Origin of the sequence: Bacteroides sp. 11BF, assembly GCF_019633765.1 — a bacterium.
Classification (GTDB): Bacteria; Bacteroidota; Bacteroidia; order Bacteroidales; family Bacteroidaceae; genus Bacteroides; species Bacteroides hominis.
In genome coordinates this window covers 173015-217541 of the sequence record NZ_JAFKPJ010000009.1, presented here as the reverse complement: position 1 = coordinate 217541, position 44527 = coordinate 173015, and the positions used below count along the sequence as shown (strand labels likewise).

40 protein-coding genes (1 of these 40 only partly in view) are annotated in these 44527 nt (G+C 44.5%); 19 read left to right on the top strand and 21 right to left on the bottom strand.

All coding sequences use genetic code 11. From position 1 onward, the window contains the following. Window positions 1–376: 376 nt before the first annotated feature. From JZY04_RS11790 to JZY04_RS11780, 3 genes are read left to right on the top strand one after another with little or no spacing between them, the layout of a single operon-like run. The gene (locus JZY04_RS11790) at window positions 377–1234 is read left to right on the top strand and encodes an enoyl-ACP reductase (RefSeq protein ID WP_005775707.1); all 858 of its coding nucleotides are present in this window, start codon (window positions 377–379) and stop codon (window positions 1232–1234) included. Between the two features lie 4 nt (window positions 1235–1238). Continuing rightward, the gene (gldB, locus tag JZY04_RS11785; protein ID WP_005810107.1) at window positions 1239–2252 is read left to right on the top strand and encodes a gliding motility lipoprotein GldB; all 1014 of its coding nucleotides are present in this window, start codon (window positions 1239–1241) and stop codon (window positions 2250–2252) included. A gap of 27 nt (window positions 2253–2279) precedes the next feature. Continuing rightward, a complete protein-coding gene (locus JZY04_RS11780) occupies window positions 2280–2984 on the top strand; it encodes an SAM-dependent methyltransferase (protein WP_122142891.1) in 705 nt (234 codons plus the stop codon). On the opposite strand, the gene JZY04_RS11775 is transcribed toward JZY04_RS11780, so the two are convergent. The 3 genes from JZY04_RS11775 to JZY04_RS11765 all read right to left on the bottom strand — a co-directional run bounded on the left by JZY04_RS11775 (window position 2950) and on the right by JZY04_RS11765 (window position 7386). Next, on the bottom strand, window positions 2950–4068 hold the full coding sequence (locus JZY04_RS11775) for a hypothetical protein (RefSeq protein WP_022012373.1): 1119 nt from the start codon (window positions 4066–4068) through the stop codon (window positions 2950–2952). The two genes, JZY04_RS11780 and JZY04_RS11775, sit on opposite strands and share 35 nt — an antisense overlap. Before the next feature lie 65 nt (window positions 4069–4133). Continuing rightward, a complete protein-coding gene (gene lipA / locus JZY04_RS11770) occupies window positions 4134–5000 on the bottom strand; it encodes a lipoyl synthase (protein WP_122142890.1) in 867 nt (288 codons plus the stop codon). A gap of 175 nt (window positions 5001–5175) precedes the next feature. Then, complete coding sequence (locus tag JZY04_RS11765; RefSeq protein WP_122142889.1) at window positions 5176–7386, bottom strand: S9 family peptidase; 2211 nt, start codon at window positions 7384–7386, stop codon at window positions 5176–5178. 528 nt (window positions 7387–7914) lie between these two features. On the opposite strand from JZY04_RS11765, the gene JZY04_RS11760 reads away from it, so the two are divergent. From JZY04_RS11760 to nagB, 5 genes are all read left to right on the top strand, one after another. Then, window positions 7915–8643 carry a LiaI-LiaF-like domain-containing protein gene (locus tag JZY04_RS11760; protein ID WP_005810098.1) on the top strand — a complete coding sequence of 243 codons (729 nt, stop codon included), beginning with the start codon at window positions 7915–7917 and terminating at the stop codon, window positions 8641–8643. A gap of 9 nt (window positions 8644–8652) precedes the next feature. After that, on the top strand, window positions 8653–9495 hold the full coding sequence (locus JZY04_RS11755; RefSeq protein WP_122130485.1) for a LytTR family DNA-binding domain-containing protein: 843 nt from the start codon (window positions 8653–8655) through the stop codon (window positions 9493–9495). A 186-nt stretch (window positions 9496–9681) separates the two neighbouring features. Next, window positions 9682–10617, top strand: a complete 936-nt coding sequence (locus JZY04_RS11750; RefSeq protein WP_122142888.1) for a TIGR01212 family radical SAM protein — start codon at window positions 9682–9684, stop codon at window positions 10615–10617. Between the two features lie 113 nt (window positions 10618–10730). Further along, window positions 10731–11930, top strand: coding sequence for an FprA family A-type flavoprotein (locus JZY04_RS11745; protein ID WP_005775718.1), 1200 nt, complete (start codon window positions 10731–10733; stop codon window positions 11928–11930). A 39-nt stretch (window positions 11931–11969) separates the two neighbouring features. Next, window positions 11970–12782 (top strand): glucosamine-6-phosphate deaminase, encoded by an 813-nt coding sequence (nagB, locus tag JZY04_RS11740; protein ID WP_005775719.1) that lies wholly within the window; start codon window positions 11970–11972, stop codon window positions 12780–12782. Between the two features lie 99 nt (window positions 12783–12881). Here nagB and JZY04_RS11735 read toward each other — a convergent pair whose 3' ends face one another. The 5 genes from JZY04_RS11735 to JZY04_RS11715 form a co-directional block, all read right to left on the bottom strand. After that, on the bottom strand, window positions 12882–13307 hold the full coding sequence (locus tag JZY04_RS11735) for a DUF6565 domain-containing protein (protein ID WP_005810092.1): 426 nt from the start codon (window positions 13305–13307) through the stop codon (window positions 12882–12884). A 64-nt stretch (window positions 13308–13371) separates the two neighbouring features. Next, window positions 13372–13986 (bottom strand): L-threonylcarbamoyladenylate synthase, encoded by a 615-nt coding sequence (locus JZY04_RS11730; protein WP_032539668.1) that lies wholly within the window; start codon window positions 13984–13986, stop codon window positions 13372–13374. A 9-nt stretch (window positions 13987–13995) separates the two neighbouring features. Then, window positions 13996–16509: an AsmA-like C-terminal region-containing protein gene (locus JZY04_RS11725; RefSeq protein ID WP_122142887.1), complete on the bottom strand. Its 2514-nt coding sequence runs from the start codon at window positions 16507–16509 to the stop codon at window positions 13996–13998. Window positions 16510–16807: 298 nt separating this feature from the next. Next, window positions 16808–18808: an AAA family ATPase gene (locus JZY04_RS11720; protein ID WP_122142886.1), complete on the bottom strand. Its 2001-nt coding sequence runs from the start codon at window positions 18806–18808 to the stop codon at window positions 16808–16810. Between the two features lies 1 nt (window position 18809). Further along, a complete protein-coding gene (locus JZY04_RS11715; protein ID WP_122142885.1) occupies window positions 18810–19595 on the bottom strand; it encodes a Cof-type HAD-IIB family hydrolase in 786 nt (261 codons plus the stop codon). A gap of 170 nt (window positions 19596–19765) precedes the next feature. Here JZY04_RS11715 and JZY04_RS11710 point away from each other — a divergent pair, with 170 nt between their 5' ends. From JZY04_RS11710 to JZY04_RS11690, 5 genes are all read left to right on the top strand, one after another. Next, complete coding sequence (locus JZY04_RS11710; RefSeq protein ID WP_122142884.1) at window positions 19766–20950, top strand: MalY/PatB family protein; 1185 nt, start codon at window positions 19766–19768, stop codon at window positions 20948–20950. 31 nt (window positions 20951–20981) lie between these two features. Further along, complete coding sequence (locus JZY04_RS11705) at window positions 20982–22217, top strand: PLP-dependent transferase (protein ID WP_022012381.1); 1236 nt, start codon at window positions 20982–20984, stop codon at window positions 22215–22217. 25 nt (window positions 22218–22242) lie between these two features. Beyond that, window positions 22243–22827 carry an RNA polymerase sigma factor gene (locus JZY04_RS11700; RefSeq protein ID WP_005810078.1) on the top strand — a complete coding sequence of 195 codons (585 nt, stop codon included), beginning with the start codon at window positions 22243–22245 and terminating at the stop codon, window positions 22825–22827. A gap of 109 nt (window positions 22828–22936) precedes the next feature. Next, complete coding sequence (locus JZY04_RS11695) at window positions 22937–24043, top strand: FecR family protein (RefSeq protein ID WP_005810076.1); 1107 nt, start codon at window positions 22937–22939, stop codon at window positions 24041–24043. Window positions 24044–24235: 192 nt separating this feature from the next. Beyond that, window positions 24236–24679: an STN domain-containing protein gene (locus JZY04_RS11690; RefSeq protein WP_122142883.1), complete on the top strand. Its 444-nt coding sequence runs from the start codon at window positions 24236–24238 to the stop codon at window positions 24677–24679. Window positions 24680–24701: 22 nt separating this feature from the next. On the opposite strand, the gene JZY04_RS11685 is transcribed toward JZY04_RS11690, so the two are convergent. After that, on the bottom strand, window positions 24702–25445 hold the full coding sequence (locus JZY04_RS11685; protein WP_005810071.1) for a Crp/Fnr family transcriptional regulator: 744 nt from the start codon (window positions 25443–25445) through the stop codon (window positions 24702–24704). A gap of 115 nt (window positions 25446–25560) precedes the next feature. On the opposite strand from JZY04_RS11685, the gene JZY04_RS11680 reads away from it, so the two are divergent. Beyond that, entirely contained in the window at window positions 25561–26157 is a 597-nt protein-coding gene (locus tag JZY04_RS11680) for a MarC family protein (protein WP_005775732.1), read from the top strand. Window positions 26158–26199: 42 nt separating this feature from the next. On the opposite strand, the gene JZY04_RS11675 is transcribed toward JZY04_RS11680, so the two are convergent. Continuing rightward, a complete protein-coding gene (locus tag JZY04_RS11675) occupies window positions 26200–26892 on the bottom strand; it encodes a rhomboid family intramembrane serine protease (RefSeq protein WP_122142882.1) in 693 nt (230 codons plus the stop codon). 170 nt (window positions 26893–27062) lie between these two features. Between JZY04_RS11675 and JZY04_RS11670 the strand changes: the two genes are divergently transcribed. Genes JZY04_RS11670 through JZY04_RS11660 form a run of 3 tightly spaced genes read left to right on the top strand, consistent with a single transcriptional unit; the run spans window position 27063 to window position 31693 of the window. Next, entirely contained in the window at window positions 27063–29003 is a 1941-nt protein-coding gene (locus JZY04_RS11670) for a glycogen debranching enzyme N-terminal domain-containing protein (RefSeq protein WP_005775734.1), read from the top strand. Window positions 29004–29017: 14 nt separating this feature from the next. Then, the gene (locus JZY04_RS11665) at window positions 29018–30292 is read left to right on the top strand and encodes a glycosyltransferase family 4 protein (RefSeq protein ID WP_005775735.1); all 1275 of its coding nucleotides are present in this window, start codon (window positions 29018–29020) and stop codon (window positions 30290–30292) included. A gap of 12 nt (window positions 30293–30304) precedes the next feature. After that, window positions 30305–31693 carry a glycoside hydrolase family 57 protein gene (locus tag JZY04_RS11660; RefSeq protein WP_022012383.1) on the top strand — a complete coding sequence of 463 codons (1389 nt, stop codon included), beginning with the start codon at window positions 30305–30307 and terminating at the stop codon, window positions 31691–31693. 217 nt (window positions 31694–31910) lie between these two features. Here JZY04_RS11660 and JZY04_RS11655 read toward each other — a convergent pair whose 3' ends face one another. Together JZY04_RS11655 and JZY04_RS11650 are read right to left on the bottom strand one after the other, a co-directional pair. After that, complete coding sequence (locus JZY04_RS11655; RefSeq protein ID WP_122142881.1) at window positions 31911–33404, bottom strand: DUF4270 domain-containing protein; 1494 nt, start codon at window positions 33402–33404, stop codon at window positions 31911–31913. 22 nt (window positions 33405–33426) lie between these two features. Continuing rightward, the gene (locus JZY04_RS11650) at window positions 33427–34251 is read right to left on the bottom strand and encodes a glycogen/starch synthase (RefSeq protein WP_005775739.1); all 825 of its coding nucleotides are present in this window, start codon (window positions 34249–34251) and stop codon (window positions 33427–33429) included. A 246-nt stretch (window positions 34252–34497) separates the two neighbouring features. Between JZY04_RS11650 and panC the strand changes: the two genes are divergently transcribed. Both panC and panD read left to right on the top strand, forming a co-directional pair. Beyond that, complete coding sequence (gene panC / locus JZY04_RS11645) at window positions 34498–35346, top strand: pantoate--beta-alanine ligase (protein WP_122142880.1); 849 nt, start codon at window positions 34498–34500, stop codon at window positions 35344–35346. Between the two features lie 21 nt (window positions 35347–35367). Continuing rightward, on the top strand, window positions 35368–35721 hold the full coding sequence (panD, locus tag JZY04_RS11640; RefSeq protein ID WP_005775741.1) for an aspartate 1-decarboxylase: 354 nt from the start codon (window positions 35368–35370) through the stop codon (window positions 35719–35721). Window positions 35722–35904: 183 nt separating this feature from the next. Here panD and JZY04_RS11635 read toward each other — a convergent pair whose 3' ends face one another. The 9 genes from JZY04_RS11635 to JZY04_RS11595 all read right to left on the bottom strand — a co-directional run. Continuing rightward, a complete protein-coding gene (locus tag JZY04_RS11635; protein ID WP_022012386.1) occupies window positions 35905–38193 on the bottom strand; it encodes a bifunctional dihydroorotate dehydrogenase B NAD binding subunit/NADPH-dependent glutamate synthase in 2289 nt (762 codons plus the stop codon). A gap of 141 nt (window positions 38194–38334) precedes the next feature. Then, window positions 38335–39546 (bottom strand): glucose/galactose MFS transporter, encoded by a 1212-nt coding sequence (gene gluP, locus JZY04_RS11630; protein ID WP_005775743.1) that lies wholly within the window; start codon window positions 39544–39546, stop codon window positions 38335–38337. A 92-nt stretch (window positions 39547–39638) separates the two neighbouring features. Beyond that, window positions 39639–40913: a serine--tRNA ligase gene (gene serS / locus JZY04_RS11625; protein ID WP_005775744.1), complete on the bottom strand. Its 1275-nt coding sequence runs from the start codon at window positions 40911–40913 to the stop codon at window positions 39639–39641. Between the two features lie 156 nt (window positions 40914–41069). Beyond that, a complete protein-coding gene (gene rpmA, locus JZY04_RS11620; RefSeq protein ID WP_005775747.1) occupies window positions 41070–41339 on the bottom strand; it encodes a 50S ribosomal protein L27 in 270 nt (89 codons plus the stop codon). A gap of 23 nt (window positions 41340–41362) precedes the next feature. Next, on the bottom strand, window positions 41363–41680 hold the full coding sequence (gene rplU / locus JZY04_RS11615) for a 50S ribosomal protein L21 (RefSeq protein ID WP_005775748.1): 318 nt from the start codon (window positions 41678–41680) through the stop codon (window positions 41363–41365). A gap of 801 nt (window positions 41681–42481) precedes the next feature. After that, window positions 42482–43150: an HAD family hydrolase gene (locus tag JZY04_RS11610; protein WP_122142878.1), complete on the bottom strand. Its 669-nt coding sequence runs from the start codon at window positions 43148–43150 to the stop codon at window positions 42482–42484. Between the two features lie 47 nt (window positions 43151–43197). Then, the gene (locus tag JZY04_RS11605; protein ID WP_005810046.1) at window positions 43198–43713 is read right to left on the bottom strand and encodes a C40 family peptidase; all 516 of its coding nucleotides are present in this window, start codon (window positions 43711–43713) and stop codon (window positions 43198–43200) included. A 7-nt stretch (window positions 43714–43720) separates the two neighbouring features. Then, entirely contained in the window at window positions 43721–44425 is a 705-nt protein-coding gene (locus tag JZY04_RS11600; protein ID WP_122142877.1) for an ABC transporter ATP-binding protein, read from the bottom strand. A 30-nt stretch (window positions 44426–44455) separates the two neighbouring features. Beyond that, window positions 44456–44527 carry the 3' end of a DUF5687 family protein gene (locus tag JZY04_RS11595; RefSeq protein WP_122142876.1) on the bottom strand. It continues 1410 nt past the right edge of the window, so 72 of the gene's 1482 nt are visible here — the last part of the coding sequence; its start codon lies off the right edge, out of view — the gene reads right to left on this strand; the stop codon is at window positions 44456–44458.

Genomic DNA, 44527 nt, shown 5'->3' with positions numbered 1-44527 from the left:
TAAGTACCTGGAGAACTTTGCTATTTTTTTATTTTTCTTGAATTACTTCTCTTTCTTTATTTCCATGGCCGATCTCTCTTATTTTCAATCCCGATAAACAATTGTGAATAATATATTTGCTCTTATGGACTACTGATATGGACAGGGCAGGAGACTCGGTAAATGCAACCGGCATTAACGACGAATGCTGCCGTCATTTAAGGCGACAGACGGTTGCTTTAATAATTCGGCCTTTGTGGTGACAGGAGTGGCTGTTATATGTAATAAACGCCCTATTTCAGTGTATTTTTTGTGGTTTCGGTCTTTTCTTTGCACACTTTTCATGCTTTTATGCAGAAAATCTATATCTTTGCAACCTAATTTAACATTAAAAGGTATGAGTTACAATTTGTTGAAAGGAAAAAGAGGTATTATTTTCGGTGCATTAAACGAGCAGTCTATTGCCTGGAAAGTAGCCGAAAGAGCCGTTGAAGAAGGTGCTGTTATTACATTATCAAATACTCCTGTTGCTGTCCGCATGGGACAGGTTTCTGCTTTGTCTGAGAAGTTGAATTGCGAAGTGATTGCTGCAGATGCCACTAACGTAGAAGATTTGGAGAACGTATTTAAACGCTCGATGGAAGTTCTCGGTGGTCAGATTGATTTTGTATTGCACTCTATCGGTATGTCACCGAACGTTCGTAAGAAACGTACTTACGATGATCTCGACTATAATATGTTGAATACTACCCTGGATGTTTCAGCTGTTTCATTCCATAAAATGATCCAGGCTGCCAAGAAACAAAACGCAATTGCCGAATACGGTTCTATCGTGGCATTGAGTTATGTAGCTGCACAGCGTACTTTCTATGGATACAACGATATGGCTGACGCTAAGGCATTGCTTGAATCTATTGCCCGTAGCTTTGGTTACATTTATGGTCGTGAGCACAATGTACGTGTAAATACGATTTCTCAGTCACCTACCTTTACCACAGCCGGTTCCGGTGTGAAGGGCATGGACAAACTGTACGATTTTGCCAACCGCATGTCTCCGTTGGGCAATGCTTCTGCCGACGAGTGTGCAGATTATTGCATCGTAATGTTCTCTGATCTTACCCGTAAGGTGACCATGCAGAACCTGTTCCACGATGGTGGTTTCTCGAGTGTTGGTATGAGTCTTCGGGCGATGGCTACTTACGAAAAGGGTCTGGACGAATATAAAGACGAAAACGGTAATATCATTTACGGTTAAGGCAATGAAAATACGGAAGAACTATATTCTCCTTGTTTTGCTAAGTCTGCTTTTCGCATCCTGCCGGGTGGGGAAGGCAGAGCCTGTCGCAGACCCAATGGAGGAAGAGGGGATTTCCGTAGTCAGATATGATAAGCTGTTGGACGAATACGTTCGTTTCAACAGCTTTTCTGCTTTACAAAAAATGAATCTGGAATATTCTCTGCCTACTAAACTGCTGATTGAAGATGTATTGGCCATCGGGCAGGTAAGTGACGACCATATATTCCAGCGACTGAAAACATTCTATTCGGACACCACTCTGATCCGTCTGATAGAGGATGTGGAAACCAGATATCCCGAATTGGGATCTGTCGAGAAAGAGTTGACCAAAGGCTTCGGGAAACTGCAAAAGGAAGTGCCGGATATCATGATCCCCATGATATACACACAAATTTCGGCATTCAATGAATCCATCGTTCTGTCCGACAGCGTACTGGGCATCAGCCTTGACAAGTATATGGGTGAAGATTATCCGCTTTACAAGCGTTTCTATTATGGTTATCAGCGACGCACCATGCGTCCCGACCGGATTGTACCCGATTGTCTGGTGTACTATCTGATGAGCCAGTATCCTTTCCCGATGGATTACTCCCGTACACTGCTCGATGTGATGATGCACTTCGGTAAAATTAATTATGTGGTGCAGCACCTGTTGGATTATTCCTCTTCGGAAGAAGCATTGGGCTATTCGGATGTAGAGAGAGAATGGTGCAAAGAGAACCAGCAGCAGATGTGGAGATATATTCTTGAAAAAGATCATCTGCATGCAACAGATCCGATGGTGGTACGCCAATATACCCGTCCGGCTCCTTTCACTAATACTCTGGGCGAGAATGCGCCTTCGATGGTGGGTACCTGGATTGGTACAAAAATCATCACTTCGTATATGAAACATCATAAAAAAACAACCTTACGGCAATTGCTCGAAATGAACGATTACGAACGTATGTTCACCGAATCTCGTTTTAATCCGTAAAATTCTTATTATAAAAATCCCTTGTTCATGGATACCGCTCTCTATCTTTTGCCCGTTACATTGGGCGACACTCCCATCGAGTCTGTATTACCACCCTACAATAAAGAAATTATTCAGGGAATCAAGCATTTTATTGTCGAAGATGTCCGTTCGGCCCGCCGTTTCCTGAAAAAGGTGGATCGTGAGATTGACATCGATTCGCTCACCTTTTATCCCTTAAACAAGCACACTTCTCCTGAAGATATTTCCGGTTACCTGAAACCGTTGATCGGTGGATTGTCTATGGGAGTGATTTCGGAAGCCGGTTGTCCGGCCGTTGCCGATCCGGGAGCCGATGTCGTGGCTATTGCGCAACGTAAGAACCTGAAGGTAGTGCCGTTGGTGGGCCCTTCGTCTATCATTCTTTCTGTGATGGGATCGGGATTTAACGGACAAAGCTTTGCCTTTCACGGATATCTGCCTATAGAGCCGGCTGAGCGTGCCAAAAAGCTCAAAGCTCTTGAACAACGGGTATATGCCGAACATCAGACACAGCTGTTTATAGAAACGCCCTATCGGAATAATAAGATGGTGGAGGATATTTTGCATAACTGCCGTCCGCAAACACGTCTTTGCATTGCAGCGAATATCACCTGTGAGGGTGAGTACATCCGCACCAAGACCATCAAAGAGTGGCAGGGAAAAGTGCCCGATCTGACTAAGATACCTTGTATTTTTCTCTTATACCAATAACCTGTTTCAGGTGTTCATATTCCAACTCAAAGCATTCGCCGAAGAAGTGAGTGCCTAAGTTGTGTTCTATCTGTTGGAAAGTCCACAGTTTTCCTCCTTTGAACCGTGGATCGCAGAGGATAGAATCATCTTCCATTTCGACAATAAACAGATAAATCAGACGGTTGGTCTGTGCATTTTCGAAATGATAGGAGATGGTAAATGTAGGTTTCAGATCCGAAGCTTTTGGGAAAGCATTACTCAATAAGCGGTTGGCACCTTCGGCCAACGTTTCTCCGTACCGGAGGTAACATTCCATCGGTATATCCACTTTGAACTTGTCGAGAATACAGCTTTGCGGACGATTGCAAAGGAACAGCATGCCATGGGTAGAGACGGCAATGCGTATTACCGGGTTGATATAAGCATTCTTGTAGTTGATGGCTTCTACGGCCAGGCTTTTTCCAATGACGTCGCCACGGGTGTTGACGATGGGCACATATTCTGTATGGGCCATTACATGATTAAAATAACGGATGCCTATCTGGTTGAACAGAATACTGAGGATAAATATGGCAGGCGGCAATATGTGGTAAAGCACCAGCGTGGAAGTCGGAGTGAGAGGGTGTGCTATCAGGATAGTCAGACTGATAACGGCAAAGTGCAGAATACCCAGAATCAAAACAACCCGTGCCGATACGACAGCCGATTCCGCTCCCTGGGCAAACAGTCGGCGGTTGCACTGGGCACTCTGGCGCAGGTAGTGGTTAATGAACCTTCTCCTGTGTAAGAAAAGAATAACCATTGGAATCAGTATACTGACTTCAAGTGTCAGGGGCAAAGCTCCTACCGGGACAAAATCTCCGGGAATGAGACTTGCCAGAGTCAATAGTGTCAAAATTCCCGTAGAGATATAAAGGATAAAATTGGGTATACGCGCCCCGTTACGGGACAGGGACCTGTATGAAAAGATAAGTCCGATACCTGTACCGATATAGATTGATATGTCCTGTGTTATAAATTCGCATAAAAGGATGGAAACAATAACAGGGATAAAGCCCAATGACATATTAAATGCGGAAGAAAGTACTCCTTTGTTACCCATATGTTTTTTATTGTATTATTTTGCCGTTTACTTGTAAAACAAACAAGGAGCCTGTTATGTTCTTACTACTTCTTATTAAATCGGATATGTTTTTCCGCATGATATGATGAACGTACTAATGGTGCGCTTTCTACTTGTTCGAATCCCTTTTTGAGCCCTGTTTCTTTATAGATGGCGAATTGTTCCGGGGTAATGTATGCCACAACCGGATAGTGTTTATGGGTCGGTTGCAGGTATTGTCCGATGGTAAGGATTTTGCAACCGACGGCAATCAAGTCGTCCATTAACTCCTCCACTTCGGCAGGAGTTTCGCCCAAACCGACCATAATACCCGATTTGGCTGTTGTACCGCTCTCGGCTATCTGACGGATCACCTCCAGGCTGGTGTGATAATTGGCCGCACTACGCACTTGTGGGCTGATACGTTTTACGGTTTCCATGTTGTGGGAAATGATTTCCGGACCGGCTTCTATCACTTGGGAAACCAGTTCCTTGCGCCCCTGGAAGTCGGGGATCAGTACTTCGGTGGTCGTTTCCGGATTCAGGCGTTTGATTTCACGAATTGTTTGCGCCCAATGGGCGGCGCCCAGGTCGGGTAGATCATCGCGGTCCACCGATGTGATGACTGCATGTGAGAGCTTCATCAAGGCAACCGATTCCGCAACGTGCAACGGTTCGTCAGGGTCCAGAGGCAAAGGACGCCCGGTCCGGGTATTACAGAATTTGCAACTGCGGGTACAGATGTCACCGGCAATCATGAACGTGGCCGTACCTTTTCCCCAGCACTCGCCCATGTTGGGGCAGCGCCCGCTGCTACAAATGGTGTGCAGGCAGTGCGATTCGACAATACGTTTGGTTTCCGTATAGCGTTCGTTGGCTCCGATACTGATCTTAAGCCATTCGGGTTTGCGTACCCGTTGATCGTTTCCCATATGATAGTACTGTTTTGTTTAATGATAGAGAGGCTGTCTCAAAGCTCACCACAGAGGACACAGAGTAACACGGAGTATACTTTAAATTGTTGATGATTAGTAAAAAAAGACTCTGTGCTACTCTGTGTTACTCCGTGGTGAAAAGACTTTTGATACAGCCTCCTGAAGCGGTTTCTTATAAATTGTTCAGGAAAAAGTTCGTTAACTTCGTATACAGATGGTTCCGGGTATTTCCGCCATAAATGCCGTGATTCCGGTTGGTATATACCTGCATGTCGAACTGTTTTCCAAGCTGTACCAGGTGTTCGGCATATTCGGTACAGTTCTGGAAGTGAACGTTGTCATCTGCCATACCGTGTACCAAAAGCAGGTTTCCATGCAAGTTGTCTGCACGGCTGAATGCTGAGGCAGCTTTGTAGCCTTCAGCATTTTCTTTCGGAGTACGCATGAAGCGTTCGGTATATACAGTATCGTAATATTTCCAGTCTGTAGGTGCGGCAACAGCGACTCCGGCTTTAAATACCGGTGTACCTTCGCTCATACTCATGATGGTCATGTATCCGCCGAAGCTCCATCCCCAGATGCCGATGCGTCCTTTGTCCACATAAGGCAGGCCACCCAGATATTTGGCAGCTTCCACTTGGTCTTTTGCCTCTTTTACGCCCAGGTTCAGATAGGTGCACTTCTGGAATTCGCTTCCACGACCTCCTGTGCCGCGACCGTCCACACAAGCCACTACGTAGCCAAGACTTGCCATGTATGTTTCCCAGCTGATTCCCCATTTGTCCAGAACCTGTTGCGAACCCGGACCGCTATACTGGAACATCAGTACCGGATAGCGTTTTGAGGGATCGAAGTTCACAGGTTTCATCATCCATCCGTTCAGGTCTACTCCTTCTGTGGTCTTGAAAGTGAAGAATTCCTTTTGCGGTATGGCATATCCGGCTAACTTTTCTTTCAGTTTATCATTGGTCACCAAAGTTTTCAATACTTTACCCGTATTGTCATTCAGTGTAATCAGCATCGGAGTATCGAGGCTGGTAAACTTGTTCATAAAATATTTCATCGAACTGCTGAAGATCGGGCTGTTGGTTCCTTGCTGATTGCTCAGTTTCACCTTCTTGCCTTTACGGTCTATCTTGTATACAGCCTGGCGCATCGGACTCTCTTCGTTGCTGGTGTAATAGAACTCGTTGGTATCCGGATTCCATCCGATGAAGCTTTTTACTTCATAATTGCCGCTGGTCACCTGCTTAATCAGGTTGCCGTTCATGCTATACCAGTACAGGTGCGGATATCCGCTCTTGTCGCTTACAAAACTGAAATTGTCCGGATAGAACCGGATGTTGTCGAATACGTTCTCGTTGATGTAATAAGGAGATTCATCACGTAAAGCCAGCTTGCATACTGTACTGCGGGGATCGGCAAAATACATGTCGAAGCGGTTTTGATGACGGTTCAGCGTCATAATGGCCAGTTTGTTCGGATCTTGTGTGAAACGGATGCGTGGGATATAACCATCGGCGTCTATCGGCAGTTTTACCTGACGGGTCACTTTTGATTTGATGTCGAACGTATGTACCGATACCTTAGAGTTGGGATAACCTGCCTTGGGATATTTGTACGTATACTCGCCCGGGTAGTCCTGCAACGCATTGTTGCGTGGAGCTTCGCCGGCAAACAGCGGGAAAGTGTATGATGGCACTTCCGACTCGTCGAAGCGGACATAAGCCAGCATGGTATTGTCGGCATTGAACTCCAGGGCACGGTTGAAACCGAACTCTTCTTCATATACCCAATCGGGAATACCGTTCAGCACGCTGTTCAGTTTGCCGTCTTCCGTCACCTGCGATTCGCTGTTGCCATACAGGAGCTTCACCAGGAAGATGTTATTGTCGCGGACAAATGCCACCAGATTGCCGTCCGGTGAGAATACCGGAGCTTGCTGCGGGCCGCCATCCGAGAGTTTTTCTACGATATTGTTGGTAGTAACCCCTTTATCGTTCCGTTTCACCGGATACAGATAGTGGACTGCCGTATAAGAGTGACGGTAGATAGGGGTTGTTTCCGTTGCAATCAGAATTTTTGATCCGTCCGGTGAAAACTGATAGCTGTCGAATTTCTTGAAAGGACATTCGCGAGCTTTGGCCACATCGAATACCACTTCCACCGGTTCACCCGTGCGGAAGGAATATTTCACGATTTGTGTGCCTTCGGCATTTCTTTGTGTGTAGTGTTCGCCGTCCGGCATGGGAACCACACCATAGATGTTTTCGGGACTGAACTTGCCTGAGTTGATCTCTTTCAGGTCGAGTGCTTTGCCTCCTTGTGCGAAGCCGGCAAGGCAGCACAGACAGAAAAACAGAAAAATGAATTTTCTTTTCATTGGCTTTAGATGATTTTTAGGTTGTTTCTATAGTGCCGGCAAAGGTAAGGATAAACGGTGAGCCTTCAAAACGAGAGGGTTAAAATATCTGTGAAATAGCGTTCGGAAACGAAAAAAACAGAGCCTCTGTTGGCTCCGGGCAGAGGCTCTTCCGGGTACAGACAGAGCCTCCGGAGAGCAGAAACGGAGCCTCCGTCCCGGACGTTGGAGACACGGAAAGTGGGCCAGCCTCCAAGCCACCTCTCAAACAGTGCTGTATCCCTTTATTCATGGGTGTTTGAGCGTGTTCGAAAAACTGACTGAAATCGATTGGTGGGCCATATAATAAATACTAACAAAAAAAAGATATATGAATATATCAGTTCAGATCGTGCGCAATCGGTGAGAAATGATTCTGGATTTGTCGGGAGTTATCCCCCTTTCATCGGTTTTGCTACTGTTATTGACGAAAAAGCCTTTCCGGGTGGTGGCAAATGACCTATCTTTGTGGACGAAGATTAGATGAAATAATTAACAATGAAATGATATATGGAAAAGAAAGAGTTTTCATCTCCCGCTCGGAGATACGGTAAGTTTTTTATTGCCTTTATTTTTATAACGGCAGGAGTGCTTCTACTGGCCCGTAATCTGGGATGGATTACTTATGCCCTGTTTGACCTATTGGTGTCCTGGCAAATGCTTCTGATTCTCTTGGGAGTATACCTGATGTTGCGTCGTCAGATTCTGCGGGGATTGATTCTGGTTGGCATCGGGGCCTATTTAATAAGTCCGCATCTGGGATGGTTTCCGGCGGGAGTCCATATCACTCTTTTCCCGATTATATTGATTGTTATTGGACTCGCTTTTTTATTCAGGCCGAAACGTGCCCGGCACGAACGGATGCGGAGGGGAAACTTTGCCAGCAGCCAATATAACTCTACGGATGGAGTGCTTCACTCGGAGAATACCTTCAGCGGTATCAGGCAAGTGGTGCTCGATGAATTCTTTAAAGGCGGGACGATACAGAATTCGTTTGGCGGGACGATTATTGACCTGCGGCGTACGACCCTTCCCGAAGGTGAAACGTTTCTCGATATTGATTGTACATTTGGTGGAATAGAAATTTATGTGCCTTCCGATTGGAAAGTAGTGTTTCGGTGTAACACCTGCCTGGGCGGATGTCAAGACAAACGTTTTGGTGGAGGTGTGATCGACCAGAACCGGATATTGGTCATCCGGGGCGACTTGACATTCGGAGGTATTGAAATAAAAAGTTGAAAATAAAACATGGATATACATCCTATACAAGAATCTTCCCGACGGTGGATGACGGCATTGATATTGGCCGTTGCCGCAGCAGGGATACAAACAGCATTACTTTGGGGCTATGCCGGGGCCGACACGCTTCCGGCTGCAATAGACGGCTTTTTATCCGTCGGTTTGCTTTGCCTCCTGGCCTATCTGGCATGGTATGTCATCGGCCTCGTCTCCATATTGCAAACAGATCTGCTGATAGCCGCCCTGGCGCTGCTTTTTTGGCTGGCGGGAGGCTTTGCCGTGCAATATGTGATGGAACAGAACCTGGGACAAGTCTATGCGTCTTTCGGAGAGACGCTCCCTTTCCGCATACTGTTCGGAGCATTGGCTTGGGGAGTGATGATGTTGTGGTATCGTTTACAGTCGTTGAGCACTGTTCAGGAGGAGATATTAGAAGAGGCTGTTTCAAGAGAAGAAGCCCTTCGTGAAGAACTGAAGCAGACCGGATGCCGCGAAGAGAAAGCGTCGTCGGAAGAGGCGGAATGCATTGACCGCATCACGGTGAAAGACGGTACGCATATTCACCTGATCTGTACCGACGAATTGCTGTACATACAGGCATGTGGCGATTACGTCACATTAGTGACCCCTTCGGGACAATATGTCAAAGAGCAGACGATGAAGTACTTCGATGCCCATCTGCCGTCGGCCGGATTTGTGCGCGTACATCGCTCTACGATAGTAAACGTGACACAAATATCACGGGTGGAACTCTTCGGGAAAGAGAACTATCAACTCTTACTGAAAAATGGGGTCAAGCTGAAAGTGAGTAACTCCGGATATAAGCTGCTGAAAGAACGGCTGGAGCTATAATAACTCCTATCTGGGAATAAACGGAAGGGTGTAGCCATACGAAGCGGATGGCTACACCCTTTTGTGCCTGGGGCTACACCCTTTCCTCCGGATGGCTACACCCTTTCATAAAAATCTTATGGAGAAAGGACCGGTAGCCGGAATAGATTTATTATATTTGCACTAATTGCAAAAATATAATATTCTATGACTGAATCGGCTCCGATGCCTTTATACAACGAGTTTACTTTCTTTCTGAAAAAATATTTTCCTTACAAGGTGCAGAAGATATCTCTCAATGCGGGTTTTACATGTCCCAACCGGGACGGAACGAAGGGGCTGGGAGGCTGTACATATTGTAATAACCAGACATTCAATCCCGAATACTGCAAAACGGAGAAATCCGTCACCCGGCAACTTGAAGAGGGGAAGCAGTTCTTTGCCCATAAATATCCGGATATGAAATATCTGGCTTATTTTCAGGCTTATACCAATACTTATGACGAACTTGAAGGACTGAAACGGAAATACGAAGAAGCTCTGAGCGTAGATGGTGTAGTGGGATTGGTCATCGGTACACGTCCCGATTGCATGCCGGATCCTCTGCTGCATTATCTGGAAGAGCTGAATAAACACTCTTTCCTTTTGGTGGAGTATGGCATTGAAACTACCCGGGATGCTACACTCAAACGTATTAACCGGGGGCATACCTATGCCGATACGGTAGAAGGTGTCCACCGGACCGCAGCGTGTGGTATTTTAACCGGGGGACACGTCATTCTCGGTCTTCCGGGAGAGAGCCGCGAAGGGATCATTGCCCAGGCGGCAGAGTTGTCACGTTTGCCCCTGACTACTCTCAAGATGCATCAGTTGCAGCTGATACGTGGCACGAAAATGGCACGTGAGTTTGAACTCCATCCCGAAGATTTTCATCTCTTTAGTGTCGACGAGTATATCGATCTGGTAATCGATTATGTGGAACATCTGCGTCCTGACCTGATACTCGAACGTTTTGTTTCACAATCACCTAAAGAACTCTTGATTGCACCCGACTGGGGATTGAAGAATTATGAATTTACAGCCCGCGTGCAAAAAAGAATGAAAGAAAGAGGTGCTTATCAGGGAAAGGCATACTCGGTTTAGAAAAAAAGAACTATTTTTGCGAAGCGAATGAGTTGCGAGTTACGAGTTGCAAGTTTAGAGTGCCGTTGGGTGTTGTTACTCGTGCCCCGTAATTAATTAAACTAAAATATAGAATGGAACAGAAAACAAGAATTAAAGGAAACGTTCATTATGTGGGAGTTAACGACCGTAACAGGCACCTCTTTGAGGGAATGTGGCCTTTACCCTATGGAGTTTCATATAACTCTTATCTGATTGATGATGAAATGGTGGCACTGATCGATACAGTGGATATTTGCTATTTCGAAGTATATCTTCGTAAAATTAGAAGTATCATAGGCGACCGTCCTATCAACTATTTGATTATAAATCACATGGAACCGGACCATTCAGGTTCTATCCGATTGATTAAACAGCACTATCCCGACATTGTAATCGTTGGCAATAAGCAGACTTTCGGAATGATCGAAGGCTTCTATGGTGTGACCGGCGAGCAATATCTGATAAAAGATGGTGATTTCCTTGCTCTCGGACGTCATAAACTGCGTTTTTACCTTACTCCGATGGTGCATTGGCCGGAAACAATGATGACATTTGACGAAACGGATGGTGTACTCTTCTCCGGTGATGGGTTCGGCTGCTTCGGTACGCTGGATGGCGGGTTTGTGGATACACGCATGAACATCGATCACTATTGGGGCGAAATGGTGCGTTATTATTCCAATATCGTCGGAAAATACGGTTCGCCCGTACAGAAAGCTTTGCAAAAACTGGGAGGACTTCCCATTTCGACCATTTGCTCTACACACGGTCCGGTATGGACCGAAAATATCACTAAGGTGGTAGGCATTTACGATAAACTGAGCCGTTACGATGCAGACGAAGGTGTGGTGATTGCTTACGGAAGCATGTATGGCAATACCGAACAGATGGCGGAGGCCATTGCTGCCGAACTGTCGGCCCAGGGCATTAAAAACATCGTGATGCACAACGTCAGCAAGAGCAATCCTTCTTATATCCTTGCCGATATCTTCCGTTACAAAGGATTGATTGTCGGTAGCCCGACTTACAGCAACCAGATTTTCCCGGAAATAGAGTCGCTTTTGTCCAAAATACTGGTACGTGAGTTGAAAGGACGTTATCTGGGCTATTTCGGTTCGTTCACATGGGCCGGTGCCGCCGTGAAACGTATGGCCGAGTTTGCCGAAAAAAGTAAATTCGAACTGGTCGGCGACCCTGTAGAGATGAAACAGGCCATGAATGATATCACCTATCAACAGTGTGAGAATCTGGCACGTGCCATGGCCGACCGTTTAAAAAAAGACAGAGTATAAGTTACCCCTAATTTATTAACCTGATAAAAACAATCGAACATGAGACTAATCATTCAGCCGGACTATCAGTCCGTTTCTCAATGGGCAGCACATTATGTTGCTGCTAAGATCAAAGCTGCCAATCCTACTCCGGAAAAACCTTTCGTATTGGGTTGCCCCACCGGATCATCTCCTCTGGGTATGTATAAGGCACTGATCGACCTGAATAAAAAAGGAATCGTATCGTTCCAGAACGTTGTTACTTTCAACATGGACGAATATGTGGGACTGCCGAAGGAACATCCGGAAAGCTACTATTCTTTTATGTGGAACAACTTCTTCAGCCATATCGACATCAAACCGGAGAACACGAACATTCTGAATGGGAATGCTGCCGATCTGGATGCTGAATGTGCACGTTATGAAGAGAAGATTAAATCGTATGGTGGTATCGACCTATTTATGGGAGGTATTGGTCCCGACGGTCACATCGCTTTCAACGAGCCGGGTTCTTCACTGAGTTCTCGCACTCGTCAGAAGACACTGACTACGGATACGATTATCGCTAACTCCCGCTTCTTCGATAATGATATCAACAAGGTTCCCAAAACTTCGTTGACAGTCGGAGTAGGTACTGTGCTTTCTGCTCGTGAGGTGATGATTATCGTAAACGGCCACAACAAAGCACGTGCATTGTATCATGCCGTAGAAGGTGCTATTACTCAGATGTGGACTATCAGTGCGTTACAGATGCACGAGAAGGGTATCATCGTTTGTGACGATGCTGCTACTGCCGAACTGAAAGTAGGTACTTACCGTTACTTCAAGGACATCGAAGCAGATCATCTCGATCCGCAATCGTTGCTGAAGTAATACATAAGCATAAAAATAAAGAAGAGGATAGGTCAATCGTTTTTTCGGCCTATCCTCTTCTTTTTATCGGTCTGATACATGAAGCCCGGTTGGGCGGGGCTAATCTTTCAGACCGTCTTTGATCCCTTCCATTGCTTTCTCGCCTTTCTTCACAGCTTTTTGGGTACCTTCTTTCACATCTTTTGCTGCATCCTTCGCTGTGTCTTTGGCTTTCTCAAAAGCGTCTTTGGCACCCTCTTTCAAGTCATTGCCTATTTTCTTCAGCTTCAGGGCGGCATAAGTGGATTCCAGTTTTACTATCTCGTCCTTTTCGTTCGAGGTCATTTGCTCACTGAATTTGTTATAACTGTCTTTTAGCTTCGTAAATTGCTCGTCAGCTTTTTCCCAGTCGGCTTTTGTATAGTCCTGGGCGTTTTTCTGTACGTTTTCGACAAAAAGCTTGAAGCCGTCCAGATACGACTCCTTTGTTTGGCTGCATGCGGTGGCAATGGCCAGTACTAATGCAAGGAATAATACTTTCTTCATAATCAAATACTATTGTTTAGGTTTTATATATTAACACCGTGTATTTGAAAATTGTTTGCCCGGGTCAGGATTCTTCCAGTTCCCCTTTGCCTTGCCGGACGATGGTTACCTCTCCGTCAGTACAGTTTACGATGGTCGAAGGTTCGATTCCGCCGATTCCTCCGTCGATCACAAGATCTACCTGGTCACCGAACTTCTCGTCTATCAGCTCCGGGTCAGTGATATACTCTATGTCTTCATGTTCGTCATGGGGCAGGGTAGTGGTCATGATCGGAGCATCCAGCAGACGCGCGATCTCCCGGATGATGTGGCTGTCCGGCATACGGATACCCACTTCCTTCCGGTTACGGAAGATTTTAGGCAACCGGTTCGTTCCGTTCAGAATAAAGGTGAAGGGACCGGGCAGGTTGCGTTTCATCAGTTTGAAGATATTATTGTCTACCTTGGCATATTCGCTGATACTGCTCAGGTCGTAGCAGATGATAGAGAGATTGTTTTTCTTTGGGTCTATTTCCTTAATCCGGCAGATGCGTTCGATGGCACGTTCCTTCAGGCCGTGGCAACCGATGGCATACATGGTATCTGTGGGATAGATAATCAGTCCCCCGTCATTCAGCAGGTCCACAATCCGTTGCAGGTCCTGGGGATTATTGTTTTTCTCGTAAAGTTTGAGTATCATAATTGTTCGTTATTTAATCTTCTTTTTTAAGAAATCAAGTGCTTTTTCTACGGCTTTTTCCTTTACTTTTTCCTTCACGGAATCTTTATTGGCCGTAGTTGCCGAATCTAGTCCCAGTTTTTTCCCTATTTCGCTGATTGCCTTATCTGTGACTGCTTCCACTGCCTGGTTGGTCATGCTTTTCGTATCCAGTGAAACTTTGGGCGAAGAGAAAGTGCCCCCTATTTTCAGGTCGAGTGTAGTCAGTTTGGCAATATCACCCGCTGATGCCGGTAGCTTGATTTTTCCCGAGTAGTCGATGGTCTGGTCAAGTCCCGTACTTCCTGAAAGGTTCATCACATAGTCTCCTAACTTAATGTCGAACGGTTCGGTAGACACCCTTCCCTCCTTGATGGTGAAGTCCAGCGTCATGTCCTTCACTTTCATTTCTTTGAGTTCAGGCTTCTTCACGGCATCGGCTATCTGGTCGATGACCTTTACACCGCTGAGGCTAAGGTCTTTGGTCGAAAGGCTGCCATTGCCTTGCATCGTATCCATGACGGGCTCCATCCGGTTGTCGAGCAAAGTCTGCACATGCATGTTGCCGGAGAAGTTTCCTTTCAGATTCTCGAAAATAGGAGCCATTTGCTGTACCATATTCAATTCTTTGTAGGCTTGTGCAAAGCTGAGTCCCTCCAGGCGGAACCCCGCATTCATCTCCGGTTTTTTTAAGTCGGCGGTAGAATAATATCCGTTCATAATAACCTTGCCTCCCATGGTGTTCATCGACAGGTTTTTCATATCCACTTTTCCGTCTTTTACAACCAGTTTTCCATTCATATTCGTAAAGGCCATCTTGTCGAACAATACCTCTTTCAGGTTGGCATCCATCTGGAAATCGATATTGCGTGGAACCTCTATCAGGCTGGCTGCTTCATCGGGCGAAACTGCCTGTGCCGTTTGGGTGGTAGTATCGGTTGAGGCTGTCATAAAGTCGTTCAGGTTGAGATGGTTCGACCGGACATTCAATGTACCTTTCAATGTAGTGCCTTTCAGAGCATAACCCATGTAATTTTCGAACCGGCTGTCGGCGGTAAGGTCGTTCTTGCCAATAACTACTGTGGTCTCGCTGAGTTGCAGATATTTCGGAGTGAAAGTGAACAGTGATTGTCTGATTTCTACATCAGGTATCTCTTTCATTTTTAGTTTCATGTCGCTAAGGGCGATGGTACCCGATGCGGAGAAACGGTCATATTGCTCTTTTTCGATGTACGAAAGGCGTCCGCCCATCTTCATATCCGCACGAATGGTGCCATTCAGTTCCATGTCGTCCAACGGGTATACTTGCTTGATCATTCCTAAATTAAGCACTCCCTTTGCTTCGGCTGTAAAGTCCGGATCGCTGACCGGTGTCTTTATATCGGCAGTCAGGCTAAACGGGTTGTTTGCCAGACGGAAGCTGAAAGGACGAATGTTGATTTCTGTCAGGTCGATATTACCTCCCGGGTTACGTACTTGTGCGTCAATGTTGATCTGGTCGACTCCTGCCGGCAGGGACGGATAACGGAACATGGCATTCTTTACTGATAACCGCACATCGAACCGGGGGACGGTATCACCTTGCAATACTCCTTTTGCCGTGGCTTCGAGGGTAGCGGTTCCGTCTGTTTTCAGATTCTTGAATTCTTTGGAGTAGATGGCTGGTATCAGGGACAGAATTTCCTTAAAGCCCACTTCGCTGGTATTGAGCTTCAGGTCCATGTCGATGACAGGATCTTTCAGTTCTACCCATCCGTCGATGCCTGCCTTAATGGCATTGAGACGAAATTCATTCTTTTTCAGTGTGAATTTGTGATGTACGAGGTCAGCGTCCACGTCCATTTTTGCATAGATGTTGGCTTGTGAGAGGAAGGGAATACCATTCATCTTATAAGTCAGGGCTTCGGTCTCTGCTTCTAAATTGAGCAAAGTCTGGTCGCTGCCCAGGTCGCCCGAGCAAAGCGCGTTGAAATTGTGTATGTCGGCATATATGGCGGACTGTCGGTCGTCATACACCACATTCATGTTCTTGATAACAAAACGCTGAAGTTTAATCCGGAAGGGAGAAGATTCGCTGCTCTCCGATGTCTCGCTGACGGTGGCTGAATCGGGTTTCATGATATCCCAGTTGGCTTTGCCGTCAGGAAGTACGATGGCATGTAGCCAGGTATCTGTGACAGATACTTTGGAAACATCGTATCCGCTGTCTCCGAAGAGCGAAAACAGGTTAATGGCGGCAGTAACTTCACCGGCTTTCACCAGCGTGTCGTTTTCAAACGCTCCTGTTCCTTTCAGCCAAAAATCGTTTAGGGTAACGGAAGCTTTCGGGAAATTACGGAACAGGCTGATGTCGAGGCTGCTGAAATCGAACCGGGCGTTCAGCATTTTGTTTCCTTCGGTTTTTACGATACCTTCAATTTTGCCGCGGAAGGCAAAAGGAAGGAGTAACATCAGTATCAGGATGACACCGATGACGATTGCTGTAATTTTGAGTCCTTTTTTCATAATTGCACTGGTTGTTAGGTTGATAGTGGTAACAAAGTTAATAATAAAAGACGAGAAGTCCAAGGTGATGATGGATTATGTTTGGATAGGAGCAAGTTAAGCNAAGTTAATAATAAAAGACGAGAAGTCCAAGGTGATGATGGATTATGTTTGGATAGGAGCAAGTTAAGCTCACCACAGAGTAACACGGAGTCTCACAGAAAATTTAAGTACCTATAATAAAAGATTAAAACTCTGTGAAGTTCCGTGTTACTCTGTGGTGAATCGACTTCAAGACCATTGAAGAAATGAACTTATCTTATTTCTTCTTTTTTCGTAATTCCTCTGCGATTCGCCATTGTATGGCCGCTTCTGTCTCTTTCCCCACCTTCAGCAGTGCATCTCCAAAAAGTTCGTGTGCACCCGGATGTTCCGGTTTCAAGGTGGTTGCTTTGTCGAGATCGGCCAAGGCACCTTCCGTATTCTCTGTTTTCAGACGGAGTTTGCCCCGGTTGTAGAGTGCCTTGAAATCTGTCGGACGAAGACTGACTGCCCGGTTCAGGCAACTCTCGGCATCAAAGAACTCTTTCTCGTTGAAAAGTGTGATTCCTTTCCGTATCCATGCATCGGTGTATTCGGGATACAGTTCGATTGCTTTGTCGTAATTGGCCAGTGCAGCCCGGGTATCATGTGCCTGGGTGATGCATTCGTTGCCCATCAGCAGATATTCCCGTGCATACTTTTGCAGACTTTTTTGCTGTGCGGCCATTTGTTCCTGTAACTTCCTTTTCTGTTCACGCAATAGGTTGATGACACCCAGTTTCCGGCGGATCAGTCTCCGGGCGGTAGGCTTCTCTATGTCGTAACGGGAGTGGATGGCCAAGAAAAACTGTTCAAGACACGATTCGAAATCTCCTTTGTCGAAAGCACGGGCAGCTGCGGCATATTGCACATCGGCTTGTGCTTGTTTCAGAGCTTTGTCAATAGCTTGCCGGTTATTGAACCTTCCGGAAAAACTTACGATTTCGGGACGGACAAAGATGTCGGCACGGCTGACAGGCTTTTTTAATTGAATGCCTTCGAGCGAGGTGCAACGGCTGAGAGCTACGTATGCCTGTCCTCCGGCGAACACTCCGCCGGTGAAGTCGATAACTACGCGACTGAAGGTTAATCCCTGGCTTTTGTGTACGGTGATGGCCCATGCCAGCCGAATGGGATATTGAGTGAAGGTGCCTAACTCTTCTTCTTCGATCTCTTTCTTTTCTTCATTGTACTTATAGCGAATGTTTCGCCATGATTCACGGTGGACATCGCACTCTTTACCGTTATCGGTGATGACATAGATGATACCGTCGTTATCGATTCCGCTTACTACACCGATGGTCCCGTTCACCCAGCGGCGTTCAAAATCGTTCTTGATAAAGATGATCTGTGCTCCGGGTTTCAAAGTCAGGTCCTTGGATGTCGGCAGGCTGCTTTCGGGAAAATCTCCGTTGATTTCGCCTTCGAATACTACCGGATCTCCGGGGAGTTCGGCAAGCCGTCGGTCATTGATGGTTTCCACCGTATCGCGACGGGTGGCAAGGGTGATGTACATATCCTCTTCCGAGGCATCGATGGGAGCGCCATAACGGGTATTGAGCAACTGAAGGTCGGCGGCTCCGGCAGCTCCGCTGCGAATGTGATCGAGTACGCTGACAAAAACCGCGTCCGACTGCCGGTATACCTTTTGCAATTCGATGGATACCAACTCTATTTCGTTGAAAACCCGTGCCGAAAAAAAGTAAGGAGTGGGATAGAAACGGTTGATAATTTCTCGTTCGTCTCCTTTGATCACCGGTTCCAGCTGGAATACATCGCCCACCAGTAAAACCTGTTTCCCGCCGAATGGGTCACGCAGGTTGCGGCTGTATACTCGCAGGATGCGGTCTACGGCATCAATCATATCTGCCCGCACCATCGATATCTCGTCGATAATGACCAACTCTACCTGTTCCAACAGTTTCCGGTGGGGCTTGGTATACTTGAAGAATTCGTGGATACGTCCCCGTTGCAGGCTTAGGTTGGGGTCGTCGGGCAGCAATGGATGGAAGGGGAGCTTGAAGAAACTGTGTAAAGTACTGCCACCGGCATTAATGGCGGCAATGCCGGTGGGGGCCAGTACGATATGCTTTTTCTTGGTGTTCTTGCAGATATACTTCAGGAAAGTCGATTTACCCGTCCCCGCTTTTCCGGTGAGGAAAACCGATTGCCGGGTGTACTGAATCAGGTTCAGTGCATCCTGAAATTCTTTATTGCCGGTGTCTATAGTAAATTCCACGTCAGATGATACCGAAATGTTTTAATGCTTTTTGTATGCCGTCTTCGTCCACCGATGCAGTCACATAATCGGCTGCCTCTTTGACTTCGTCGTTTGCATTGCCCATGGCCACTCCGATGGCTGCATGGCGCAGCATGCTGATGTCGTTGCCTCCGTCGCCGAATGCCATTGTCTCTTCTAGGCGGATGCCGAAATGGCGGATGATTTTGTCTATCCCTTTTTGCTTACGGATACCTTTTGCCACAACATCTGTGAATGCCGGAAACCAGCGTCCGGACTCGCAGTGCGGGAGTAAAGGCAATATGTTTTTTTCGTCTTCGGTGGTGATGAACGGGGTCATCTGGAAGATCTCGGTTTGGGTAGCTTCGGCAGTAGTCTGAACGGGCAGGATGTCTACATGCAGGAACTCGTGGAAAATTTGGTTTACCAGTTCGTTGGGGTTGCAGACGGCTACGGTATGTTCGGCGACAAAGATGCAGGGAAAACCTTTCTCGTCCGAAAGGGCAGCAAGTGTCTTGACATCTTCTGTCGGGATGGAATGTTTGTAAATCACTTCATCTCCTACAAAGCAGTATCCTCCGTTCATGGTGATGTAACCGTCTATCAAACTTTGTTTCTGGAGGGCCGACAAGTTGTTAATAATCGCTTTCGGACGTCCGGTAGCAATGAAAATCTTAATTCCTTTAGCTTTGGCTTCGGTTATGGCCGAGAGGGCAGACGAAGGAATTTCGTGCGTGTTGAAACTAACCAACGTCCCGTCTATATCAAAAAACAGGGCTTTTATCATACGTCTTTTCTTTAATGGAGCACAAATGTACTGAAAAAGCCTGATATAGAGTAACTGAATACCACAATGATGGTAAATTTTAACTGCTGTCTGCTAAAATAGCTCATTTGGTTTCATTATGAAACAGATGAATTGTACATTTGCAGGCTGAACTTAAAAAGAGAACCCTTATGAAATATAACTTTGATGAAGTGATAGAACGCCGGGGGACAGACTCGGTGAAGTATGACGCAGTGCCGGAACGTTGGGGACGAAATGACCTGCTTCCGATGTGGGTGGCCGACATGGATTTCCGTACTCCACCTTTTGTGATAGAAGCTATCCGTCGCCGGTTGGATCATGAAGTGTTGGGATACACTTTTGCCTGCGAAGCCTGGTATACATCCATTATCAATTGGCAGAAAGAACGCCATGGGTGGAATATTACCCGGGAGATGCTGACATTTACTCCGGGAATTGTGCGTGGACTGGCTTTTGCTTTGCAATGTTTCACTGTTCCGGGCGATCGGGTGATGGTGATGCCTCCTGTCTACCATCCGTTTTTTCTGGTAACGGAACATAATCATCGGGAAGTGGTCTATAGCCCGTTGGTCTTGGAAGATGGACAGTATCAGATCGATTTCGAACGTTTCCGTACCGATGTGAAAGGATGCAAAATACTGATCCTTAGTAATCCGCATAATCCGGGAGGACGTGTATGGACCCGGGAAGAGTTGGCTGAGATTGCGGAAATCTGTTATGATAATCAGGTTTTGGTCATTTCGGACGAAATCCATGCCGACCTGACATTGCCCGGATATACGCATCCCACTTTTGCGTTGGTATCGGAGAAAGCCCGTCGGAATTCACTCGTGTTTATGTCGCCCAGTAAAGCTTTCAATATGCCGGGACTTGCCAGTTCGTACTGTATCATAGAGGATGAAGACATTCGTCGTCGTTTCCAGACGTATATGGAGGCCAGTGAGTTCAGTGAAGGACATTTGTTTGCTTATCTTGGAGTGGCCGCTGCTTATAGTAATGGAACGGAGTGGTTGGATCAGGTGCTGGAATACATTCAGGGAAATATTGATTTTACGGACGAGTATCTGAATGCGAATATCCCTGCAATACGGATGATTCGTCCCCAGGCTTCTTACTTGATTTTCCTGGACTGTCGCGAACTGGGACTGTCGCAGAAAGAATTAGTAAGCTTCTTTGTTGATGATGCACATCTGGCACTGAACGATGGTGCAATGTTTGGCAAAGAGGGAGAAGGATTTATGCGTCTTAACGTGGCTTGTCCGCGGAGTGTGCTGAAGCAGGCACTGGATCAGATAAAGCAGGCATACGGGAAGAAGCATGACACAATAGCATAATTTGTGGAATTTATATAAAAAGACTTTCAGGATGAAAAAAAATAGTTTCGAGACACAAATACTGCATACTCCTTTTGAGAAAGAGGATGCACATCATTCTCTTTCCATGCCGGTATATCATACTGCTGCTTATGAATTTGAAACTGCTGAAGAGATGGAAGCTGCTTTCTGTGGACGGACAGCCGGACATGCTTATTCACGAATTACAAACCCTACGGTGCAGTACTTCGAGCAACGTGTACAGGCTGTGACCGGTGCGCTGAGCGTGACGGCGTTGAATTCCGGAATGGCTGCCATCAGCAATGCTCTGATCACTTTGGCAAGTGCAGGAGCTAATATCGTGACTTCGGCGCATTTATTCGGCAATACCTATTCATTCCTGAAAAGTACGTTAGGAGCTTTTGGGGTAGAAGTACGTTTCTGTGACCTGACATGCCTTGAAGAAGTGGAGAGGCAGATCGATGAAAATACTTGTGCGCTTTTTCTGGAGGTTATTACCAATCCGCAGCTGGAAGTGGCCGATTTGAAAGCCCTTGCCGGTATTGTCCATAGTGCCGGAGTACCATTGCTGGCAGATACAACGGCGGTTCCTTTCCATGTGTTTCGTGCGGCGGATTTCGGAGTCGATATTGAGATTGTGTCCAGTACGAAATATATTTCGGGAGGTGCTACCTGCATTGGAGGACTGATAATTGACTATGGCACCTTTGATTGGGGGCATTCCGGTAAGTTGGCAGCTTTGAGTACAGATACCGGGAAGGAGGCTTTTACCGCCAAACTCCGTAGGGAGATTCATCGTAATCTCGGAGCATACATGACTCCCCAGGTAGCTTATATGCAGACACTCGGGCTTGAAACAATGGAAGTCCGGTTTGCCCGGCAGGCGGAAACATGTTTGAAACTGGCACGGTGTTTGCAAGAACTGCCGGAGGTTGAGTCGGTGAATTATACCGGCTTGGAGACCAATCCGTTTTATGAATTAAGTACCCGGCAGTTTGGTTCTCTTCCGGGCGCGATGTTGACGTTCGACCTTCCATCGCGTGAAATATGTTTTCGTTTCATAAATCGGTTGAGAATCATACGTAGGGCCACGAACTTATTTGATAATAAAACGTTAGCTATCCATCCGGCAAGCACAATCTACGGTTCGTTTACCGAGGAGCAGCGCCGGGATATGGACATCAGTCAGAAAACCATTCGCCTTTCGGTGGGGCTGGAACGGACTGATGACCTGCTGGAAGATATCATACAGGCTCTGAAAAGCTAAATTTATCATTTACAAACTTTATACAATGCTGCCAAAAAAAGAAAACCTGGAAGAAAAAGAGAGAACGAAACATACGGTTGATAGTCTGTATAAGGACTATGTCGACGACTTGTTTTCGTATGCTTTAGGATTCGGGTTTGATAAACAGGCAGCGATGGATGCCATTCATGACGTGTTTTGCAGGGTATGTATTCGTGAGAAGGATGTTCAGGAGATACAGAATCCTAAATTTTACTTGTTGCGTGCCCTGCGAAACCAATTGATTGACACCTATAAACTTAAACGGAACTATTCGGAGGTTCTTACCGGTGAGATTACCGATGAACTTCCATACAGAATCAAAATCACCGTGGAGGATGAAATGATCGCGGCGGAAGAACAGGCGGAAGTGTCACAGAAAGTCGATGAAATTCTGAGTGTGCTGACCGAACGCCAACGCGAGATTATTTATTTACGCTATATGCAGGAATGTTCCTATGAGGAAATTGCGGAGATCATGCAAATCAGTGTTCCTGCTTGTCGTAAACTGCTCTATCGGACCTTACTTAAACTGAAGCACAATAATACGTTAGTGCTCTTCTATCTCTTGCTTTCTATTAATGTTGGTTAAATAAGGCACCAATTTAAATTTTATTCGGGAAAAGTGGGTATGAAACCTGTGCCCGTTCGTGTTCTATGCAGACAATAGTGTTATTAAACTCTTTAAGCACCTATTCTGAATGGAAAAAACGAAGCGGGATAGCAGACATATTGATCCTTTGAAAGATGAAGAGAAATTCTTCCAGTGGTTAAAATTCAAGAGCGTTCGGATGAACAGGGAGCGCCTCTCGAAAGATGATCATGAGCGTCTTCGTCAGCGGATCCATGCTTCTCTGCGCATGTTGCGACGGAAACGAACCATCAGGAGAGGCGCTTATTATGGTATATCCGTGTGCATCGTTATTGCATTAGGAATCATTTCTTATTTGAATCGTTATGAGAGGGTGGAACCGGTAACGCCTGTTACTGAACAAAAAGCGGAGATTGTCTGGCAACCTTTGAAATCAGAAGATATCCGTCTGGTAAGTGGCGACAGTATAACTTCGTTCCGGCAAAATGTACACCTGCTCTTGAGTAAGGATGGATCAGCCATGGTCTACCACCCCAACAGCGGGCAAGAAAAGATCAGGATGGAACAGAATGAGGTCAATGAGTTGGTGGTTCCTTACGGTAAACGGTCGAAGGTGAAGCTGGAGGACGGAACAGAAATCTGGTTGAATTCCGGTTCTGTTCTTAAGTTTCCTACCCATTTCTCGGGAGAGAAGAGGGAAGTGAGCCTGAAAGGCGAAATGTATGCCGAAGTAGCCGCAGATAGCAAGAAGCCTTTCATAGTGCATACGGCACATTTCGATGTGCAGGTATATGGCACCCGATTTAATGTATCGGCTTATGAAGACGAGGCGGTTCCTTCGTGTGTACTTGTGGACGGCATAGTCGGATTTCGGCCGGAGTCCGGTCCTGAGATACGCATGAAAGCAAATGAAAAAGTGCTCTACGATGGGAAGCAATGTGAAAAAAGAAAAGTTAGTGCCTCCAGATATACCTGTTGGAAGGAAGGCTATCTGGAATTGGATGATGCCAATATGGTGGATGTACTGAATCGGATAGGACGATATTATAATCTGTCGTTTAACTTCGGTGACAAGAAGCAACTGACCGGTAAGAGATGTTCGGGAAAGATCTATTTATCCGATAATATTGATAATGTATTGACGACTATATCATTGCTGTATTCTACTGATTACAGGAAAGAAGAGCGGACTATTTTTATATCTGAGAACCCATAAAATGGTAGAGCCTATGGAATGACACTGAACACTATGACACACGCACACACACAACCCCCACAAAAAGGATAGAGTGATATCCTTCCTCTAACTTACACACACGACTACATATCAGAGCCGGGAAGCATGGTTATGCCCTCCGGGAAGGGATGCAATGGCCTGAAATTAGTATTATAACAACTGGAACAAAGCATGAAAAGAGAACGTATAGTAAGAACTGAAAACATTGATAAACAGAGAATAAAATATAGAGTATTGTTTGGCTTTATTTTCATTATGTGCTGTAATGGGGCAGCTTTATCGTCAGAGGATGTTAAGATGCCGGACTGGAAATTTTCTTTTAATCTGAAACGTGTGCCGATCATCCGGGTTTTTGATGAAATCGAGCAAAAGAGTGATTTTGTCTTTGCGTGGGCTTGCGATATAGACACCGAGATTCATAAGGAAATAAGTATTTGTGTTTCGGAAGAACCTATCCAAAGAGTGATGGAGAAGGTTTTAGAAGGATCGGGACTCGTTTTTCAGAGACTCGACAGGCAAATCGTGGTTTATCGTTTGTCGGAGCACAATGCCTGTAGAGCAACTGTTCGCAAGGATAGTGTGAGGGTAATGACAAAGGTGGGACCAAACGACTGATAGAGGGATTGGCACCGACTCTTTATCGTTTTTCGTTCCACTCTGTCAGGAGTGCTAAGTCGGGTATGCGGATTTCTTTCCGGTGGAGTTCCAGCAGATTTAATTCCTGTAATCCGTTGAGGGCTTTTGATACGTTCAGGCGAGTATCATCCAGTATGCGTGCCAGATCATCCATTTTCACTTTAAACAGTTTTTCACCTGTCATTCTTTCGATATGGGCCAATATGAAACGTATTATTTTATCTTCAATGTCCTTGGGAGCTCTATCCCACAAACGAGTGTAAAGGTTCTGTGCACGATTGCTGACGATATTCATATAGTTGAGGCGGAAAATATCGTATTTGAACAGTTCACCCATAACGAATGATTTGCTGATGCTTACCATTTGTGCTTCTTCATTATGAGGAATGTAGGTAGATATATACCGGGTGTTCATTCCAAACATGGAGTAAGGTTCCAATACGGCAGGAGCTTCGAAATACTCTATGACAGTCAATGTCTCGTCTTCCGATACGGTGACGGAAGAAAGCTTACCTTTTAGCAAAAAAAGTAACTGGTCACATACTTCACCACTTTTTATCAACGGTTCTCCTGCTTTATGACGGGTGAAATGAAGTTTTACTTTTTCTAATATATTTGTGAAATCCTCATGACAAAGTCCCTGAAACAGGGGGAGTTGTAACAAGGTGTCGAACATGGTTTCCATATATCGTAATCTTCTAATTTGAAGGCAAATGTAACGATAATAGGGGTTGACTGAAACCATCTTCCCCTTCTTTTTGTTTTTTTTATTATTTCTTAAAGATGGTAGTGATTACCTAAAACAATCTCTTGCGAGATGCATAAAAATGAAGTATATTTGCGGGAAAAAGGAGGAAGTCATGTTTGCAAACTTTAATTTTCAACAGATGGTCAGTGCGTTTATCGTGCTTTTTGCTGTGATTGATATTATTGGTTCTATTCCTATTATCATCAATCTGAAGGAGAAGGGAAAAGATGTGAATGCCACGAAAGCGACCGTTATTTCGTTTGCATTAATGATTGGCTTTTTTTATGCCGGTGACTTTATGCTGAAACTGTTCCATGTTGATATTGAGTCCTTTGCCGTGGCGGGAGCATTTGTTATCTTCCTGATGTCTTTGGAGATGATTCTGGATGTGGAAATCTTTAAGAACCAGGGACCGATAAAAGAGGCTACGCTTGTACCTTTGGTATTCCCTCTGCTGGCAGGTGCCGGTGCATTTACTACATTGCTTTCTTTGCGGGCCGAATATGCCAGTATCAATATTGTGATCGCTTTGATCCTGAATATGTTGTGGGTGTATTTCGTTGTCAGTATGACAGGACGTGTGGAACGCTTTTTGGGCAAGGGAGGCATCTATATTATTCGTAAATTCTTTGGTATCATTCTGTTGGCTATTTCTGTCAGATTGTTTACCGCCAATATCACATTATTGATTGCTGCATTACAGAAGTAATAGGTATCCCCATTAATCTATTGTAGAAAACGAGGTGAAAAACTATTCTTTTTCACACTCTGTGTCTTTTTGGTCCGTTTCGTCGCTATTGATTTCGTCGTTATCGGTTTCATTTGCTTCATTGGCAACCTCCTCCTCTTCATCTTCATTTGCGAATGGTTCAGGCTTTTGTGGACCATGATTCATAAAAGCAAGGGCACAGATGGTACCGGTGACAGCTCCACTCAGATGACCCTCCCACGAAGTACCCGATGGTGCGAAATAAGGAAGCATATTCCACACCAGTCCACCGTAGAGGAAGGTTACTAAAAGAGAGATCGCGATCAGGGGGATATATTTTCGTAAGAGTCCGCTGAAGAAAAGAAAAAAAGCCAAACCGTAAATAATGCCGCTGGCCCCGATATGCCAACCGGGCTTACCGATAAGGAACGTGATGGTTCCGCATCCTATCCAGATGATAAAAAAAATCAGAGGTGCAATGCTCCTGTAAAAGTAAAAAAGACACCATGAAAGGAAGAATAGAGGTAAAGTGTTGGCCAGTAAATGTTTGAAGCCACTGTGTATAAGAGGATGCGCGAAAATACCAAACATCCCTTTTTTTGACAATGGGTATACTCCTAATCTGGTAAAGTCCCAGTCCATGCCCACCTCTAAAACTTTTATTGTATAAAGGATAAAAATTAGGAACATAGGAAGCACCATCGCTATCAGGATTCGTCGAACATCTGACTTCATATTGGCATATTTCTTTAAATTTTATACAATGCTACGAATATTTGCCTTGAAAATAAAAAATAAAGTTCCTTTTTATTTTGTTTTTTACCTTTAATTCGTATTTTTGGGCATCATACTTATATTATATACTATGATAACCGAAATAATTAACCTTTAAATAATGCACAACTATGAGTTATTTACATTTTGACAAGACTCTGATGATAAATCTTGAGGAATCTTTACCAAGGGAGATTCTCCGGACGAATAAATCAGGAGCTTATCATTGTACAACGATTGTAGATTGTAACACACGCAAATATCATGGATTGCTGGTGATTCCCGTACCCAATCTGGACGATGAAAATCATGTGCTGCTGTCTTCTTTGGATGAAACGGTAATTCAACACGGTGCGGAGTTTAACCTGGGATTGCATAAGTATCAAGGAAATCACTTTAGTCCGAATGGACATAAGTATATCCGTGAGTTTGACTGCGAACATATTCCGGCAACAACTTACCGTGTGGGAGGAGTCATACTTCGTAAAGAAAAAATCTTTGTACATCATGAGAATCGGATCCTGATCCGTTACACCTTGGTCGATGCACACTCTGCTACCACTCTTCGCTTCCGCCCGTTCCTCGCTTTCCGTAGTGTACGCGAATATACACACGAGAATTCGCAGGCGAGCCGTGACTATCAATTGGTAGAGAACGGCATTAAAACTTGTATGTATCCCGGATATCCGGAACTGTTCATGCAATTGAATAAGAAGAATGAATTCCACTTTGATCCGAATTGGTATAGAGGAATTGAATATCCGAAAGAACAAGAGAGAGGATATGACTTCAATGAAGACCTTTATGTTCCCGGATATTTCGAAGTTGATATAAAGAAAGGAGAGAGTATTATTTTCTCTGCCGGTATTTCAGAAATTTCTCCACGTCGGCTAAAGCAAACTTTTGATGCGGAAGTGGCCGACCGTACGCCGCGTGATAGCTTCTATCACTGCCTGAAGAATTCTGCCCATCAATTCCATAATAAGCAGGAAGATGACCATTATATTCTGGCCGGATATCCCTGGTTTAAATGCCGTGCCCGCGATATGTTCGTGGCTTTGCCGGGATTGACGCTTGCTGTGGACGAGACAGATGAATTTGAAGATGTGATGGAGACAGCCCGTAAAGCGATTGGTAACTATATTAAAGGTGAATCGATTGGCTGTAAGATATACGAGATGGATGATCCGGATGTATTGTTGTGGGCTGTATGGGCCTTGCAGCAATATGCAAAGGAGACAAGTCGTGAACAATGTCGTGCCAAATATGGTTCTTTGTTAGAAGAAATCATTGATTTTATTCGTCAGCGTAAACATGATAATCTGTTCCTGCACGAAAACGGGTTGCTTTATGCCAATGGTGCAGATAGGGCGATCACATGGATGAACTCCACGGTTAACGGGCGTCCGGTTATTCCACGCACGGGTTATATTGTAGAGATAAATGCTTTGTGGTATAATGCTTTGCGGTTTATTGCCGATTTAGTTCGCGAGGGTGGTAACGGACTGTTGGCCGACTCGCTGGATGCACAGGCTGAAGTAACTGGAAAATCGTTTGTGGAAGTATTCCGCAATGAATATGGATATCTGTTGGATTATGTAGACGGAAATATGATGGACTGGAGCGTACGTCCCAACATGATATTTACGGTTGCCTTCGATTATTCTCCTCTTGATCGGGTACAGAAAAAACAGGTACTCGATATTGTGACGAAGGAATTACTTACTCCGAAGGGACTCCGAACATTGAGTCCGAAGAGCGGCGGATATAATCCGAATTATGTGGGTCCTCAGATCCAGAGAGACTATGCTTATCATCAAGGTACGGCTTGGCCGTGGTTGATGGGGTTCTACATGGAGGCTTATTTGCGAATCTATAAGATGAGCGGTATCTCGTTTGTAGAACGCCAGTTAATCGGCTTTGAAGACGAGATGACCAGCCATTGCGTTGGTTCACTGCCTGAGTTGTTTGATGGAAACCCGCCTTTCAAAGGTAGAGGAGCGGTATCGTTTGCAATGAATGTGGCAGAGATTTTGCGTATCTTGAAGCTGTTGTCTAAATATAATTTATAGGAGGAGGGACGAAGATGAAAGTTTTAATGTTTGGATGGGAGTTCCCCCCGCATATCTTAGGAGGTTTAGGAACTGCCAGCTATGGTTTGACGAAAGGGATGTCTCAACAAGAGGATATGGAGATTACGTTCTGTATTCCCAAACCTTGGGGGGATGAAGACCAAAGTTTCCTGAGAATAATCGGTATGAATAGTACACCGATTGTGTGGAGGAATGTAGATTGGGATTATGTGAAAGGACGTGTCGGTTCGTACATGGATCCCCAGTTATATTTTGACCTGCGCGATCATATTTATGCTGATTTCAATTATCTGAATGCAAACGATCTGGGATGTATTGAGTTCTCTGGGCGTTATCCGGATAACCTGCACGAAGAAATCAATAACTACTCGATTGTGGCAGGAGTAATAGCACGCCAGCAGGAGTTTGAAATCATCCACTCACATGACTGGTTAACTTATCCGGCAGGAATACATGCAAAACAGGTATCGGGTAAACCATTGGTGATTCATGTACATGCTACCGATTTCGACCGTAGTCGTGGCAATGTGAATCCAACTGTATATGCCATCGAAAAAAATGGTATGGATCACGCCGATCACATCATGTGTGTGAGTGAACTGACTCGTCAGACAGTGATTCATAAATACTTTCAAGACCCGAAGAAAGTGTCGACAGTGCATAATGCAGTCTCTCCTTTATCACAAGAGATACAAGATATTGTACCCAATAAGAATCCGAAAGAAAAGGTTGTCACTTTTTTGGGACGTATCACGATGCAGAAAGGACCGGAATATTTTGTGGAGGCAGCTGCAATGGTGTTGAAGCGTACGCGGAATGTACGTTTTGTGATGGCCGGTAGCGGTGATATGATGGATCAGATGATTCGTCTGGCTGCTGAAAGGGGGATTGCGGACCGTTTCCACTTCCCGGGATTTATGAAAGGAAAACAAGTATACGAGGTACTAAAAGCCAGTGATGTATACATTATGCCTTCGGTATCCGAACCTTTTGGTATCTCTCCGTTAGAGGCCATGCAGTGTAGTGTGCCAAGCATCATTTCCAAACAATCCGGTTGTGCCGAGATTCTGGAAAAGTGTATTAAGACCGATTACTGGGACATACATGCTATGGCGGATGCTATCTATTCTATCTGTACCTATCCGGCTATGTACGAGTATCTCCGTGATGAAGGTAAGAAAGAGGTGGATGAAATTAAGTGGGAGAATGTAGGCTACAAAGTTCGCGGCATCTACGACGAGGTTATAAAAAATTATGGAAAACAATAAAACAATATAGATATGAGAACAATCTGTCTTTATTTTGAGATACATCAAATTATTCATCTGAAACGTTACCGCTTCTTCGACATTGGTGCCGATCATTACTATTATGATGATTATGCCAATGAGACAGGTATAAATGAGGTTGCCGAACGTTCTTATATTCCGGCTCTCAATGCATTGATTGAAATGGTGAAGAATTCCGGGGGGGCCTTTAAAGTAGCTCTTTCTATTTCGGGAGTAGCATTGGAACAACTCGAAATTCATGCACCTGCTGTAATTGACTTGTTACATGTATTAAACGATACAGGCTGCTGCGAATTTTTGGCCGAGCCATATTCCCATGGATTATCATCATTGGCCAATGAAGACTGTTTCCGTGAAGAAGTGATGCGTCAGAGCGACAAGATGAAACAGATGTTTGGTAAAGCACCGAAAGTGTTCCGCAATTCCAGTCTGATCTATTCGGATGAAATAGGAGCTACGGTAGCAAGCATGGGTTTCAAAGGTATGCTGACTGAAGGCGCTAAACACATATTGGGTTGGAAGAGCCCGCATTATGTATACCATTGCAATCAGGCTCCCAGCCTGAAACTGCTGTTGAGAGATTTTAAGTTGTCTGATGATATCAGCCTGCGCTTCTCTAATTCCGATTGGAGCGAGTATCCGTTATTCGCTGATAAATATATTGGTTGGATCGATGCTTTGCCGCAAGAAGAACAAGTTATCAATATCTTTATGGAACTGAAGGCACTGGGGCTGGCTCAGCCGTTATCATCCAATATCTTGGAATTCCTGAAAGCCCTTCCGTATTGTGCAAAAGAAAAAGGAATTACTTTCTCTACCCCATCGGAGATTGTTTCAAAATTGAAATCAGTTTCTCAATTGGACGTACCATATCCGATGTCATGGGTGGATGAAGAAAGAGATACCAGCAGCTGGTTGGGTAATGTCCTGCAGCGTGAAGCTTTCAATAAGTTATATAGTGTGGCCGAGCGTGTACATCTCTGTGATGATCGCCGTATCAAGCAAGATTGGGATTATCTGCAGGCCAGCAATAACTTCCGCTTTATGACTACCAAGAATACCGGTGTAGGGTTGAATCGTGGTATTTATGATTCTCCTTATGATGCGTTTACCAACTATATGAATATTTTGGGTGATTTCATTAAGCGTGTAAATTCTCTCTATCCTGAAGATATTGACAATGAAGAGTTGAATTCATTGTTGACAACGATCAAGAATCAGGGAGAAGAAATTGCCGAGTTGCATAAGGAGGTTGATAAACTGGAAGCAAAGGCAGCAAAAGCTACCAAAGCAAAAGCGGAACCCAAAGCTACTGCTCCTAAAAAGGCAGCAGCAAAGAAACCTGCAACAAAGAAGACAGCTGCAAAGAAAGAAGACTGAATATAGTGCAAGTTTGCTTTAGCGAAAGCTTTTCAAATAGAGAGGGCGGAGGATTTACATTCTCCACCCTTTTTTAGTATAGAAAGGCATTTGATGATTAGATTTTTGTCTCATCTCAGAATTAATGAAAAGGAAGGGGGCGTATAGAAAACAATCAGGGCGGTGTAAAGGGAAACTATTCACACCGCCCTGATTATATAATGAAAATCTCTTGTTATTATTTACCGTTGAAGTTGGTGTATGTCACTTCTAACTTCAGTTTTGGACCATTCTGGCCACCTTCCAGTTTTACATATCCCGGTTGTAAATCGTGCTGAATACTGATCATGTTCTTGTTGGAAGAACTGTCATACTGTACAAGTACCGGAATGAGTACTACTTTGTTCCAATCCGGGTTTTCAGCTTCCCAAGCAGCTTCATTCCAACTGGCCCCAGCTTTTTTCTTGGCCTCCAGCTTTTCGTTGACACAAGTGTTGATCAGACGAGTCAGATTGGTAAACACATACTGATTGGTTGTAGGTTTACTGTTAATTGTTGCATTGTGTACCGCCAGATAAGAAGTGATATTATCTGTAAGTTTATTCTCCTCAAAGAAACTTTGCCGTTCTTTTTCACGCAATAACAGCACATATGTAGGTGCTTGCATGCTGAATTGCCCATTATCTACTTGATTATAGCTATTGAAAGTCAACTTCACTGCATTAATGGTGTCATTACTTAATTCTTCATAAATCTTATTGATCGGCAATGTAGCTTGAGTGAAAATGCCGGCCGGAGATTTCAGATAAGTACAGTCCGGATGCTCGTCAATAAACTTTTGTAACTTTTCTTGAGAAGTACTGAAACTGTTAGCTTGAATAACTTCCTTGGTTGTAGCGAAAGTACGGGTTGTGTAGTACAGAGAATCCGTACCGTCTTTTTTCTTCAGGTTGTTTCCTACGCTGTCTTTTTCGTGACACCTGATCACGACATTCAGGTTGATTTGGTCAACATAAAGAACTGTTCCGTTACCATAATCATTTTTGGCATAAATACCTTTGAACACATTGTTGATAAAAGCTTCCGAACTTTTGAAATATTCAGGATGATTTCTGTTTAATCGATAAATCTTTTTACCTAAATTAGTAATCTCCTCAGACGTCAGACGGACATTGGGATAAAAATTCTCAGTTTTTCTGATGGAATCACTGAGTGATTGATCGACCGCAGTGTAGGCTTTCCGCGCAAGTAAGTTGTTCGGATTATAATATTCCAATGGGTTTATGTTTGTATAATAATTCTGGGTTAGGTTTTTGTCCAGTTCGTACACAGTCATACGGCACGGGCTTATAGAATCGCCAAAATAGCTTTGATAGTACAATATCAATTCAGCAGTGTGGATAGAGTCTCCTGCCATAACACCTTTGGGATTGGTTTCCGGATCGTAAACCGAGGGAAAGGAAATCCCATCCGGACTATTCAATTGTGCGAGGAAACTGGCTTCGTAATCTCCGAACTCCTTATCGGTGAATTTACCGACATAACCTACGCTGGTTTTTGCATAAACAGGACCCGATAAAATAGAATTTGTACTTACTTCGTAAGTGGTGTATCTTCCGTTGATATTTTGGTCGCTTTCCGGAAGCATTCCCAGTCCGAGAGTACCTGTATTATCATCACACCCGAAGAAAGTCAAGGCAAGCAGTGCTACCCATACATATTTTGCTTTCATGATCGTCGTATCTTGGTTCTTATTATTTTTGTTCAGCTTCCCACACCTGATCGTAGAAGCTGTTGCAAGCGTCTGCAAGAGCGTCGGGAGCTTGATAGTCAAGAACCAATTTACCCGATTGACGGGCATAGTTCATGACTTCTTCATTTACATGTTCGCTATTCTGTACTACTCCGTCTGAGTAATCAACAGCCAATTTGCAAAGTGTAGCGTAATCTACCGGATCTTTCAAAGTAGCCACATCCTTTTTATTAATGCCTTTCAGCATCAGTTTAGTTGCGAAATCAGGGTTGAACGTACCTTTGAAATCATCCTCGTATACGGAGAATACCACTTTCGCATCACGGAACGAAGGTTCGTCTTTATACGCTTTTTTGATATATAAAGGAGCCAGAGCAGTCATCCAGCCGTGACAGTGAATCACATCCGGACACCAACGCAGTTTCTTTACCGTTTCCAACACTCCTCTTGCATAAAAAATAGCCCGGCTGTCGTTATCATCGTATTCTACTCCGTTTTCGTCTGCTGTTTGTAGCCGGTTCTGGAAGTAATCATCGTTGTCGATAAAATAAACCTGCATACGTGCTGACTGGATGGAAGCTACTTTGATGATAAGAGGATGGTCGGTGTCATCGATAATCAGGTTCATACCGGAGAGTCGTATCACTTCGTGCAATTGATTTCTGCGTTCGTTGATATTTCCCCATTTGGGCATGAATGTTCTGATTTCTCTGCCTTTTTCCTGGATAGCTTGTGGTAGATGTCTGCCTATATTGGCCATCTCGGATTCTGAAACGTAAGGAGTAATCTCTTGTGTAATAAATAAAACCTTGTTAGCCTTTGTCATAATAACAATCGTTCTCGTAAATATTCTGCAAAGATATAAAAAAAAACGGGCATTAAAGCAAGTTCTCAGGCGGTATAATTCCTTATGAATTGTTAAGTGCTTGTTTTTCAGTTGTAAACCGTCTGGTTGTTGAGGTTCCTACTTCGGTATCTTTTGCATTAATTTACGATATTTCTTCTTTATATGGTAAATTATGGTTTATTTTGCACCGTTTTTCAAACGACTAAGAATCATAAACCAATTAAAATGAAAGTAATACATACGATCAAGGACTTGCAGGCTGAACTGTCGGTTTTGAAAGCCCAGGGTAAAAAGGTAGGTTTGGTACCTACTATGGGTGCTTTGCATGCAGGGCACGCATCTCTTGTAAAACGTAGTGTAAACGAGAATGAAGTAACGGTGGTGAGTGTTTTTGTGAACCCTACCCAGTTTAATGATAAAAATGACCTTGTAAAGTATCCCCGTACGTTGGATGCCGATTGCAAATTACTCGAGGCTTGCGGAGCGACTTATACTTTTGCTCCTTCGGTGGAAGAAATGTATCCGGAACCGGATACTCGCCAATTCAGTTATGCTCCTCTGGATACTGTGATGGAGGGGGCTTTCCGTCCAGGCCACTTTAATGGGGTATGCCAGATCGTAAGTAAACTGTTTGAAGCAGTAAAACCACATCGCGCATATTTTGGTGAAAAAGATTTTCAGCAGTTGGGCATCATCCATGAGATGGTTCGCCAGATGCAGTTCGATCTTGAAATTGTAGGCTGTCCCATTGTCCGTGAAGAGGACGGGCTGGCTTTGAGCAGCCGGAATGCGCGACTGTCGGCAGAAGAACGTGAAAATGCATTAAAAATATCTCAGACCTTATTTAAAAGTCGTACCTTTGCAGCCACTCACACAGTGAGCGAAACGCAAAAGTTTGTGGAAGATGCTATTGCTGCTGCACCGGGATTACGCCTGGAATATTTTGAGATAGTAGATGGAAACACTTTGCAGAAGGTTGGGAATTGGGACCAAACATCCTATGCAGTAGGCTGTATTACAGTATTCTGTGGAGATGTCAGACTGATTGATAATATTAAATACAAAGAATCTTAAACTAAAAAAGACGAAGTCCTTATGATGATTGAAGTGTTGAAGTCGAAAATTCATTGTGCCCGTGTTACGGAAGCCAATCTGAATTATATGGGTAGTATCACGATTGATGAGGATTTGCTGGATGCAGCCAATATGATTGCCGGTGAGAAAGTATACATCGCTGATAATAATAACGGTGAGCGTTTTGAGACCTACATTATCAAAGGTGAACGCGGATCAGGTAAAATCTGCTTGAATGGTGCTGCTGCCCGGAAAGTACAACCGGACGACATTGTGATTATTATGTCGTATGCGTTGATGGATTTTGAGGAAGCAAAGACATTTAAACCAACGGTGATTTTTCCGGATCCAACTACAAACAGTGTGGTGAAGTAAGAAACCGTTCAACCGAAGAATATAAAAAATCCCTGCTAATATCAGAATATTAGCAGGGATTTTTTTATTAGGTAGATCCGTGTTGATGTTACTTTCTGCCCAAAGAGTCTATTTGCAGTCGGTAAGCAATTGGTTGTGAGATCACGAACCGTAGATTACTTGCCAACGCAGATTTCCGATTCTTTATTTAGAGCTTAACTGTTCGTTCATCGCTGCTGCAGCACGGCGTCCGTCTCCCATGGCAAGGATTACGGTAGCCCCTCCGCGTACAATGTCTCCTCCTGCATAAATGGTAGGGATAGACGATTGCATCTGGTCATTAACGGTAATCGTACCTTTACGTCCCAATTCCAGACCTTTGATGGAGCTGGGAACAATGGGATTGGGTGACACGCCTACGCTGACAATGGCAAGATCGATGTCGATGGTTTCTGTCGCTCCTTGAATGGGCACCGGACTGCGTCGCCCTGAAGCATCCGGTTCACCCAGTTCCATTTTCTGTAAAACCACTTGTTTCACACGTCCTTGCTCATCAGCCAGATATTCGATCGGGTTGTGCAGGGTCAGGAATTCTATCCCTTCTTCTTTAGCATGCTTCACCTCTTCCAGACGTGCCGGCATTTCTTCTTCCGAACGACGGTAGATAATCATGGCGCGTTCTGCTCCCAGGCGTTTGGCTGTACGGACAGAGTCCATAGCGGTGTTGCCACCCCCAATTACAGCAACGTTCTTACCGAAAGCTACCGGAGTATCGGAATCGGGACTGGCCGCATCCATCAGGTTTACGCGAGTCAGATATTCATTGGAAGACATAATATTGATAGAATTTTCTCCCGGTATATTCATGAAGTTAGGGAGTCCGGCACCGGAAGCCACAAAAATGCCTTTGAAGCCTTCTTCCTCCAATTGTTCCACACCGATTGTTTTTCCTACGATGCAATCCTTGATGAAAGTAACCCCCATTTTGGCAAGATTCTCTATTTCAACGTCTACAATCTTGTTGGGCAGACGGAATTCAGGAATACCGTATTTAAGTACACCGCCGATTTCGTGGAGCGCTTCGAATACAGTTACATCATATCCGTATTTGGCCATATCCCCGGCAAATGACAGTCCGGCAGGACCTGAACCGATGACAGCTACTTTGATACCGTTCTTCTCACCAATTTCCGGAACAGAGATTTGTCCGCTTTCGCGTTCGTAGTCGGCGGCAAACCGTTCAAGATGACCGATGGCTACAGCTTCTTTACCCATTTTCAAATGGATGCACTTTGACTCACATTGTTTTTCTTGTGGACATACACGGCCACATACGGCAGGCAGGGCACTGGTTTCTTTCAGTGTCTTAGCCGCTTCAAGAATTTCTCCACGTTCGATGTTTTTGATGAAACGGGGAATATCGATACCTACCGGACAACCGGTCATACAACCTGGATTGGCACAATCCAGACAACGTTGTGCTTCTGTGACTGCCTGTTCTTTAGTTAATCCCTGGTTAACTTCTTCTTTGCGGCTGTGTGAACGATACTCCGGATCGAGTTCATTCATTTTGCAGCGTTCGATGTTTGCACGGTCTTTTGCTTTTATTGCTTTACGGAGTTCTTCGCGCCAAGGAGCGGTACGTCCGTTTTCGTCTATGGTTTTAGTTGCTTCACATTCGTCGAGTTTGTGCAGTTCTTCACGTTCAATGGCTTTAAAAGCGCCCATGCGTTTCAACATTTCGTCGAAATCCACCTGATGACCGTCAAACTCCGGACCGTCTACACATACGAATTTGGTTTTTCCTCCGATGGTGATTCGGCAAGCACCACACATTCCGGTACCGTCCACCATAATTGTGTTCAACGATACTTCGGTCGGAATTTCGTATTTTTTCGTCAGCAAACAAACAAATTTCATCATGATAGCCGGGCCGATAGCAAAACATTTGTCCACTTTCTCCCGCTTGATCACTTCCTCTACTCCTTCTGTAACCAGACCTTTGCGGCCATATGATCCGTCATCGGTCATAATGATCACTTCATCCGAACTTTCGCGCATTTCTTTTTCAAGAATAATCAGTTCTTTGCTGCGTCCGGCCAATACAGTGATCACACGGTTGCCGGCTGCTTTAAGCGCTTGTACGATCGGTAGCATCGGAGCAACTCCCACACCTCCTCCGGCACATACAACGGTTCCGAAGTTTTCAATGTGCGTAGCCTGTCCCAGCGGGCCCACTACGTCAGTGATATAGTCTCCTTCGTTTAGTTCGCAAAGGCGGGTAGAAGAGAGTCCTACCTCCTGAACAACCAATGTGATGGTTCCTGCCTTCGGGTCGGCGGCTGCAATGGTCAGTGGCATACGTTCTCCCTTTTCACCGACACGCACAATCACGAAATGACCAGCCTTGCGTGATTTTGCTATCAACGGAGCTTCAATTACAAGTTTGAATACTTTCTCCGAGAAATGTTCTTTGCTAATGATTTTGTTCATTATCTAATTAATTTGTTGGATTTATTACGTAATTGCTATCAGAATGTTCTTAGTGTGCAAAGATACTGCTAATTTGTAAATAACAAAAGAAAAGCCATCCTTTTGAAGGGATGGCTTTGTCCTCAAGGTGAGTATATTTGTTTATTTTGTTCTGATTTTATACCCCGCCATTCCATAATAGAGGATAAAGAGGAAGCAGGGGAGGCAGATCCAGTAAGCATTTTGTGCTCCTGCTATGTCTTTGATATATCCGAACAGGGTAGGAATGACAGCACCGCCGGCCATAGCCATTATCAACAAAGAAGAACCGGCCTTGGTGAATTTGCCTAAGTCTGCCATGGCGAGTGGCCAAAGTGCAGGCCACATCAGTGAACATCCCAATGCTATGAATGCTATGAAGTAGATCGAGATATCAGCCGGAGTCAATACTACCAGGATAGAACCTGCAATGGCAAGAATGGAACAGATTTTCAATGCTGTAGCCTGATTGAGGTATTTAGGTATGAAAATGATGCCGCAGATATATCCGATTACAATTCCGATTGGAGCAATCCAGGCATAAGCTGCTGCGTTTTCCAGATGTAGGCTGTTGGCGTAGTCAACAAGAGTACCCAATGAAACCGTTTCTACACCTACGTAGAGGAAGAGTGCAAGACATCCCAACAGCAGATGCGGGAATTGCCATACAGACGTTTTGCCGGCTGCATACGGACAAGCCTCTGCACCACCTTCACTGTCGTCTTCGCCGGCTGCTTTTACTTCCGGCAGTGGAGCCATCAGCGAGATGATTCCTAATAAGATGAAGGCGGCGATGATTACATAAAACGGAGTAAATAAGTCTGATACGGTAATGTCGCTGACTTCCTTACCGATCAGGAAGGCCAGGAACAATGGAGGAATCGGCCATGCCAGCTTGTTACAGATACCCATGATGCTGATACGTTTGGCGGCACTGTCCAATGGACCGAGGATAGTGATATACGGATTGACAGATGCTTGTAAAAATGCATTTGCCGTACCGCTAACGAAAGATGCTACCAGGAAAAGTGCGAAACTTTCCTGACTGGCAGACGGAATGTACAAACCAAAAGCAATGGCAAACATGGCGAATGAGAGTGCCATGGTACGTTTGTACCCGATAGCTTTGATAGTCATCGAAGCCGGATAACCAAAAATAAGAAAAGGTACGAAAGTAGCTGCGATAATAAGATAAGATTCAGCGGAAGTGATGCCTAAAGAACCTTGTAAAACCGGAATCAGAACGGAGTTAATTCCTAATGCGAATCCGATGGCAAAGAACATGATGCCGATAAATGCTAACGGCAGAGCAAAGTTTTTTTGAGTAGAGCTCATAAAATAGGAGTTTTGAGGTTAGTAAAAATGTGTTTTAAGGTAAAAAAAGAGCAACCCCTGTATCGGAGTTGCTCTTTTATCTTGTTTTGTTTTTAGTCGATAATGTCAAATCCGCAGTAAGGAACCAATGCTTTCGGGATCCGAATGCCCTCCGGGGTCTGATGATTTTCCAGCAGGGCTGCTACGATACGGGGTAACGCCAGCGCTGATCCGTTCAGTGTATGGCAAAGCTCGGTCTTTTTTTCTCCGCTGCGATAACGGCATTTTAACCGGTTAGCTTGGTAAGTATCGAAGTTGGATACGGAGCTGACTTCCAGCCAGCGTTTCTGTGCTTCGGAGTATACTTCGAAATCAAAGCAGAGAGCGGCGGTAAAACTCATATCACCGCCACAAAGACGGAGAATGCGGTAAGGAAGTTCTAACTTCTGGAGCAAACCTTCAACGTGATCCAGCATTTCCTGATGTGACTGGCGGGAGTGCTCAGGCTTATCTATACGTACCAATTCTACTTTAGAAAATTCGTGGAGACGGTTCAGGCCGCGTACATCTTTACCGTAGGAACCGGCTTCACGGCGGAAGCACTGTGTGTAAGCACAGTTTTTAATAGGAAGTTGTTTTTCATCCAGAATCACGTCACGGTAGATGTTGGTTACCGGAACTTCGGCTGTCGGGATCAAATAAAGATCGTCTACTTCGCAGTGGTACATTTGTCCTTCTTTGTCCGGAAGTTGTCCCGTTCCGTAACCGGAAGCTGCATTGACAACCGTTGGGGGCATGATTTCAGTATATCCCGATTTACGTGCTTCATCCAGGAAAAAGTTAATCAGTGCACGCTGCAATTGAGCACCTTTACCTTTGTATACCGGAAAACCTGCACCGGTGATTTTTACACCCAGGTCGAAATCGATCAGGTCGTATTTCTTAGCCAGCTCCCAGTGAGGAAGTGCATCTGTTGGGAGTTGAGTTTCCATGCCTCCCATTTTTTCTACAACATTATCCTCGGCGCCAACACCCTCGGGTACGCTGTCATAAGGAATATTGGGAATAGTATACAGCAGATTCAACATGTCGTTGGCCGCCTGATCCATGTCAGCCTGTAGTGTTTTGTTGGTCTCCTTTATTTCGGCTACACGGGTTTTTGCAGCTTCGGCTTCTTCCTTTTTTCCTTCTTTCATTAGCTGGCCGATGGTTTTCGAGAGCGAATTTACCTCTGCCAGGTTTTTATCTAATTGGTTTTGTGTATTACGTCTTTTGTCATTCACTTCAATCACTTGGGCAATTGTTTCTTTGGCCCCTTTGAAGTGTTTCTTTTCCAGACCGCGGATTACCGCATCTGTGTTTTCTGTAATTTGTTTAATGGTAAGCATATCTATACTTTATTTATGAACTTTCTTCTTTGAGTTTACAAAGATATATAAAAATAAGATAAGAGGATACGTCTTGTATAAAAAAGAAAAGAGACGCAATCAACCGATTGCATCTCTTTCTTCAATTTCTTATAATTTCCTTTAAACTCCGGAAATTTATGCTTCTGTTGCTTCAGCAGGGATGATAGAAACATATCTTCTGTCTTCTCTACCTACTTTGAAACTTACAGTTCCGTCTACTAAAGCGAAAAGAGTGTGGTCCTTACCCATACCGATGTTTTCACCCGGGTGGAATTCAGTACCTCTTTGACGAACGATGATGTTACCTGCTTTGCAAGCTTCGCCACCAAATATCTTAACGCCTAATCTTTTGCTCTGTGATTCGCGGCCGTTCTTAGAACTACCGACACCTTTCTTATGTGCCATTTCTTCTTACTTTTAAAAATTGATTAAGCTACTACTTCAGTAATTGTTAACTCTGTGAACTGCTGACGGTGACCGTTCAACTTTCTGTGACCTTTTCTTCTTTTCTTGTGGAAAACAAGTACTTTGTCACCTTTAACCAGGCTTGAAACAATCTGGCAAACTACTTTTGCACCGTCTACAGTAGGAGCACCTACAGTAACGTTTCCGTCTTTGTCTACCAAAAGAACTTTGTCAAATTCTACAGTTGCACCATTCTCAGCATTCTGAATGTGGTGAACGAACAATTTCTGGCCAGCTTCAGCTTTAAATTGCTGACCGTTGATTTCTACAATTGCGTACATCTTATATAAATAAATGTAAGTTAGCTCCGTCGGGTGGTCTTTAATCACTTAAAAAACACTTGCTCAAACCCGGTGCGGAATAATCAGGGCACAAAATTACTGCTTTTATTTGTTTCGGACAAGTTTTTCTTTTTCTTTTTTGTTGTTCAGTATGTTATTTTACTCTTTTTCTTCTTTCAGGCAAGGGCAGTTAGAAGGTTGATTACTAAATGGAATATGACTTTATTCATTCTGTCACTTTGATAATCGGAACTCCTCAGAATCGTTTATTTCGGACGGGACGCTTGCCCGAATGAAAAAACGCGTTCTACAGGATTTTTCTGATGACATATTTCTTTGGATTTTTGATTGATTGTATGCATGAGGAAAGAAAAGATGTCTTGATGGCGGTGAAAGTGTTGCGGATGGGATCGTATCCCGGTTATTCTGTCATTCCAGAAAGCTCTGCCTGCGGGTGCCAACCGGAAGATGGAGTTTTCCTTTCAAGCCGGATTTTGAATAACAATAGGAGATATTGGAGAAAACAATAGGAGATATTTTCAAAACACAAGGACATTTTTGGTAAATGCTTACTTCTTTCCGGGTAAATGCTTACTTCTTTTTGCTAAAATGCCTGCTTCTTTTCGCAAAAAGCCCGGCTCTTCAACCTCGGAAGCCCGGCTCTCTGGCTCCAAAAGCCTTCGTTTGGCTTTCTTCTTCTCTCCTAACATTGGAAACGGACAAGGACTCTGTTATAAAAAACGGATGTTTGCTTTCTTTTCGCACCGTTATTCGGCGAATGGATGACATCTGGTTGATTGCTCAGAGCGAACAGTCGGCTTTGTCGTCCGGAACGGAAATTAGCTGACCAAGAGAACTGATGATTCTGTCGTAGGGATAAGCCTGAAACTCTTCGGCAGTGGTCATACCGCTGGTAACGCCGGCAAAAGAAACTCCGGCAGCGGCGGCCGTTCCTGCATCCACTGTACTGTCACCGATGTATAATACTTCTTCGGGGCATGCCTTCAATCGGCCGATGGCAAGTAACAAACCTTCAGGATCGGGTTTATGATGTGTCACATCTTCACCTCCGATAATAATGTCAAACCAATCATCCGGCATGTGATTTTTCAGGAAACTCAGTATCCGGAACCGGTATTTGGTTGAAATGATTCCGATACGGGCCCCTTGTTTTTTCAGGTATGTAAGCGTGGGGAGAGTATCCGGGAAAAGGATGGTGTTTGCATTCATATATACATCTGCCTCTTTTGAATACTCTTGTCTGAATGCTTCCAGTTGACTGGCGTCAGTAATTCCTGTAAGGATGCTGAATGATTCTTCAAGCGTTTTCCCAATGGTACGTTTAATGGTATCATCGGTGACACCGGTGTAGCCGTGTCTCTTGAGCACACTTCTGAAGCAGGTTACGATACCGCGTGAAGAGTCTGCTAACGTATAGTCAAAGTCGAATAAATAAACCGTGTATTTCATTTGCGGAATTTTCGGCAAAGATAGTGATTTTTTTATTTTAATAAAGCTTATTTGCGCACTCTGCCTCCCGATATCCAATGGGTACGGTAATAAGGCTCATTGAGGCTGCTGACAATTACCCCTTGGCTGGTGCTGGCATGAACAAACTTTCCATCCTTGAGATAGATGCCTACGTGGGCTACTTTTCTGCGCGATTTCCGGCTGCTGAAAAATACCAGATCACCTTCCCGAAGATTCCGACGGGCAACTTTGCTGCTCTCTTTCTTCTGGCCGTCTGTACTTCGTTGCAGTTTGATGTGATACACCTTTTTATAAATCTGGCAAGTCATTCCCGAGCAGTCAGTACCACGTTTCGTCTCCCCACCTCCCCGGTAAGGGGTACCTATCCACTGGGCCGCCTCCAGATAAAGTTTGTGATTATCTTCCATTCCGATGTCCACACCCAGGCGTACAGAAGCGCGGGCGAGTGCCTTATAATCAAGTCTGGGGACAGAAGTGCGGCAAGCACTCAGGCTGACAACCAAAGCAGTAAGGAGCAACAGATTAAAAAGATGTCTCTTCATACGTTTTTTATTCTTCTACATTAAAGTAATCTTCCAGTTCTTTTTCAGCCGAATTATTCTCGTTCACAATGTCACGGATGATAATTCCATGTTCAAGTACTGCGATGCGGGGACAAACATCCACCGTGTGGTTCAGATTATGGCTCGAAATGATGACTGTGGCATTATGTTCTTCATTATACTTTTTCAGCAGGTGCTTGATTACGGATTGCGAACTCGGATCGAGAAAGTTGAATGGTTCATCCAAAATTATCAATTTGGGATAATGCAACATGGCCGATATGATTCCTATTTTTTGCTTATTTCCTGCGGAAAAATTACGAATAAACTTCTTTTGTCCCAGTACTTCTCCGTTCATAAAACGTTCGAAAGGGATCAAACGTTCATCTACCTCCTCTTTTTTCAGTCCATACATTTTGCCGATGAAATAGAAATACTCCTCCGGAGTCAGGTAGCCGATCAGAAAACCATCATCGATAAATGCACCGGTGAAACTTTTCCAGTCTTCACTTTGATTCACATGGATGTCATTAATAATGACCTCTCCGGAGTCAGCTTTCAGCAAATCCAGCATTAAACGGAATAAAGTTGTTTTCCCGGCTCCGTTGTTACCTACCAGGCCAATCATTTCTCCTTGATTGATTGTGTAGCTATCGATATCGATGGCTGTTTGGGTACCGAAATTTTTTCGGAGGTTATGTATGGTAATCATATTCTTTTTTGTTTGATAAATATTGAATCGTTATTTACTATCTCTGAATCCTTCCATATTTTCGTAGCGGCGTTGCATGAAACGGACATATACATTGTTTAT

What these genes read in the sequence shown, in the direction of transcription:
- JZY04_RS11695 (WP_005810076.1), top strand. Translation starts at nt 22,937, where the DNA reads ATGGAAAAAACGAAGCGGGATAGCAGACATATTGATCCTTTGAAAGAT.
- JZY04_RS11655 (WP_122142881.1), bottom strand. Translation starts at nt 33,404, where the DNA reads ATGAAAGCAAAATATGTATGGGTAGCACTGCTTGCCTTGACTTTCTTC.
- lipA (WP_122142890.1), bottom strand. Translation starts at nt 5,000, where the DNA reads ATGGGAAACGATCAACGGGTACGCAAACCCGAATGGCTTAAGATCAGT.
- JZY04_RS11705 (WP_022012381.1), top strand. Translation starts at nt 20,982, where the DNA reads ATGAAAAAAAATAGTTTCGAGACACAAATACTGCATACTCCTTTTGAG.
- JZY04_RS11675 (WP_122142882.1), bottom strand. Translation starts at nt 26,892, where the DNA reads ATGAAGTCAGATGTTCGACGAATCCTGATAGCGATGGTGCTTCCTATG.
- JZY04_RS11635 (WP_022012386.1), bottom strand. Translation starts at nt 38,193, where the DNA reads ATGAACAAAATCATTAGCAAAGAACATTTCTCGGAGAAAGTATTCAAA.
- JZY04_RS11755 (WP_122130485.1), top strand. Translation starts at nt 8,653, where the DNA reads ATGGATATACATCCTATACAAGAATCTTCCCGACGGTGGATGACGGCA.
- JZY04_RS11670 (WP_005775734.1), top strand. Translation starts at nt 27,063, where the DNA reads ATGAGTTATTTACATTTTGACAAGACTCTGATGATAAATCTTGAGGAA.
- JZY04_RS11680 (WP_005775732.1), top strand. Translation starts at nt 25,561, where the DNA reads ATGTTTGCAAACTTTAATTTTCAACAGATGGTCAGTGCGTTTATCGTG.
- panD (WP_005775741.1), top strand. Translation starts at nt 35,368, where the DNA reads ATGATGATTGAAGTGTTGAAGTCGAAAATTCATTGTGCCCGTGTTACG.
- rpmA (WP_005775747.1), bottom strand. Translation starts at nt 41,339, where the DNA reads ATGGCACATAAGAAAGGTGTCGGTAGTTCTAAGAACGGCCGCGAATCA.
- nagB (WP_005775719.1), top strand. Translation starts at nt 11,970, where the DNA reads ATGAGACTAATCATTCAGCCGGACTATCAGTCCGTTTCTCAATGGGCA.
- gldB (WP_005810107.1), top strand. Translation starts at nt 1,239, where the DNA reads ATGAAAATACGGAAGAACTATATTCTCCTTGTTTTGCTAAGTCTGCTT.
- JZY04_RS11710 (WP_122142884.1), top strand. Translation starts at nt 19,766, where the DNA reads ATGAAATATAACTTTGATGAAGTGATAGAACGCCGGGGGACAGACTCG.
- JZY04_RS11775 (WP_022012373.1), bottom strand. Translation starts at nt 4,068, where the DNA reads ATGGGTAACAAAGGAGTACTTTCTTCCGCATTTAATATGTCATTGGGC.
- panC (WP_122142880.1), top strand. Translation starts at nt 34,498, where the DNA reads ATGAAAGTAATACATACGATCAAGGACTTGCAGGCTGAACTGTCGGTT.
- JZY04_RS11760 (WP_005810098.1), top strand. Translation starts at nt 7,915, where the DNA reads ATGGAAAAGAAAGAGTTTTCATCTCCCGCTCGGAGATACGGTAAGTTT.
- JZY04_RS11790 (WP_005775707.1), top strand. Translation starts at nt 377, where the DNA reads ATGAGTTACAATTTGTTGAAAGGAAAAAGAGGTATTATTTTCGGTGCA.
- JZY04_RS11610 (WP_122142878.1), bottom strand. Translation starts at nt 43,150, where the DNA reads ATGAAATACACGGTTTATTTATTCGACTTTGACTATACGTTAGCAGAC.
- JZY04_RS11750 (WP_122142888.1), top strand. Translation starts at nt 9,682, where the DNA reads ATGACTGAATCGGCTCCGATGCCTTTATACAACGAGTTTACTTTCTTT.
- JZY04_RS11665 (WP_005775735.1), top strand. Translation starts at nt 29,018, where the DNA reads ATGAAAGTTTTAATGTTTGGATGGGAGTTCCCCCCGCATATCTTAGGA.
- JZY04_RS11745 (WP_005775718.1), top strand. Translation starts at nt 10,731, where the DNA reads ATGGAACAGAAAACAAGAATTAAAGGAAACGTTCATTATGTGGGAGTT.
- JZY04_RS11650 (WP_005775739.1), bottom strand. Translation starts at nt 34,251, where the DNA reads ATGACAAAGGCTAACAAGGTTTTATTTATTACACAAGAGATTACTCCT.
- JZY04_RS11715 (WP_122142885.1), bottom strand. Translation starts at nt 19,595, where the DNA reads ATGATAAAAGCCCTGTTTTTTGATATAGACGGGACGTTGGTTAGTTTC.
- serS (WP_005775744.1), bottom strand. Translation starts at nt 40,913, where the DNA reads ATGCTTACCATTAAACAAATTACAGAAAACACAGATGCGGTAATCCGC.
- JZY04_RS11725 (WP_122142887.1), bottom strand. Translation starts at nt 16,509, where the DNA reads ATGAAAAAAGGACTCAAAATTACAGCAATCGTCATCGGTGTCATCCTG.
- gluP (WP_005775743.1), bottom strand. Translation starts at nt 39,546, where the DNA reads ATGAGCTCTACTCAAAAAAACTTTGCTCTGCCGTTAGCATTTATCGGC.
- rplU (WP_005775748.1), bottom strand. Translation starts at nt 41,680, where the DNA reads ATGTACGCAATTGTAGAAATCAACGGTCAGCAATTTAAAGCTGAAGCT.
- JZY04_RS11685 (WP_005810071.1), bottom strand. Translation starts at nt 25,445, where the DNA reads ATGGTTTCAGTCAACCCCTATTATCGTTACATTTGCCTTCAAATTAGA.
- JZY04_RS11600 (WP_122142877.1), bottom strand. Translation starts at nt 44,425, where the DNA reads ATGATTACCATACATAACCTCCGAAAAAATTTCGGTACCCAAACAGCC.
- JZY04_RS11765 (WP_122142889.1), bottom strand. Translation starts at nt 7,386, where the DNA reads ATGAAAAGAAAATTCATTTTTCTGTTTTTCTGTCTGTGCTGCCTTGCC.
- JZY04_RS11735 (WP_005810092.1), bottom strand. Translation starts at nt 13,307, where the DNA reads ATGAAGAAAGTATTATTCCTTGCATTAGTACTGGCCATTGCCACCGCA.
- JZY04_RS11605 (WP_005810046.1), bottom strand. Translation starts at nt 43,713, where the DNA reads ATGAAGAGACATCTTTTTAATCTGTTGCTCCTTACTGCTTTGGTTGTC.
- JZY04_RS11660 (WP_022012383.1), top strand. Translation starts at nt 30,305, where the DNA reads ATGAGAACAATCTGTCTTTATTTTGAGATACATCAAATTATTCATCTG.
- JZY04_RS11690 (WP_122142883.1), top strand. Translation starts at nt 24,236, where the DNA reads ATGAAAAGAGAACGTATAGTAAGAACTGAAAACATTGATAAACAGAGA.
- JZY04_RS11780 (WP_122142891.1), top strand. Translation starts at nt 2,280, where the DNA reads ATGGATACCGCTCTCTATCTTTTGCCCGTTACATTGGGCGACACTCCC.
- JZY04_RS11730 (WP_032539668.1), bottom strand. Translation starts at nt 13,986, where the DNA reads ATGATACTCAAACTTTACGAGAAAAACAATAATCCCCAGGACCTGCAA.
- JZY04_RS11700 (WP_005810078.1), top strand. Translation starts at nt 22,243, where the DNA reads ATGCTGCCAAAAAAAGAAAACCTGGAAGAAAAAGAGAGAACGAAACAT.